General features: G+C 41.1%; 37 protein-coding genes and 2 pseudogenes (2 of these 39 cut by a window edge). 25 read left to right on the top strand and 14 right to left on the bottom strand.

Annotated features, from left to right (window positions below):
• The 16 genes from V7K55_RS11140 to V7K55_RS11215 all read left to right on the top strand — a co-directional run.
• Positions 1 to 110 carry the 3' end of an FkbM family methyltransferase gene (locus V7K55_RS11140; RefSeq protein WP_334831137.1) on the top strand. 601 nt of this gene lie to the left of the window's left edge, so the window shows 110 of its 711 coding nt (coding positions 602–711); its start codon lies off the left edge, out of view; it ends in the stop codon at positions 108 to 110.
• A 1-nt stretch (position 111) separates the two neighbouring features.
• A complete protein-coding gene (locus tag V7K55_RS11145) occupies positions 112 to 1,146 on the top strand; it encodes a glycosyltransferase (protein ID WP_334831139.1) in 1,035 nt (344 codons plus the stop codon).
• Between the two features lie 180 nt (positions 1,147 to 1,326).
• Positions 1,327 to 2,634: a glycosyltransferase gene (locus V7K55_RS11150; RefSeq protein ID WP_334831141.1), complete on the top strand. Its 1,308-nt coding sequence runs from the start codon at positions 1,327 to 1,329 to the stop codon at positions 2,632 to 2,634.
• Between the two features lie 271 nt (positions 2,635 to 2,905).
• A complete protein-coding gene (locus V7K55_RS11155; protein WP_334831143.1) occupies positions 2,906 to 4,399 on the top strand; it encodes a hypothetical protein in 1,494 nt (497 codons plus the stop codon).
• An 83-nt stretch (positions 4,400 to 4,482) separates the two neighbouring features.
• The gene (locus V7K55_RS11160; protein WP_334831145.1) at positions 4,483 to 5,631 is read left to right on the top strand and encodes an acyltransferase family protein; all 1,149 of its coding nucleotides are present in this window, start codon (positions 4,483 to 4,485) and stop codon (positions 5,629 to 5,631) included.
• A gap of 72 nt (positions 5,632 to 5,703) precedes the next feature.
• A complete protein-coding gene (locus V7K55_RS11165; protein ID WP_334831147.1) occupies positions 5,704 to 6,891 on the top strand; it encodes a glycosyltransferase family 4 protein in 1,188 nt (395 codons plus the stop codon).
• 261 nt (positions 6,892 to 7,152) lie between these two features.
• The gene (locus V7K55_RS11170) at positions 7,153 to 8,295 is read left to right on the top strand and encodes a glycosyltransferase (protein WP_334831149.1); all 1,143 of its coding nucleotides are present in this window, start codon (positions 7,153 to 7,155) and stop codon (positions 8,293 to 8,295) included.
• Between the two features lie 30 nt (positions 8,296 to 8,325).
• Entirely contained in the window at positions 8,326 to 9,303 is a 978-nt protein-coding gene (locus V7K55_RS11175; RefSeq protein ID WP_334831151.1) for a phytanoyl-CoA dioxygenase family protein, read from the top strand.
• A gap of 6 nt (positions 9,304 to 9,309) precedes the next feature.
• Complete coding sequence (locus V7K55_RS11180) at positions 9,310 to 10,455, top strand: glycosyltransferase family 4 protein (RefSeq protein ID WP_334831153.1); 1,146 nt, start codon at positions 9,310 to 9,312, stop codon at positions 10,453 to 10,455.
• Between the two features lie 72 nt (positions 10,456 to 10,527).
• On the top strand, positions 10,528 to 11,706 hold the full coding sequence (locus tag V7K55_RS11185) for a glycosyltransferase (protein WP_334831155.1): 1,179 nt from the start codon (positions 10,528 to 10,530) through the stop codon (positions 11,704 to 11,706).
• A gap of 13 nt (positions 11,707 to 11,719) precedes the next feature.
• Positions 11,720 to 13,534, top strand: a complete 1,815-nt coding sequence (gene asnB, locus V7K55_RS11190; protein ID WP_334831157.1) for an asparagine synthase (glutamine-hydrolyzing) — start codon at positions 11,720 to 11,722, stop codon at positions 13,532 to 13,534.
• A gap of 23 nt (positions 13,535 to 13,557) precedes the next feature.
• The gene (locus tag V7K55_RS11195) at positions 13,558 to 14,490 is read left to right on the top strand and encodes a phytanoyl-CoA dioxygenase family protein (protein WP_334831159.1); all 933 of its coding nucleotides are present in this window, start codon (positions 13,558 to 13,560) and stop codon (positions 14,488 to 14,490) included.
• A 182-nt stretch (positions 14,491 to 14,672) separates the two neighbouring features.
• The gene (locus tag V7K55_RS11200) at positions 14,673 to 15,869 is read left to right on the top strand and encodes a glycosyltransferase (protein WP_334831160.1); all 1,197 of its coding nucleotides are present in this window, start codon (positions 14,673 to 14,675) and stop codon (positions 15,867 to 15,869) included.
• 45 nt (positions 15,870 to 15,914) lie between these two features.
• Positions 15,915 to 16,676, top strand: coding sequence for a glycosyltransferase family 2 protein (locus V7K55_RS11205; RefSeq protein ID WP_334831247.1), 762 nt, complete (start codon positions 15,915 to 15,917; stop codon positions 16,674 to 16,676).
• A 123-nt stretch (positions 16,677 to 16,799) separates the two neighbouring features.
• Positions 16,800 to 18,548, top strand: a complete 1,749-nt coding sequence (locus V7K55_RS11210) for a carbamoyltransferase family protein (protein ID WP_334831162.1) — start codon at positions 16,800 to 16,802, stop codon at positions 18,546 to 18,548.
• 265 nt (positions 18,549 to 18,813) lie between these two features.
• Positions 18,814 to 19,197 carry a DUF4346 domain-containing protein gene (locus V7K55_RS11215; protein WP_334831164.1) on the top strand — a complete coding sequence of 128 codons (384 nt, stop codon included), beginning with the start codon at positions 18,814 to 18,816 and terminating at the stop codon, positions 19,195 to 19,197.
• Between the two features lie 44 nt (positions 19,198 to 19,241).
• Here the strand turns inward: V7K55_RS11215 and psb32 are convergent, their stop codons facing one another.
• Positions 19,242 to 19,979: a photosystem II repair protein Psb32 gene (psb32, locus tag V7K55_RS11220; protein ID WP_334831166.1), complete on the bottom strand. Its 738-nt coding sequence runs from the start codon at positions 19,977 to 19,979 to the stop codon at positions 19,242 to 19,244.
• Positions 19,980 to 20,344: 365 nt separating this feature from the next.
• Between psb32 and surE the strand changes: the two genes are divergently transcribed.
• The gene (gene surE / locus V7K55_RS11225) at positions 20,345 to 21,025 is read left to right on the top strand and encodes a 5'/3'-nucleotidase SurE (RefSeq protein WP_334831168.1); all 681 of its coding nucleotides are present in this window, start codon (positions 20,345 to 20,347) and stop codon (positions 21,023 to 21,025) included.
• Between the two features lie 219 nt (positions 21,026 to 21,244).
• On the opposite strand, the gene V7K55_RS11230 is transcribed toward surE, so the two are convergent.
• Entirely contained in the window at positions 21,245 to 22,192 is a 948-nt protein-coding gene (locus V7K55_RS11230) for a hypothetical protein (RefSeq protein WP_334831170.1), read from the bottom strand.
• A gap of 192 nt (positions 22,193 to 22,384) precedes the next feature.
• On the opposite strand from V7K55_RS11230, the gene V7K55_RS11235 reads away from it, so the two are divergent.
• The 4 genes from V7K55_RS11235 to V7K55_RS11250 all read left to right on the top strand — a co-directional run bounded on the left by V7K55_RS11235 (position 22,385) and on the right by V7K55_RS11250 (position 29,076).
• Entirely contained in the window at positions 22,385 to 22,936 is a 552-nt protein-coding gene (locus tag V7K55_RS11235; protein WP_334831172.1) for a 2'-5' RNA ligase family protein, read from the top strand.
• Positions 22,937 to 23,387: 451 nt separating this feature from the next.
• Complete coding sequence (locus V7K55_RS11240) at positions 23,388 to 24,125, top strand: peptidoglycan-binding domain-containing protein (protein ID WP_334831174.1); 738 nt, start codon at positions 23,388 to 23,390, stop codon at positions 24,123 to 24,125.
• A gap of 197 nt (positions 24,126 to 24,322) precedes the next feature.
• Positions 24,323 to 25,510 (top strand): TRC40/GET3/ArsA family transport-energizing ATPase, encoded by a 1,188-nt coding sequence (locus V7K55_RS11245; RefSeq protein ID WP_094340516.1) that lies wholly within the window; start codon positions 24,323 to 24,325, stop codon positions 25,508 to 25,510.
• A gap of 254 nt (positions 25,511 to 25,764) precedes the next feature.
• Positions 25,765 to 29,076: a GAF domain-containing protein gene (locus tag V7K55_RS11250; RefSeq protein ID WP_334831177.1), complete on the top strand. Its 3,312-nt coding sequence runs from the start codon at positions 25,765 to 25,767 to the stop codon at positions 29,074 to 29,076.
• A 203-nt stretch (positions 29,077 to 29,279) separates the two neighbouring features.
• Here the strand turns inward: V7K55_RS11250 and dnaN are convergent, their stop codons facing one another.
• The gene (gene dnaN, locus V7K55_RS11255) at positions 29,280 to 30,443 is read right to left on the bottom strand and encodes a DNA polymerase III subunit beta (RefSeq protein ID WP_334831180.1); all 1,164 of its coding nucleotides are present in this window, start codon (positions 30,441 to 30,443) and stop codon (positions 29,280 to 29,282) included.
• A gap of 177 nt (positions 30,444 to 30,620) precedes the next feature.
• Here dnaN and V7K55_RS11260 point away from each other — a divergent pair, with 177 nt between their 5' ends.
• Both V7K55_RS11260 and V7K55_RS11265 read left to right on the top strand, forming a co-directional pair.
• On the top strand, positions 30,621 to 31,568 hold the full coding sequence (locus tag V7K55_RS11260) for a hypothetical protein (protein WP_334831182.1): 948 nt from the start codon (positions 30,621 to 30,623) through the stop codon (positions 31,566 to 31,568).
• The gene (locus V7K55_RS11265; RefSeq protein WP_334831184.1) at positions 31,486 to 32,205 is read left to right on the top strand and encodes a mechanosensitive ion channel family protein; all 720 of its coding nucleotides are present in this window, start codon (positions 31,486 to 31,488) and stop codon (positions 32,203 to 32,205) included. The genes V7K55_RS11260 and V7K55_RS11265 overlap by 83 nt, the downstream gene beginning before the upstream one ends.
• A 197-nt stretch (positions 32,206 to 32,402) precedes the next feature.
• Here the strand turns inward: V7K55_RS11265 and V7K55_RS11270 are convergent, their stop codons facing one another.
• From V7K55_RS11270 to V7K55_RS27525, 8 genes and pseudogenes are all read right to left on the bottom strand, one after another.
• Entirely contained in the window at positions 32,403 to 34,217 is a 1,815-nt protein-coding gene (locus V7K55_RS11270) for a hybrid sensor histidine kinase/response regulator (protein ID WP_334831186.1), read from the bottom strand.
• Positions 34,218 to 34,269: 52 nt separating this feature from the next.
• On the bottom strand, positions 34,270 to 36,564 hold the full coding sequence (locus V7K55_RS11275; RefSeq protein ID WP_334831188.1) for an ATP-binding protein: 2,295 nt from the start codon (positions 36,562 to 36,564) through the stop codon (positions 34,270 to 34,272).
• 241 nt (positions 36,565 to 36,805) lie between these two features.
• Entirely contained in the window at positions 36,806 to 38,365 is a 1,560-nt protein-coding gene (locus V7K55_RS11280; RefSeq protein ID WP_334831190.1) for an ABC transporter substrate-binding protein, read from the bottom strand.
• Positions 38,366 to 38,539: 174 nt separating this feature from the next.
• Positions 38,540 to 40,060: an extracellular solute-binding protein gene (locus V7K55_RS11285; protein ID WP_334831192.1), complete on the bottom strand. Its 1,521-nt coding sequence runs from the start codon at positions 40,058 to 40,060 to the stop codon at positions 38,540 to 38,542.
• A 91-nt stretch (positions 40,061 to 40,151) separates the two neighbouring features.
• Positions 40,152 to 40,277, bottom strand: a complete 126-nt coding sequence (locus V7K55_RS11290) for a hypothetical protein (protein WP_334831194.1) — start codon at positions 40,275 to 40,277, stop codon at positions 40,152 to 40,154.
• Positions 40,278 to 40,430: 153 nt separating this feature from the next.
• On the bottom strand, positions 40,431 to 41,984 hold the full coding sequence (locus V7K55_RS11295; RefSeq protein WP_334831196.1) for an ABC transporter substrate-binding protein: 1,554 nt from the start codon (positions 41,982 to 41,984) through the stop codon (positions 40,431 to 40,433).
• Positions 41,985 to 42,005: 21 nt separating this feature from the next.
• A pseudogene (locus tag V7K55_RS11300) lies at positions 42,006 to 43,203 on the bottom strand (GAF domain-containing sensor histidine kinase); the annotation flags it as partial.
• A 159-nt stretch (positions 43,204 to 43,362) separates the two neighbouring features.
• Positions 43,363 to 43,727, bottom strand: a pseudogene (locus tag V7K55_RS27525) (hypothetical protein); the annotation flags it as partial.
• A gap of 85 nt (positions 43,728 to 43,812) precedes the next feature.
• Between V7K55_RS27525 and V7K55_RS11310 the strand changes: the two are divergent.
• Positions 43,813 to 44,508, top strand: a complete 696-nt coding sequence (locus V7K55_RS11310; RefSeq protein WP_334831201.1) for a Uma2 family endonuclease — start codon at positions 43,813 to 43,815, stop codon at positions 44,506 to 44,508.
• 3 nt (positions 44,509 to 44,511) lie between these two features.
• On the opposite strand, the gene V7K55_RS11315 is transcribed toward V7K55_RS11310, so the two are convergent.
• From V7K55_RS11315 to V7K55_RS11325, 3 genes are all read right to left on the bottom strand, one after another.
• Positions 44,512 to 49,917 (bottom strand): trifunctional serine/threonine-protein kinase/ATP-binding protein/sensor histidine kinase, encoded by a 5,406-nt coding sequence (locus V7K55_RS11315; RefSeq protein ID WP_334831203.1) that lies wholly within the window; start codon positions 49,915 to 49,917, stop codon positions 44,512 to 44,514.
• Positions 49,918 to 49,995: 78 nt separating this feature from the next.
• Positions 49,996 to 56,325, bottom strand: coding sequence for an ATP-binding sensor histidine kinase (locus V7K55_RS11320; RefSeq protein ID WP_334831206.1), 6,330 nt, complete (start codon positions 56,323 to 56,325; stop codon positions 49,996 to 49,998).
• A gap of 150 nt (positions 56,326 to 56,475) precedes the next feature.
• Positions 56,476 to 57,207, bottom strand: a complete 732-nt coding sequence (locus V7K55_RS11325; protein ID WP_334831208.1) for an MBL fold metallo-hydrolase — start codon at positions 57,205 to 57,207, stop codon at positions 56,476 to 56,478.
• 177 nt (positions 57,208 to 57,384) lie between these two features.
• On the opposite strand from V7K55_RS11325, the gene V7K55_RS11330 reads away from it, so the two are divergent.
• Positions 57,385 to 57,671, top strand: the beginning of a protein-coding gene (locus V7K55_RS11330; protein WP_334831249.1) for a site-2 protease family protein. 1,228 nt of this gene lie beyond the right edge of the window; only the first 287 of its 1,515 coding nucleotides appear in the window; the start codon lies at positions 57,385 to 57,387; the stop codon falls past the right edge of the window.

A 57,671-nucleotide genomic window follows, 5' to 3' on the forward strand; every position in this document is an offset into this window, starting at 1 on the left:
ATATTTGTGGTCTGACTCGTCGCCCTCTCGACCAAGCTCTTTGGCAAGCAGATTTCATTTTTGTACCACGTAATAGTCCTCTAATATCTGATAAGCGTTGGACAGCCTAAAATGCGTATTTTACTCACCGTCGATCCTGAACTTCCAGTACCACCAAAACTTTATGGTGGTATTGAACGCATTGTTGATTTATTAGCTACAGGATTACAAATTCGTGGTTACAGTGTGGGACTAGTTGCTCACCCTGACTCGACCTCAAAAGTAACTCAATTCTTTCCTTGGCGGGGGAAGCGATCGCAAAACAAATTTGATACAATCCAAAACACAATTCGTCTTTGGTCAGTAGTTCAGGAATTCCAGCCTGACTTAGTTCACAGCTTTTCTCGCATTCTCTATCTGCTACCTCTACTGGGTTCTCAACTGCCAAAAGTCATGTCTTACCAGCGCTACCCTACCAAGCGCACCACCAGTTGGGGAGCGAAGCTGGCTCAGGGAACTCTCACCTTTACAGGATGTAGTGACTATATTTGTACTCTGGGAAAAGCAAATGGCGGAATTTGGCATACCATTCACAATTGCGTTGAGCTAGAGAAATATAATTTTGTGCCAAAAGTAGCAGAGGACGCGCCGTTGGTATTTTTGAGCCGAGTAGAACGAATTAAAGGAGCGCATACAGCGATCGCAGTTGCCCGCAAAACAGGACGGCGTTTAATTATCGCTGGAAACTATAGTGAAACTGGAGAAGAAGGAAAGTACTGGCAAGAAGAAATTGTTCCCAATATTGGCAAAAATGGGATTGAGTATGTTGGGACTGTTAACGATGCTCAGAAAAATGAACTTCTAGGAAAAGCTGCTGCCATGATTGTGCCGATTGAGTGGGAAGAACCTTTCGGTATTGTTTTTGCCGAAGCTTTGGCATGTGGTACCCCTGTTATTTCCTCCCCAAGAGGGGCATTACCAGAAATTGTCCGTCAAGGCATTGATGGCTATTTAGTTAATAGTTTTGAAGAAGCAGTTACTACTATTAAAAAATTACCAAATATTAACCGTCATAACTGTCGTCAACGTGTTGAGCAATGTTTTTCTGCTGATGTAATTGTAGAGCAGTATGAAAAGCTTTACCAACACATAAGTAAGCAAGCGTAAATAATTTAAGCTTGGTAATCAGAGATTTAGCCATCCAAGTGGGCCGTTAACGTAGCTTAGACTGAGAGCATCTCACCTTTGCAAATATAGCTGGCGATTATAAATCATTGTATGAGAAAAACTTCATAAAAATGAAAAGGTATTTTGAGGATTCAAAAAATTTGACTATTCCAAAATCAAATGAACCATAAAGTTCTAATAGTTAGTCCCCATTTCCCACCAATTAACGCTCCCGATCATCAACGGGTGCGAATGTCTCTGCCGTACTTTGAAGAATTTGGTTGGGAACCTCACATTTTAACAGTTCGTTCAGATTGTGTTGAAGGAATCCAAGACCCCATACTAGCAAAAACAATTCCCTCTAATATCCCCGTTACATATACAGGAGCAATACCCGTTCAACAGACTCGGCTGATTGGTATGGGCAGTTTGGGATTGCGAAGTTTTCCCTATTTACTTAGAGCAGGCGATCGCCTCCTTCGCCTGCAAAAATTTGATTTAGTATATTTTTCAACGACTATATTCATCACTATGGCTCTAGGTCATAGATGGTACAGACGCTTCAGAATACCCTATGTCCTGGACTTTCAAGATCCCTGGTTAAGTGATTACTACAAATATACAGACAGTACTCCACCAGGAGGACGCTTCAAGTACGGATTTGCTCAACTCCAAGCAAAATTGCTGGAACCCAGGGCTATGAGTAAAGTCAGTCACGTAATTAGTGTTTCACCAGCATATCCGAAAATCTTACAACAGCGATACCCACATTTACAACCGAAACAGTTTACTGTTTTGCCTTTTGGAGCTCCAGAGTCTGATTTTAAGAAACTTCCCTCTCTCAATATTCAGCAAAACATATTTAACCCCAATGATGGTAAACGCCATTGGGTATACGTGGGCAGAGGTGGCGATGATATGGCCTTGGCTGTGAGAACTTTATTTCTGAGTATTCAGTCAGAGCGTCGCCATAACTCTAAACTTTGGCAATCAGTTCAACTGCATTTTGTTGGTACTAGTTATGCTCTTGGCAGTCAAGCCATTAAAACTATAGAGCCAATAGCCCAAGAACTAGATGTTGCTGACTTAGTAACCGAACATCCTCATCGCATTCCCTACTTTGAGGCGCTACAAGTTCTCATTGATAGCGACGCTATTCTACTCATTGGCTCTGATGACCCCAGCTATACAGCTTCCAAACTCTACCCCTGTATTCTAGCCCGCAAACCCATCCTGGCAATTTTTCACCACGAGAGTTCTGTAGTTGATATTCTACAACGCTGCCAAGCTGGTCAAGCTGTTACCTTTACTTCATCAAACCAGCCTAAAGATTTGCTTTCCGCGATGGTTGCTCAAATTAATTGGTTGCTTTCTATGCCAAAAGGGTTTCAACCAAAAACTGACTGGTTAGCCTTTCAACCCTATACAGATCGGGAAATGACCCGCCAGCAGTGTGCCGTATTCGATCGGAGTCTTGCTAATTTATAGAAAAGGCAGTTCATCATAAAGTAACTCTTCGATTCCAGGTATTAAGTTGTGCGTTGAATAAATTGCGGAAGTCCTTAAACAAGTAGTCAAGCATTTTGATTTATTCTAGTGAATACACGATTTTTTACAGGCGTGTTATCAATACTTACAATAGCAATAGTGCATTATAATTTTACAAATAAATCTTGTCCATTTTGAAACAACGTTGAGTTTCATATTCAGTTAGTCATTGCGTGTACAAACTTTATGCTATTACCAATTTTCTAAAATTATGTTTATGACATCCGGGTTTAACTTTGAGTCCCCTATAGGATTTAGCAAACATCAGAAGCGTTGGTTTGTGAAAGCCTTTTGGATTGCTCTGATGTTTATAGTACTGAAAATCATCACTTCTGATGCACCCTTTCTCAGTAAGATGGGTGCCTTATTAATTGCAGTAATGGCACTATTACCAACCTATTTATGGTGTGCTGATCGTGCCAAAGGACTGCCTTTATTTCCAATAATGACACTAACCTACTTAAGCTCACATGCTTTTCCCCTTATTTCCAAAAATCCAAATATTCTTAAGTATTCTGAAGCATTACATTTTAATGCAGCCATAGTCGTTGCCATTTTTCTGGGAGTGGGGACAATAACTTGGCTTGCTTTCGTCAGTCGTGAACCTCGAAGCATATCTAAAATTAAAGTATTTAAACCAAACCAAATAACCCCTTTCTTTCTCCAAATAATCTTTTTATCTATTATATTTGATCTTTTACAAAATACTGGATATATATGGTCAATAATACCTAGCTCAATTTATGCAATATTGAAAACTGCAATGCCATCTCTCACTAGTCTTGGATTAATGATATTAGGTTATCAACTAGGAGCTAATCGCTTAAGTCGTAGAGAGTCCAGACTATTTATTTTGCTAACAATAGGTTTGATTTTTCAATCAGGAGTTAGTCTTTATCTGAGTGGAGCAGGTGTGTACGTAGTATTAACAAGTTTAGGTTGGATGCTTGGCAGTGGCAAATTTCCGTGGCGATTATTATTGATAACTTTTTTAATCATATCGTTCCTCAACTTAGGTAAAGGAGAAATTCGATCCATTTACTGGAATAAAGGCTCAATTCAACCTTCGCAATATATTACTGTATATATTACCTGGACTAATAATTCTTGGCGGCATATAAATACTCCTAAAGACAGTATAGCTAGTAATAAAGAAAAGCCAGAAAGTTTGGACGAACGTTCAAGCATTATACACATGCTGATGAAAGCAATTTCAGAAACGGGAACTTTAAGAGAATATATGCAGGGAAAAACTTATTCACTTATCCCTCAGTTATTAATACCTCGGATATTTAACTCAAACAAGATTCGTGGTAGTGAAGCCACCAATATGTTAAGCATATATTATGGTTTACAAACATATAAAGAAACATTGAAAACCGAAATTGCCTGGGGTTTGTTACAAGAAGCTTATGCTAACTTTGGTAGGATAGGTTGCGCTGGTTTAGGAATATTTCTAGGGAGTTTATATGGATGGATAACTCGTTTGACAATGAATGTTCCGATTACATCATACCGATTTCTGCTATCACTGATTTTGATCATGCTGTCAATTAAAAATGAATTGACTCTGAGCTCATTTTTGAGTATTTTATCTCAAAGCACAATGATTTTATTAGTTATCAGAAGTTTCTTGATGAAAGGTATTAAATACTATCCATCTCAAGTCTATAGTATTTACCCTACTGGTGAGCTACATTTTTAAAGCTGCCATTTTGCTAAAAAAATTTCCTGAAAATATTTATCCATTATCTTTTTAGATAAATTATACCAATATTTATTGATTTAATGATTCAAAAGCGAATTAGCTCATTTGATGGTCTTAGAGGAATAGCTATATTCTTGGTTTTGCTAGATCATGCAAAAAATACTATTCACTCCAAAAGTGAGATTTGGAATTTAGCATCAATATTTATAGCTAATTCCAGTTTGGGAGTTAGGCTATTTTTTGTCCTAAGTGGCTATTTAATAACCCTAATTTTGTTAAAAGAAATTAATGGAAGTGGTATTATTGATTTGAAGAGATTCTATGTGCGTCGTGCAATACGGTTATTTCCCAGTCTTTACTGCTTTATAGTAGTAGTTTTCATTATTAACTTGATTGCTCATTTGAATATCAATGCAGAACAATTCATAGCAGCAGCAACTTTTACATGGAACTATCTAGGCCCTTTTCACAATGGTACCTTGAGAGGAACTTGGTTTCTTGGTCATTTATGGACTCTTTCATTAGAAGAACAATTTTACTTACTCTGGCCTCTAATTTTATTGTTGCTAGGAATTAACAAGTCTCGTAAGTTATCGTTTATTCTAATTTTATCGATGCCGATTATTCGTGTAGCTAGCTACTTTTTATTTCCTTCAGTTAAAGGATATTTAAACATGATGCTACATACCTCGATAGATAGTATTATGGTAGGCTGCCTAATGGCTATTCTTACTCTATTTCCTGTCTTAAGTGAGCGTATATATAAATTGAAGGGATTCTCCATAGTAATATTACTTATCTGGCCATTGTTCATTACTCCTATTTTGGATCACTTAATTAGAGGTTATTTAATCTCTATAGGCATAACCATAGATGCCATAATTTTAGGAATACTGATTGCCTGGCTCCATGCTAATCCGCTTTCCTATGCAAATAAATTACTGAGTATACCAGTCATTGTTTACATAGGAAAAATCTCCTATAGTTTATACATTTGGCAGCAATTATTTTTAACTAATGATAATACTACTATTTCAGGAATTTTTCCCTATAATATTGGGTTTAGTTTGTTGGCTGGACTTACTTCTTATTACTTAATTGAAAAACCCTGTCTTAAACTCAAAGATAGTAATAAGCTTTCAGCATTATTAGGATTAAATCAATATAGTGGTTCTCAGTTGAGTGAGGTACAAGAACCCCGCCCCCAACATCCTCCCCGCAAGCAATGAGGGGGCTATGATGTACCTTATATGATTAGGAAACGCTATAAAATATTTAATTTATTCAATATATATTATGACATGACAAAATTAGCAATTATCTCAACCCATCCTATTCAATATTACGCACCTTGGTTTCGCTATATTACTCAGTCTACTAATCTTGATATTCGAGTATTTTACCTTTGGGACTTTGGTATTACTCCACAGGTTGATGTAGGTTTTAAACAGATTCTTCAGTGGGATATTCCACTGTTAGATGGATATGAATATGAATTTGTGCCTAACCTGAGTTCTGATCCCGGTGTCCATCATTTATGGGGATTACAAAATCCATCTTTAGTATCTCAGGTAAAAGCCTATAAGCCAGATGCAGTGCTATTAATGTGCTACAACTATGCCAGCATTTATCGCTTTTTATGGCACTGGAATTCTCTTCAGATACCGTTACTATTTCGTGGTGATTCCCATCGTTTACTACAGCCGAATGGTATGAAAGCATGGGCACGTCAGCAATTTATTACGCAGATTTATCATCGCTTTGCTGCCTGCCTTTACGTGGGTAAAGCTAACTATGATTACTTCCGCTATCATCAAGTTTCAGAAAAAAGTTTGTTTTTTTCTCCCCATGCTGTAGATAACGATCGCTTTTTTACTCAAACCGAAAGTGCCAAACAGCAGGCAATGATTTGGAAGCAAGAATTGGGCATTCCATCGCATCATGCAGTGATTCTGTTTGCAGGTAAATTTGAATCCAAAAAACGTCCTTTGGATTTACTCTTAGCTTTTTTAGAAGCAAATATCCCTCAAGTATCGCTACTATTTGTTGGTGCAGGCCCTTTAGAAGAAGACCTGAAATCCGCAGCCGTTGGTCAATCAAATATATACTTTGCTCCCTTCCAAAATCAATCCTTAATGCCCCGCACCTATGCGGTTGCTGATTTAGTTGTGCTGCCTAGCTATGGTTCTTCGGAAACCTGGGGACTCGCAATTAATGAAGCAATGTGCTTAAGTTGTCCAGTAATTGTTAGTAGCCATGTAGGGTGTGCCCAAGACCTAATCGATCGCCATCAAAATGGACTGATTTTTCCTGCGGGTAATGTATCTGCCTTAGCTAGTAGCCTACGCGAAGCGTTTTGTGATGGGGAACGTTTACGGCGCTGGGGAGAAGAGAGTCGGAGAATTATTTCTCAGTATAGCTATACTCAAGCAACTCAGGGACTAAAACAGGCCATTGAATATACAAACTCAGTTTCAGCGAAGGCTTAATCTTTAGGAAGATCGCTTTTGAAATGGTCATTGGAAGTTTAAAAAATATCTAATTATAATAATGTCGATCCTTATTGTTATAAAATACTATTTTATGTAACTCATCAATTCGTAGATTCGGTTTAAAAACTGTTAGCTTGACTTATTCAAATTGTCTTAAAAAGATACCAATTTTCGTTGCTTATCGTACTATGTCTGTGTCAATAATACAATTAATCCAATTCAACTTTTATTTATCAGCACCAAGTATTTTAAAAAACTATGGGTAAACATAAATACTACTACCATCTTTGGTTTCCCGATCTATTCGACGCTACAGGAGGAATTCAGCGTTACTCCTTTTTCTGTTTCAAGGCATTCCAAACTCTCCACCCCGATTTTGCCTATGATATTTTCATTAAGCATGATACTGATGTAGCATCAAAGTTGCCTAATTTGTGCTTTCATCCATCTGGCAATTGGCCCCTATCCCTACGCACCCTAGCTTTTGCAAGCCAACTAATTGGTTTTGGTTTTTGGCAGCGTCCAAACCTGATCTTTTCTAGCCATCTCAACTTTAGTGTTCCGGCTTACCTGTTGAAACGGCTATTTGGCATACCTTATTGGGTTGTAGTACACGGGATTGAAGTGTGGAACCTTCAGAATTCAAATTTACAGACGGCTCTTCACCATGCCGATCGCATTTTAGCCGTTAGTCACTATACGCGCGATCGCTTGCTGCAAGAACAAAACCTCGATCCCGAACGAGTTGTAGTTCTACCCAATACCTTTGATGCCGATAATTTTCAGATTGCACCCAAGCCTGAAAGCCTGCTCAAAAGATATGGTTTAAACTCAGAGCAACCGATTATACTTACCATCGCTCGGTTAGAAAAATTAGAGCAGTATAAAGGCTACGACAGAATTATCACAGCTTTGCCTAAGATCCGTCAGGCTATTCCTAATGTTCATTATCTTCTAGTCGGGAAGGGAGAGGATAAGGCACGAATTGAACAGTTAATTTCCCAATACCAACTCCAAGATTGTGTAACTCTAACTGGCTACATCCCCGACGAAGAACTTTGCGACCACTATAATCTCTGTGATGTATTTGCCATGCCTAGTAAAGGTGAAGGATTTGGTATTGTTTACCTAGAAGCACTTGCTTGTGGCAAACCTACTCTTGGAGGAAACAAAGATGGGGCATTGGATGCACTGTGTCAGGGAGAATTAGGCGCACTTGTTGACCCTGATGATATAGAAGCGATCGCTGAAACCATAATTCAAATCCTACAGGGTACTTATTCTAATCCTCTAATCTATCAACCAGAGGCATTAAGAGAAAAAGTAATTAACCAATTTGGTTTTCAACAGTTTCAAAAAACTCTTGATAGCTACTTAGAAAAAGATTTCAAAGACATTTAAGTTTTTAACATCACAATAAAGGTATCAACCATGTTTAATCCCAATTTTGTCAATATCAGCACTAGCGAAATAGTTAATGACCTCAAAGACAAGGGGTACTTTGCTTTTGAACAAGCGTTAACCACTCAGTATGTTGAAGAACTACTTCAAGAAATTGATTTCAATCAACTATTGCTGAATAACAATGATGTTGGCGTAGTTACTTCTCAAGACATCAAATTTTTTACTCATTGCCTAGCGGGTTCTAAAAAAATATACGATGTTATTACTTCCAGAAAAGTCTTAGATGTATGCAAAGAATATTTTGCTGATGATTATAAGTTAACTAATCATAGAATCTATCAAACATCTCAAAATTCCCACATGCCTTGGCATACAGATAATAATCGCCAGGTTGGTAAGCAATTATCTGAAAAACACAGTATGCCAGGTCTGTTGTTTTTATTTTATTTCTCTGATGTTGAAAAAAATGCCTTTCAATACATAAAAGACTCGCATAAGTGGTCTCGCAAATACAGCCATGAAATTTACCTGAGTGACAGCTATATCGACAATACATATAGCAAAGATATACTAACATTTCCCATGCTCAAGGGAAGTCTGATCTTATGTGATATCCACGGAATCCATAGAGCTGAACCTTTTCAGGATAAAACCTATAACAGAACTACCTTGCTTTTTCAAGTCGATCAGGTTGGTAGCGAAAATGTAGGGCATGGTGAAAAAAATCTAGTGAATACTGAGTACCTTGAAAATCTCACTCCAGAGGTAATGGATTATCTCGGATTTGGTTTTAAGAGAGACTACCCGGCTTTTCCTAACACTTCAATTGCTACGATGAAACTACAAGATATCTTAGAGCTACAGAAGCAATTGTTACCCAAAACCCTAGAAGCTCTTAACAAAAACATAGTCAAATCTCTATTGCCTGCTGAGGCACTAATTAATGCCAAGCGAATCCTCTGGCATTTTAAATCAAAATACTCTAACCAAAAACCAAAAGTATAGCAATTCATGAAAATTTTGTTGATAGGTAATTACCCATTAGATGCAATCATCAGCATGGATATATTTGCTTCTATGTTGGAAAATTACTTAACCAAGGTTGGGCATCAAGTCAGAATTATTTGCCCAAGTCCTTGGTTTGGTAAGCTATTATCATCACCAAATTCACTCAGGAAATGGTTAGGTTATATTGATAAATTTGGGTTTTTTCCAGCACAATTGCGTCAAGCATTATCTTGGGCAGATATAGTTCATATATGCGACCAAGGTAATGCAGTTTACGTAAAATATTTGGGAAATATACCTCACGTCATCACTTGTCATGATTTATTGCCAATTCGTTCTGGCTTGGGGGAATTTCCCCAATATCGCACTGGATGGACTGGTAAGCAATTCCAGCAAATGGTGATGAGAGGACTAAACCAAGCGCATAAAGTTGCTTGTGTTTCAGAACAGACTAAAAGTGATGTATTACGCCTTTCTTCTCTGTCTGAGAGTGCTGTATCTGTGATTCCTATGGGTTTAAACTATCCCTACACGCCGATGAAAGCTACGGAATCTCAACCACGTTTAAAAGCTTTGGGAATTCCTGAAAATTATCCATTTATTCTCCATGTAGGGGCAAATCACTGGTACAAAAATCGGTTGGGAGTTCTAGAAATCTTTCATCAGCTAATTCTGCAACTCGAACAACCAGAATTTTACCTAGTTATGGTGGGTAAACCCATGACTGATGAAATGCGTCAGTTTATCAAAACACATAATATGATGCAAAAAGTAATAGAGTTAGTAGAAATTAATAACGAAAACCTCAGAGCTATCTATTCTTCTGCTACAGCATTACTTTTCCCTTCTCTCTATGAAGGCTTTGGTTGGCCGATTATCGAAGCTCAAGCTTGTGGTTGTCCTGTATTTACATCCAACCGTTCCCCCATGAATGATGTAGGAGGAGAAGCGGCTATATATATAGAACCGGAACAGCCGAAAGAAACCGCAGAAGAGATAATTCGTAATCTACCCACACTAGAAACGCTGAAGTCAAAAGGATTTGTAAATTCTCAAAAATTTTCAGCAGAGAAAATGATTTCCGATTATATTGAACTTTATCAGCAAGCCATTAATGAAAAACATGAGAATAAATTAAAAATAATTTAATTTTATAGTTCTTAACTTTTTTTCAACAACTAAAATGGTGCATCTTACTAGAATTTGCTGCGGATATCCGCTATGAAAGTTCTCCATGTTATTCCCTCTGTTCCTCAAGTACGGGGTGGCCCAAGTCTTGTTGTTCTGGATATGGTTAAGGCATTGCGAACTAATAATGTTGATGCTGAAATTGCCACGACGAACGATAACGGCGATTGCTTACTTGATGTTCCTTTACAGAAACTCATTCAATATAAGCAAGTTCCAGTCTGGTTTTTCTCTCGGTTTTCACCCACTGTAAAAATTGTCAGAGAATACGCCTTTTCTTGGCAGTTAACAGCATGGCTCTGGGATAATATTTCCCAGTATGACATTTTGCATATTCATGCCATTTTCTCTTATGCATCAACGATGGCAATGGCGATCGCTCGCCTCAAAAATGTCCCCTATATTGTGATCCCACATGGCTTATTATCCGAATGGTCTTTGCAGCAAAGCGCCCGCAAAAAGCAAATTTACATGAGGCTAATTGAGCAAGCTAACCTCAACCACTCTCAAGGCATCCACCTTACCTCGCAACTAGAACAGCAAGAAGTTGCTCAATTGGAACTTAGCGCCCCCAGTTTTGTATTACCACACGGGCTTTCTCACCCGCCCCAGATTCCTCATGCTCGTTCTCTACTTCGGCAACACCTCAACCTGCCAGCAGATGAACCTGTAATTTTATTTTTATCCCGTTTGCATCCGAAAAAAGGACTAGACTATCTGATCCCCGCATTAGGCAAACTTACTCATCACCGGTTCACTTTTGCGATCGCAGGTAGTGGTTCCCAAGAGTATGAAGCGGAAATTGAGTCAGCGCTGGTTTCAAATGGCATTCGCGATCGCACCTATATTGCGGGATTTGTTGCAGGAGAGACAAAAAACCTCTTTATCCAAGGTTCGGATCTATTTGCTCTGACATCTCACGCCGAAAACTTTGGTTTAGCAGTTCTAGAGGCTTTAGCTGGAGGTGTTCCCGTCCTTGTTACCCCTGGCGTGGCTTTAGCTGCTATAGTTCAAAAGCACCAAATTGGTTACGTTCCAGAATTAGATGTACTAGCGATCGCCAAAGATATTGAAGAATATCTCACTCATCCCCAAGAAGCGAAAGCTATGGGCGCTCGCGCTCGTCAAATAATTAGAGAACAATACACTTGGGACAAAGTTGCAGCCAAAATGGTTGATATTTATCAGGCTATTATTTTCAATCATAAATAATTAAACGATCTGTATGTGTGGCATTGCCGGAATTTTAACGAAAACTGAAATAAAAAATAATTTGGAAAACTTGATGCTGAGAATGCAAACCGCATTACAGCATCGCGGGCCTGATGACCAAGGAATTTATATTTCCCCAAATCGAGAAGTTGCTTTTGCTCATACTCGTCTTTCTATTCTTGACCTCAGCGCCGCAGGACATCAGCCAATGTCTACACCTGACGGACGCTATTGGATTACCTTTAATGGCGAAATTTACAACTTTCGCCAATTACGACTTGACCTAGAAGCAAAAGGCGAGAAGTTCTATTCACAAACTGATACTGAAGTTATTCTCAAACTTTATCAGCAGCAAGGAACAGAATGTGTCAAGAATTTGCGAGGGATGTTTGCCTTTGCTATTTGGGATAATCAAGAACAAACCTGCTTTATTGCCCGCGATGCTTTAGGAATTAAACCTTTATACTATTGGCAATCTGGAGCAACTTTAATATTCGCCTCAGAAATTAGAGCAATTCTGGCATCGAAATTACCTAGCATTGCCTTAAGTCCAGAGGGATTATATGGCTATCTTGTCAGTGGTTCAGTACCAGAACCTCACACTCTAATTGCCGGGATTCGCTGTTTAGAAGCTGGTCATTGGTTGCGTTGGCAAGCAGGTAATCTCAGCCAACAGCAGTATTGGCAAATAAACTTTGCGGCTGAAACAATTTCTCTCACAGAAGCTAAAGAAAAAGTTCGTAATGCACTCATTGACTCTATTGAACATCACTTTATCAGTGACGTGCCAGTAGGGATATTTTTAAGTGGTGGAATTGACTCAAGCTCAATTGTTGCTTTATCGCGTCAAACTCAAAAAGGTAATTTACGTACCTACTCAATTGGTTTTGAAGAAAATGAGTGGAATGAAGGGGAAATTGCTCAAAAAGTTGCTCAAGAATTTGACACTGAACACACAGAATATAAAGTAACTGCCTCTTTAGGACGTGACCTACTACCAAAGTTTTTAGCAAGTATCGATCAACCTAGTATTGACGGCTTCAATACTTTTTGTGTATCCCAAATTGCCCGTAAAGATGGAACTAAAGTAGTTTTATCTGGATTAGGGGGAGATGAGCTATTCGGTGGCTATAAAACATTTCAACAAGTACCAAATATGGTGCGGTGGGGTCAGCAACTCCAGAAAATTCAACCTATCAGCAGCAGTCTGGGTAGAGGATTAGCATCTTGGGGCAGATCACCACGCATAAGGCGCTTAGGAGACTTTTTACAGCAAAAGCCAACAACCGCAGCAGCTTACCGTAGTTTTAGGGGAATTTTCTCCCACAGAGAAGCCTGGAAAATTACTCAGCACTACTTTAAAGATGCATCTTTACCGATTTGGGAGGGGGTGATTTTTCAGGATAGGAGCTTACCCAAACATCTGCCTTCTTTAGAAGATGAAGTGAGCCTGCTAGAACTGAGTTGTTATATGCGTAATCAGTTGTTGCGGGACAGCGATGTTATGAGTATGTCCTGGGGGTTAGAATTGCGAGTCCCTTTAGTTGACCAAACTCTACTAGAAGCGATCGCCTCTATTCCTAGTACAATGCGTCTCGCACAAGGTAAACAATTATTAGTTCAAGCAATTCCTGAGTTACCAAGTTGGTTACTCAATCGTCCCAAGCGAGGATTCTTTTTTCCTTTTCAGCAATGGATAGAGAAAGATTGGAGTGATTATTTTCCGGCTCAAGAATTAGGTAAAGATATTAATCTCAAACTATGGTATCGTAATTGGAGTTTAGCGATTCTCCACCATTGGTGGAATGAAATTGCTGGATCAAAATAATCTGTTTCTACAATGTTCTAGCAATGGAAAAGAAGATAGATAGATATATCCGATTAACTAAACAAGGATTGACTGATTATAAATGGTCATTATACTATTTTCAAATGACGATCTTAAATCCCAATCTGCGGAGGTTAATCGCATATTTATTTTCCTACTTTCTTCCCAAAACTCGGAATCGTAAAATTGATATTGAAACAAGAAAAAATATCCAATCTTTGCAAGAAGATGGATTAGTTGTCTTGGATAATTTTGTGACAAAGACTCAAATTAAAGAAATGAGGTCATACCTGTCTACAAAGCTATGCATCGATCGGCATCGTCCAGGGAATGGCAAGTTTAGCGCACCCGGATTCGCTGATAAATCTTCTATTCATGCTTATTATACACCAGAGGATATTGTCGATACTCCACATCTATTAGAACTTGCAAACGAAACAAGGGTTTTAAGCATAATAGAGAATATATTTGGAGCAAAACCAACAATTTCTTTGATGCAGATTTGGTGGTTATTATCTGGCTTTGATGTTCAAGCAAATTTAAATGAAAGATATTTTACACATCCCGGAGAATTTCATCGAGACCTTGATGATTGGTCAGAAATTAAGTTATTTATATATTTAACTGATGTAGATGAAAGTTCTGGGCCTCATGCATTTATTAAAAAATCTCATACATGGTTACTACCGCCGAGAACGAGAGATGTAGATATTGATGATAATCCTAATTTTCCTATAGAAGATAACTTAATAAAACTTACTGGTGAGGCAGGCTTGGCTTGGCTTGAGAATAGCTATGTACTCCACCGCTCTATTATTCCTAAAAACAAGCATCGGTTGATTTTAGCAGTGACTTACACCTTGTTTCCATTACCATTAGGCCCGAAAAAGCCTTTAAGATCGTATCCAAAACCCAATCAGTTTAATACCTACACCAATAGAATCTACTTAAAGTGATACTAATTTAGCATGGCTCACTATCATTATATAAATCATTTAGAATAAAGTTATTATCTTGATTTTTTATTTATTTAAAATATTACGTACTAAGAGTTATTTTTTTTGTTAGCTTATAACTATCTAGTTATTTCTGCCCGACTGTACTAATTCAAAACCTCAAAGTTTTGGATCAACATGACATGAAAATTCTGCATATTATTCCTTCAGTAGCATCAGTGCGAGGTGGGCCAAGTCAAGCAGTATTAGAAACAGTTAAAGCACTGCGAAATCAAGGGGTTGCAGCAGAAATTGTAACCACTAATGATAATGGTAATAATTTACTCGATGTCCCTCTTGGCAAACCTATAGAGTATAAGCAAGTACCAGTTCAGTTTTTTTCGCGCTTTTCTCCTAAAGTTACGTCCATAAGAGAATTTGCATTTTCTAGTCAGCTAACTACATGGTTGTGGCAAAATGCTAAAAAGTATGACTTGTTACACATCCATGCTATTTTCTCCTATGCTTCTACGGTGGCAATGGCGATCGCTCGTTTTCAAGGCATTCCTTACATTGTTCGCCCACTAGGACAACTATGCGAATGGTCACTTCAGCAAAGCGCTCGCAGAAAACAAATTTATCTCAACTTGATCGAACGGTCAAACCTCAATCACTCTCAGGCGCTTCATCTTACCTCTGAACAAGAACAGCAAGAAGTTTCTCGTTTAGCTCTCAGCCCCCCTAGCTTTGTTCTACCTCACGGACTTTCTATTCCTGCTGCTATCCCTAATGCCCGTTCTCGACTTCGGGAACATTTGCAAGTCCCAGCAGATGAACCAATAATTTTATTTTTATCACGCTTGCACCCCAAAAAAGGACTAGATTATCTCATCCCCGCCTTGGGGGAACTCACTAATTACCGTTTCACCTTTGTGATTGCAGGTAGTGGTTCCCAAGAGTACGAAGCGGAAATTGAGTCTCTGATCGTCTCACATGGGATGCGCGATCGCACTCATTTTGTTGGATTTGTGACCGGAGAGGAAAAAAACCTTTGCATTCAAGGGTCAGATATATTTGCCTTGACATCCTACGCCGAGAACTTCGGCATAGCAGTCCTAGAGGCTTTAGCTGTTGGTATTCCCGTTGTTGTTACTCCTGGTGTCGCTTTAGCTGCTGTTGTTCAACAAAACAAACTCGGTTACGTTCCCGAATTGGATGTGCAGGCGATCGCCGAAGCTGTTGATTGTTATTTGAGCCATCCTCAAGCAATTAAGGATATGGGCGATCGCGCCCGTAAACTAGTTTTGGAGAATTATACCTGGAATCATATTGCGGAAAATCTAATGGAGATATATACGAAACTTATTAAGCAAAACTTAATATCTAAAACACTAATTTAATATTGTTCGACCTCCTTAAATAAACTTGAATAATTTATGGCATCTATGCTAGAGAGAATTACTCCTCTCATTCTCACTTACAACGAATTCCCAAATATTCATCGTGCCATTGAGCGGCTGACCTGGGCAAAGGAGATTATTGTTATTGACAGCTATAGTACAGATAAAACTATAGAAATTCTCCACTCCTATCCACAAGTTAAAGTATTTGAGCGCAAATTTGATACTCATGCAACACAGTGGAACTACGGCTTAGAAAAGATTAAATCATCATGGGTGCTTTCTTTGGACGCAGATTATATTGTCACTGATGAGTTAATTTCTGAAATCGCAGTTTTACCAATTGATGGAGAAATTGACGGCTATTTTACCAAGTTTAAGTACTGTATATTTGGTAAGCCACTGCGTGGGACTATACTTCCCCCCCGTCAAACTCTGTTTCAAAAAAACAAAGCTATCTACATAGATGATGGTCATACACAGGTTTTGCAACTTACGGGTAAGTCTGCTGAACTGTCTACTTATATTCATCACGACGATCGCAAACCCCTAAGTCGTTGGTTATGGGCGCAGGATCGCTATATGGTGATTGAAGCTAAAAAACTGCTAGAGACTCCAGAAAGCGAACTTAGTTTTAGCGATCGCATCCGTAAACAAAAAATCCTCGCTCCCTTTATCATCTTAATTTACTGTCTGATCCTGAAAGGCGGTATTCTAGACGGCTGGCATGGTTGGTACTATGCATTTCAGCGAATGCTAGCAGAAACTCTTTTGGCAATTCGTCTATTCGAGTATGGAAAATTGTAGAATGTAATGAATTTTGACTAATTAAAATATTTCAAGCGCTGCTTTCCTATAACAATATTCCATACCCTTGGTGGAATCCGATCGATTTAAATATTTCAGCCAATCAAACTTTAACTTAATCTTATGAATATTCTCGGAATTAACGCTTACCACGGTGATGCTTCAGCATGTCTCGTCCAAGATGGTCAACTGATTGCCGCAGTTGAAGAAGAACGGTTTAATAGAGTTAAACATTGGGCTGGATTTCCCGCAGAATCTATTCGCTATTGTCTGAAAATTGGTGGTATTAGTGCAGCAGACTTGGATCATGTGGCGGTATCTTTTAATCCTAAAGCTAATCTAAATCGGAAGCTTCTGTTTACTCTCCAACAACGTCCTTCCTTATCATCACTATTAGATCGGTTTAACAAACAAAGTAAATCTACGAGTCTTAAGCAACAGTTAGCAGAAGCTTGTTATTCTACATCTGAAGAGATTCGGGCTACAATCCATAACCTAGAACACCATACAACTCACCTAGCCAGTGCTTTTTTCATTTCACCCTTTGAAAAAGCAGCTATATTATCCATTGACGGCATGGGAGACTTTGTGAGTACCTTAGCTGCTGCTGGTGAAGGGAACCGTTTAGAGTACTTCGATCGCACTCACTATCCTCACTCCATCGGTTATCTTTACAACGCCATCACCCTTTATTTAGGCTTTCCCGCCTATGGAGATGAATATAAAGTGATGGGATTAGCGCCTTATGGAGAACCAGAATATTTGGAAGCGTTTCGGCGAATTATTTATCCCAAAGGTGATAGTTTTGAGTTGAATTTAGATTACTTCACTCACCATGAGGAAGGTATTGCCATGAAGTGGGAAGATGGAGCGCCCATTGTTGAACCTTTCCACAGCCCAGAACTAGAGAAATTATTGGGGCCGGCGCGAAATTCCAAGTCAGAAGTTACCCAAAAACATCAGAATATTGCTGCTTCTGTGCAAGCGGTAACGGAAGAGATAGTTTTCCATTTAATTAACCGACTGAGCGATCGCTACAAGAGTGAAAATCTCTGTTTAGCGGGTGGTGTGGCAATGAATTCTGTCGCCAATGGCAAGATTACTCAAAATACTCCCTTTAAGAATATCTATATTCCAGTGGGTGCTGCTGATAATGGTACATCAATTGGGGCAGCCTTCTTTATCTGGAATCATCTACTCAAGCAACCACGTCACTTTGTTTTAGATCATGCTTATTGGGGTTCGGAGTTTACTGATGAGGAATGCTTACTAGCATTGCAAGCGCACGATTTGCAACCTCAAATCCGAGAGCGAGAAGCACTCCTAAACCATGTTGTTGACGCGCTTTGTGAAGGTAAAGTAGTCGGCTGGTTTCAAGGAAGAATGGAGTTTGCTGCTAGGGCTTTGGGTAACAGATCCCTTCTCGCCGATCCGCGTCGTGCTGATATGCGGGATATTATCAACCTGAAAATCAAATTCCGGGAAAAGTTCCGTCCCTTTGCTCCCAGTATTTTGGAAGAACGGGTAGGCGAATTCTTTGAAGTTGATGAACCAGCGCCATTTATGGAAAAAGTCTTCAAAATTCGCCCTGAAAAAAGAGAGCAAATTCCGGCTGTCACACATGTTGATGGTACTGGGCGCTTACAAAGTGTGAGTCGTCAAACTAATCCTCTTTATTGGGATTTGATTAATACCTTTGCTCAACGGACTGGTATTCCCATCGTTTTAAATACGTCTCTCAACGAAAATGAACCGATTGTTCGCACACCTACAGAAGCCATTCAGTGCTTCTTGAGAACTCACATGGATGCATTGGTTTTGGGTTCCTATTATGTAGAACGCAAAGATATTAAATCAGAATCTAGGGTATAGGTGAGGCGATCGCGCATTCGCGAACAACAAGATAGATTCCCGGCCGATCGAAGAAGTCGGGAATCTGCAGGTTGCAAAGTACACAATTACGTCGTTACGGAATATTAAAAAAAATGTATAATTTATAGCCAATTATCATATTAACTTTTCAGTAAAATAAATTACAAATATCTTAAAGATATAAAGAATCCTAAGTAAGATAGGAATTACACTTGATCTAGAGTGTAAAAATCTTAGAGAAAGAAATTTTCTTTTTATAATGCTTATGGATTTAATAGTTGAAGATTTAGCCGCAATTGATGATAAACTCTCCCAGCGTCATATTGACCTCGATCCCGGTGGATATTTCATTATTTACTTAGATAAAGACGCAAAGTTAATTTATGCCAAGCATTTTACAAATGTGATTGATGAGCGTGGTTTAGCTATCGATCCAGAAACAGGGAAGGTAATTCCAGCGCGAGAAAAGGTAGAACGAACTTACACAACGGTTTTTAGCGCGAGGACAGCGAAAGAACTTTGCGTGAAGATTTTTGAAGAAACTCAGCCCTCTCCTTTGACTCAATTAGATCATGCAGCTTATTTGGGTCGAGAATTTGTCCGGGCTGAGGTGGCTTTAGTCACAGGACAAGAGTATGTTCAAGACTAAAGTTAAAGTTAGGAGTTAATAGTTAGAAACTCCTAACTCTCTGATTACCCATCAGATGATGGCTGATTTATCTGATAGATATAGTAAGTCGCCATTGGGATAACAGTGGCGGCAATTAATAATCCGACAACCCAAGCAGTAGCGTTACCTTGGTTAGTTTCTTCTGCTTTCTTGTAGGTTCCTTCTACCTGCACATTGTCAGTGATTTGGGGTGGCCCTGGATCGGCTTTTCCAGAGAGGACGGTGACAAGGCGATCGCTTGCATCTAGAAATGCCTGATTGTATTTGTTACCATTCCGTAAGGGTACACTTACCGTTTCAGTAGCTACACTCTCGGCAATAGAGTCAGTAAGTATTGGTTTGACTTTATCCCCAGTAATAATGGCAGTACCATTGGTAACTGTATCAATAACCAATAAAGTTTGATTAGCTTGGGCTTCTTTTGTGGGAAACCATTTTTCAAACAACTCTTTGGTGAAGCTTCCTGGTGTTTCACCGTAGTCGAGGCGGCGAACAGTCACAATTCTAACTTCTTTGTCTGTTTGCTCTGCTAAATCCTCGAAAGCGCTGCTAATCTTACCTTCATTTAGACGGCTGATGACTTCACTTTGATCCAAAACCCAGGTGTTATTTCCTGCTGTGAGGTTGGGTATTTGATACACACCTGTGGCTAAAGCAGGTGCGGCAAACACCGAAGCTGCTAAAATAACCGTCACCAATGGTAAAATCAGCCGGATGAGGTGTTTTTGACTGCTAAATACTTGTTTGAGAAGCTGTTTCATCGTGTGATCCCTAAGACAGACTTGCACCAAAAATACTACAGAACCACTGCAAAAATCACTCTTCCCGGTTTTCTCCAGTATGAAATTTCTGTTACTGTCAGCAGATATACATTGTTACGGGATTTTTTTGATTGTACAAACTTGTTCTGAGGGCGGTTAAAAGCATTAAATTGACAAGAAACACCGCCCATTTTGAGAATTAACCCAAATGTTTAGAGCGGAATTTGCAAACCATCTAGAAATGATATCGTATAATCAATGTTTTTAGCTGAATCAAACATAAGTTTTCATATCTGCAAGTAGCCTTTCATTGATATCTGCATTTTTTATATTTTAGCTAAATCTATATCAATATAATAATATACATGACCATAATTTTAACTAACGACGACGGTATTGATGCCCCCGGTATAAAAGCTTTAATCAAAGCTGTAAACGGCAAAAATTTTATTATCGCTGCTCCTGCCGATCATCAGTCTGGGTGTGGACATCAAGTTACTACCACTCGTGCTATCAAACTTCAACGACGTTCTGAGACTGAATATGCGATCGCAGGCACTCCCGCCGATTGTGTGAGAATTGCCATATCACAAATTAACGCAGATGTCAAGTTTGTGCTTTCAGGTATTAATGCTGGGGGAAACTTGGGAGTCGATGCCTACATTTCCGGCACAGTGGCGGCTGTGCGGGAAGCCGCAATGCACGGTATTCCCGGAATTGCCATTTCTCACTATCACAAAGCCAAGCAGAATTTTGATTGGGATCTAGCCGCCAAATTAACAACTGAAGTTTTAGCAGACTTACTCAAGCGTCCCCTAGAACCGGGAAGCTTTTGGAATGTAAACCTACCGCATCTGCAACCAGGAGAAGCAGAACCGGAAATGGTATTTTGCCAAGCCTGTACCAAACCTTTACCTGTGAACTATCGAGTTGAAGGCGATGATTTTTATTATGTAGGCGAATATGGCAAACGCGATCGCACTCCTGGAAGCGATGTGGATGTATGTTTTTCCGGCAATATCGCGGTAACTCAGTTAAAGGTTTGACTCCAAAATCCAAAATTGCTATCCGATCTACAGTTTGTGTTGCCCGTTGTGGGCAAAACAAATTTTAAACATTATTCCTTATTAATACTCTACCCATAAAAGGATAGAGGATTCTGAATTCTGTTTATTAAGCAATTTAAACAAAAGCTTTGTAAATATTAAAGATTATTTATGGGAAGATCGCACTATATATTTAAAATAGATATAACCAGATAATCTCTAACTTTTAATTTGTTTAGATGTAGCTTCCATAAAGTCGAGAAAAACTTTTATAAGCTTATGAATTCCCTCACTACCCCCTGCAATTAAACCTCCTGTCAGCAATGCATCTAAACAACGAAAAATAACTAATTGAATTGGATGGTCTAAATCAATAACTACAAGTGGCTCAACTGAGCGAATGCCTATTGCACTCATTAAAAGACCGAATAAAAGAGATGTCCATAGAGCAATTATTCGTGTATCAGATTTATAGGCTGCCCTCTGGCGCTCTTTTTTATTTAAATCATCCATTTGGGGCTTGAATATTTTTAATGACTCTTGTTGGCTTTGTGTAAAATTTTGGATGATTTGCTGTTCTAAACTCATTCCTTCAGGCGGTAGTCCACTGACTTGATTTGATTCTAGAGAAGGAAATTGTTTCTGTTGAACTTCCATCAGTCTCATTTTTTCAGATACTAGATCCTTTTCTTGCTGAATACTAATATCTAATTGTTCGATGAATGGGCCTCGCCAAGTAGTTATGAAAACTTCTAAAGAACGTTCTAGTAACAAAGAAATAAATAATAGCAACGTAAGTAGTTGGATAATATCATTAACGCCAAATGGTTTTAAAGTAAATGGTTTAGATGATAGCCAAGTTGACAACGTTACGACTAAGAAACTAATAATGATTAACCCAATAAATAGAGGAGATTCTGGAGAAAGCTTTTGCAACGTATCTATGCTCCTGTTTCGCGTCACAATATCTAACACAGCCTGGAGGTGAGAACTACACCTGCTGAGTAACTTAACAACGTTAATTTGATAGAACAGTAAATAATTTATTACCCAGCCATTTTTTCCAGCAGTATGATGGGCTATGCCAGAAGATGAGTAGCATTTGAGTAGCGCGATCGCTAAAAAGCAGGGTAAAAATGGCTCGGTGAAGTAGCAAACGAGTAGCACAAGCGCTATAGTTGGCTAAAAGCTTGGTTTTGTGTGATTTGCTTCTTTTTTGACAAGCCAAGGCATCTGCTTGCGACCTCTCAAATTTTTGTATTGTAATATAGTTGTAATATTTTCTCGGCGTTAGCGATCGCGCTTCAGAAGTTAAGAGTCAGAATAAAAATAATTAATAGTTATAGATAGTTCAAGTATATGGGTCGTTTTTTTGTCGCCCTTCTACCACCGCAAGACATTCAAGACTACGCCAACGAGATTAAGCAGTACTTTGCCGATCGCTATGCTAGTAGTGGGGCGCTAAAGTCTCCGCCTCATATTACCTTGCAACCGCCCTTTGAATGGGAAAATACTAGCTTGCCACTGCTAGAAGCATCTTTGGAGGAGTTCGCTAGTGGACAACAGCCAGTAGCAATTACACTCAAAGGGTTTGATGCCTTTTCACCTCGTGTTATATACATTGATGTAGTCAGAAGTCAAGAACTTTTGAATTTGCAAGCTGATTTGATGGCTTATATAGAAAGCAACTTGGGAATTGTTGACGAAGTTTCTAAAACCCGCCCTTTTGCGCCCCATATAACGGTTGCATTTCGGGATTTAAAAAAGCAAGACTTTCAAGCTGCTTGGCCAGAGTTTGAAAAGCGTCAGTTGCATTTTGAGTTTACTGCTGACAAATTAACCTTGCTGCTGAACGACGGTAAGCGCTGGGATATTAAACGAGAGTTTGCTTTTTTCTCTGATAGTAATTGAGCAATGTCTTTGTGATGAACGCTGGCAATATTTGACATCCCAGCTAATTTTATTTTGAATTAATTGGTGATTTATATATTCTGTTTTCTTACCTAAGAATGAAGATGAGTTTTTATATGTTGTCAACGCCAGAGAGTCAGTTAGGTAGTTCTCTACCAGATTAATTTTGATAAGTTCATAGTGGGTAGAGCAGTAGGGATGCACAGATAGATGTGCGTCCATACTACGTAGTATCATCAATAGTTGAGAATAAGCGATCGCTGATTCTTTTTACTGTATGTGTAGTTGCCTACGCCGAATGTCTCCTAGTAAGCAACTTGTTGTCACACATCGCTTAACTTTTGGAACGCCTTGCAAATAAGATATGTTAGATTTGTTTTTTTCTACTTACCTAATTTTTGTAAAACAAGATACATTAAATGGTAGTTTAGTAGCAAAGGAACCAAAAAGTATGGCTATTAGTAGCCCTGAAGTCATCCGTCATATATTGATAGGGTTGGGATATTTAGCCCCTGAAATTGATCCAAAGCCGGATCTCACTAAATTCGCTCCCTGGAAGCGGAATAACAACTCATTGACAGACGATCCTACTGAAGAAGCGATTAAAAAGTTTCAGAAACAGTACTCACAAAAACTTGTGGTAAATGGTAACGCTGATGCCGAGACTCGAACTGTAATGGAAGATACAGTCAAAGGGCTTCAGAATAGATTGAAGTTTCACGGTTTTGCAACCAATGCCGAAATTCCTCAAGACTTGCCTTTTTATGGGCCAGCTACTTATACAGCAGTCAAGAAATTTCAGAAATCTCAGGGTTTAACTGAAAATGGCATTGCCACTATTGAACAGCGTCAAATTCTCCAGCAACCTAGCCTAACAGATAAGCCCCACCCACAATCACAACTCAAACTGATAGATTTGTGCTTTCAATTCAAAAAGAATCCTCAAAATCCTTCTTACATCGCAGCGTTAAATAACTTACAACAAAACCTACCTAAAGACGTTTTACACAAAGTTACTAACAAATGGAGAGGGACAAACGATCAAAACCCTGAGATTGTCAAGTTGACGAATGTGTTCACTTATTATGATGACAACAATCAAAACCATCGTGATGCACTAAATCACCTACAAAGTCAGATTACCCCAGCTATTTCTCAAGCATTTTTAAGTCTCTGGAATAAGAAGTGAAGAAATGGGGTTAGCGGGGCTTTAGCCCATGCTGATAACGATTACATCTGAGGTTGCTCCCCAACAAGAGGATTTTTCCCCCTGCCCCGATTTTTTTGAGTTAGGCACTGTTCATGCCTAGACACAACGTTTATTTTCCTTAAACAGTCGATAATGTAAATAAATGTAAAAAATTCTCAGGCAGGATAGAAGCATCTATGCGTGTAATTTTGATGACTGGTAAAGGCGGCGTGGGCAAAACTTCTGTTGCTGCTGCAACTGGACTCCGTTGCGCGGAACTAGGCTATCAGACATTGGTTTTGAGTACAGATCCCGCTCATTCCCTAGCAGACAGTTTTGACATGGAACTGGGACATGCACCCCAAAAAATTCGCCCAAATCTTTGGGGTGCAGAATTGGATGCGCTGCAAGAATTGGAGGGAAACTGGGGTGCTGTAAAACGTTACATTACCCAAGTTTTACAGGCAAGGGGTTTAGATGGGGTACAGGCAGAAGAATTGGCAATTTTACCAGGCATGGATGAGATTTTTGGCTTGGTAAGGATGAAACGCCATTACGATGAAGGTGAGTTTGATGTTTTAATTATCGACTCAGCCCCCACGGGGACTGCACTGCGCTTGCTGAGTTTACCTGAAGTCGGCGGCTGGTATATGCGCCGTTTTTACAAACCATTTCAAAACATCTCGGTAGCACTTCGCCCTCTGGTTGAACCCTTTTTTAGACCAATTGCTGGTTTTTCGCTACCAGATAAAGAGGTGATGGATGCACCTTATGAGTTTTACGAACAAATTGAAGCTCTGGAAAAAGTATTAACAGACAATACTCAAACCTCAGTGCGTCTGGTAACAAATCCCGAAAAGATGGTGATTAAGGAGTCTCTGCGGGCCCATGCTTATCTGAGTTTGTATAATGTTGCAACAGATTTAGTTGTGGCTAATCGAATTATTCCCAGCGTTGTTCAAGACCCATTTTTCCAACGTTGGAAGGAAAGTCAGGAACAATATCGCCAGGAAATTCATGATAATTTCCACCCTCTACCTGTAAAAGAAGTTCCACTTTTTTCTGAGGAAATGTGTGGATTAGCTGCATTAGAACGCCTGAAGGAAACTCTCTATAAAGATGAAGATCCGACTCAGGTTTATTACAAAGAAACGACCATGAGAGTCGTGCAAGAGGAAAACCAATACAGCTTAGAAATTTATTTACCTGGTATTCCTAAAAACCAAGTTCAACTCAGTAAGAATGGAGACGAATTAAACATCACTATTGGCAACCACCGGCGCAACTTAGTTTTACCACAAGCCTTAGCAGCACTACAACCAGGAGGGGCAAAGATGGAAGATGACTATCTGAAAATTCGCTTTACTGACAATATAAGAGTTTAAGTTTGTTGCTTCGGCAATCTTTGACAAAAACTCAAAACTCAAAAGCAATAATTTTTTATTGTAGCTAGTACAGACGCATTTTTTAGCGTCTGTTTTTGTGATATTTTGATAAATTTTTATAAAAGGTAAATAATATTTTTCTTAATGGTTTGACCGTGGTTTTACTGAAGACAAATTACTTAAATAAATCTCAAAATGGACTTAGATTTAATTATGTCAATTTCGCAAATTATTAATTGATTTTGTTATAAGCAATGACCTCCAACCCCGAACAAGATTTATCCTTGTATCGTCATGAAGAAAGTTTACTCCGCCGGATTACAAACCGTATCCGACGAAGCTTAGAGTTTGAAGAAATTATCACAGTGACAACGGCAGAAGTGCGATCGCTCCTAAAAACTGACCGAGTGATGATTTACAAATTTCATGCCGATGGCAATGGTCAGGTCATTGCTGAGTCTATCTATAATAATCGTTTGCCGTCATTGCTGGGGCTGAATTTCCCGGCTGATGACATTCCACTCAACGCCCGCGAACTATTTGTTAAATCACGGGTGCGTTCTGTTGTAAATGTTGATACTCAAGAAATTGGTCAAATTCACTTGCGTGACTTAGATAATGGAGAAACTATATCAGAGGAGATTCGTTACCGTTCTGTAGACTCCTGCCATATTGAATATTTGAAAGCAATGGGGGTAAAGTCCTCTGTAGTAGCCCCTATTCTTTATCAAGATCAACTTTGGGGGCTGCTGGTGTCTCATAATTCCCAAGAGCGTTTGATTTCAGAATATGAACTAGAAGCAGTACAAATGGTAGTAGATCAGCTGTCAGTAGCGATCGCTCAAAGTTCCCTGCTCACTCAAGTCCGCAAAACAGCCGAACAAGAAAGGATCGTAAATCGCATTGCTACGCTGCTGCATTCACTACCAACGATTGTATTACAACCAGCCCTAGAAGCGGCTGTTGCTGCCTTTAATGGCGTTGGTGGCAGGCTTTGCATTAGAAATGAAGCTTTTGATTTCCACAATGGCAACGTGACTAACTTAACAGAATGCTTAATACCAGGAAATACTTGTATCAAGCTTTACATCTGTGGGCAGCAACCTGTGATGCCAGAACAAACTATATATCCACTCATAGAGCAGTATAGTGTCTGGCAAGAACACTACAATTCGGGTAACTACGATGTTTGGCCGATTTTAGATATATATAACACTCCTGGTTTGCGAAGTTTGCAAGTTGCTTTTCAACGAACTAAAATTCGCAGCATGTTGATGATCCCACTCCAATATCGTCAGCAGTTGCTGGGCTACTTAAGTATTTTCCGCAACGAAATAGAGACAGAAACTCTATGGGCGGGACAGTATGACAGCGATCAAAGGCAACTGTACCCCCGACAATCCTTTGAGGTTTGGCGCGAATCTAAAAAAGCACAAGCTCAAAAATGGACGGTTGAAGAAATTGAACTGGCTAGAAACTTGGGTAAACACTTTGCTTCAGCAGTTCAGCAATATGAACTATACCAACAAGTACAAGTCTTCAATGAAAACTTAGAAAAACAAGTTAGAAGACGCACAGTTGAGTTACAACGGACATCTGAACAAGAACAGGCTGTATTTAAAGTTATTGCCGAGATTCGAGAATCTCTGGACACAGATACTATTTTTCAAACCACTACTAAAGAAGTTTGTCAATTAATCAAAGCCGATCGCGTTTCTGTTTATCGTTTTGATTCTAATTGGGGTGGTGAATTTGTTGGGGATTTCGAGGCTGCTAGTCCATACTGGTCGAATGAATCCGAATTAGGTATTAATACAATTTGGAATGACACCTACTTACAAGATACACAGGGAGGACGTTATCGCAACAATGAAACATTTGCAGTCGATGACATATACAAGATGGGATTTGCTCAGTGTCATATCGACAATCTAGAGCAGTTTCAAATTCACGCTTTTGTGCTTGCGCCAATCTTTGTTGGGCAAAAACTTTGGGGTTTACTAGCAACTTATCAACACACTGGCCCCCGGCAATGGAAAACCTCTGAAGTTAACTTTCTCAGTCAGATTGCTGCCCAAATGGGGGTAGCACTCCAGCAAGCGGAATTACTCACTCAGACACGAGAACAGACATTAGATTTGCAGCAAGCAGCAGAACAACAACAGGTATTGTTTGAAGTTGTGGCGAAAGTTAGGGAATCTCTCGATCTAGATGCGATTTTTCAGACAACCACCCAAGAAATCTGTAAATCATTACAAGCAGATCGAGTTGCAGTTTACCGCTTCCAGGCTGATTGGAGTGGTGAATATATCGCCGAGTTTGTGGGTGATGGTTGGATAAAGCTAGTAGGTTCTGACACTAAGACAGTTTGGCAAGATAGCTATTTGCAAGAAACCCAAGGTGGGCGATATCGTCACAATGAAGCCTTTGCAGTTGATGACATCTATGAAGTTGGCCACTCTCAATGCCACGTTGCAGTTCTAGAGCAAATTCAAGCAAGAGCTTATGCGATCGCACCCATATTTATCGGACAACAGCTATGGGGCTTGCTAGCAGCTTATCAGAACTCTGCACCCCGTCATTGGGAAGCTTCGGAAATTAAATTTATCACTCAAATTGCCAATCAGCTTGGGGTTGCGCTCCAACAAGCCCAATTGCATAATCAGACGAAAGAGCAGACAGAAAAGCTGGCTTTAGCTCTGAATGATTTAAAGCAAACTCAAACCCAACTGATCCAAACTGAGAAAATGTCCTCATTAGGTCAATTGGTAGCTGGTATTGCTCATGAAATTAATAACCCGGTGAACTTTATTTATGGCAACATCAATCATGTTAATGATTACGCCGAAGATTTACTCAGTATATTAGACCTCTATTTGCAAAATTGTCCTAACCCCAACCCTGAGATTCGCGATCGCGCATTTGAGATAGACTTAGAATTTCTCATTGAGGATTTGCCCAAAACCTTATCTTCCATGAAAATTGGCATCGATCGCATTCGGCAGATAGTCTTGGGTTTACGGAATTTCTCCCGCCTCGATCAGGCAGAAATGAAGCCAGTTGATATTCATGAGGGCATTGATAGCACCTTACTAATTTTGCAGCATCGCTTGAAAGCCAAACCGGAAAGTCCGGCGATTAAATTAGTCAAAGAATACAGCAACCTTCCTTTAGTAGAGTGCTATGCCGGGCCACTGAATCAGGTCTTTATGAATGTTTTGAGCAATGCGATCGATGCTCTAGAAGATTATAGAGTGTCTACATCAAAACCTCATAGCAGTCAAATTACCATCCAGACTGCGCTCGCAGAGATGGAAGGGAATGTTAAAAGTGTAGTTATTCGCATTGCGGATAATGGAGCAGGAATACCAGAAACCCTAAAGGCAAGAATTTGTGACCCATTTTTTACTACTAAACCAGTGGGTAAAGGCACTGGCTTAGGGCTATCAATTAGTTATCAAATTGTCGTAGATAAGCATGGTGGTGTGTTTAAATGTGATTCTCAGCCAGGGTTAGGTACAGAATTTTGGATTGAAATTCCGGTTAAAAAAATCACCAAATCGTAGAAATCAAAAACCAACTTGCATAGTCTAGCTTAAGGCAGGGTAATGCAAAATGATTCGCAATGCCTATCGAGTTGCACGCGGTTTACAACATCATTCTCTTCAGCATATCGATACTGCACTCAAAGCGACTAAGCGTGCTGTTTACGATATTGAACATCATAGATAGAGACTGGATGGGCGAGCATAGACCTCGCCCCTGATTTTTAACTTCTCAGTTGCACCGGCATAGCTAAATAAGTCATTTTCAAACCACCCAATGGTGTAAAAATAACTGGAGTCAGGCTTTGATTTAGATGCATTTGAATTTCAGAAGATGGTAATTCTTTTAAGCCTTCCATCAAATATTTAATATTAAAAGCAATTTCAATGTTTTCTCCAGAAATTTGTGCCGGCATTGACTCTCTACCACTACCCACATCTTGAGCTTCACAAGATAAGGTAATTTCTTGAGCTTCGCTATCAATACTGACCTTGACAATATTATTTTTCTGATCGGCTAGCACAGCAATCCGTTCCAAAGTGCTGACGAATTGTCGCCGTTCAATTGTCACTTCTCGCTCAAATTGACGCGGAATCAATTGTCGATAAGCAGGATATTGCCCTTCTAATGTGCGACTAGTCAAGCGTTGATTTTGCCACGCAAAGACAACTTGACCTTGATCGAAATACAAAGCTACAGGTTCATCTGATGAGGCGCTATGAGCTAGCATTCGTTGGAGTTCGCGTAATGCTCTCGCTGGTACTGTCACCTCCAGTTGACTAGTTCCACCTAGAGGACGCTCGTTGCTAGTTTCTACCACTGCTAGGCGATGTCCATCGGTAGCTGCAAATTCTAGGGTATCTTGTTTAACTGTTAAATGGACTCCTGTGAGTACCTGCTTGGTTTCATCACCACTTGTCGCAAATAATGAACCCCGTAATCCCTCAATTAATGCGACGGTGGTGAGATGGATTACTTCGGTATTTTCAATTACAGGTAGTTCGGGAAATTCCTCAGGCCCCATTGCTCGGACTTGGTAATGTCCGCTCTTGGGTGTGAGGGTGACTATTAAACCTTCTCCACTGGATGTTGCACCTGTAAGGGCTGATTCATCGTCTAAAGTGATTTCGCCTTCTGGAAGACGAGAGGTGATATCTACAAGTAACTTAGCAGGAAGTGCGATCGCACCTCCTTGCCATACCTCTGCGTTAAAGCTGGTGCGGATTCCCAAGCTGAGATCGAAGGCTGTTAAGCTGACTTGGTTAGTTTCAGCATCCGCTTGTAACAGCACATTGGCAAGTACTGGATGAGTTGGTCGTGAAGGTACTGCACGACTGACGAGTGAGAGGTTTGTACTGAGATCGCTTTGGGAGCAAACTAATTTCATAAGTCAGATTCAGCTGGTGAAGGATATCGTAACATCCTTCGCGTCTAGGAAAACTACGTAAGCTAACAGGATGGGAATTTTCTCAGAGCGCCATTTTTTATAGACATACTTACCCTAAAATATACTCTTATTCAGCAAGAGCTAATCAGTAGGCTTCTCGAACTTAATATTAAAAACATGGATTTATTAATTATCCTGGCTGAAGTCAGTCTTGTAATCTTCGTTTTCCTTTTAGTGAACTGGCTTCTAAACAACGTCTTCAAGCAAATTAAGAAAAACTCCCTAATTAAAGGCGAGGGAAGAACTATCAAAATTCTGCGTCGAAATATTAATGCGTTTTTAATACTCACTTGTTTGCTAATCTGTATTCTGATTCTAGGTGCTAATGGTTTTCTACTTTATCGAGGCGAAAAGATACAACAATATACACTCTTATTAATTGAGCGGATCCCATCAGCATTTTGGGTAACTTTAGGAATTGGTAGTGTTCAGAACATTGGTATTTTTATTTTAGCGGCAATTATTCTGAAATTAGTAGGCTATTGCCTTCAGGTAGCTTGCATTCGAGCTAAAAATATTGAACAAAGTACTACCGACGATCAAAGTATTGATACTTTCTTTAAAAACCTCAATAATATTGTTACTACTGGTATCTGGTTGTGGGCTTTTATTTTGTGTAGCAAGTTTCTCAAAGTACCAGTAGTAGTATCTGAATATCTGTATATACTACTGCGGATCTATCTAATCGTTGCTATTGGGTTACTTATACCTAAAGCAATTACTGCTATTATTGATAGCCTAGATGCTTTAAGTATAAGATATTCTAGTCCTGATAACCTTTTAAGATTTTACGATCGCCTACGACACCTAATCCCTTTTTTGAAGCGGTGTCTAGAATTTGTGATTTATATCTGCGTAGCGACATTAGTGATCCAGCAAGTCCAATTCATCGCCTATATTGCAGTTTTTGGGCCTAGAATCGTTAAGATAATCGGAATTATATTCATCAGTCGTGTTTTTTTCGAGGTCATTTACTTACTTATTGAAGAGGTATTATTCAAAGACCGGAAATTTCAGCGACATTCAAACAAGCAGACGTCTTACCCTCGTTCCTCTCATTCGTAGTTTTTTACAATACTTAGTTTATTTTGGTGTCGTTGTTTCCATCCTTTATACCCTCGATATCAATCCTACTCCTATACTCGCTGGTGCAGGTATTCTAGGTGTCGCTATAGGTTTTGGGGCGCAGACATTAATCAACGATATAGTCTGCGGCTTTTTTATTCTGTTTGAAAATTATTACTTAGTCGGTGATTATATCCAGGCTGGGAAAGCGGAAGAAAAAGTTGTAGAGGGGTTTGTAGAAACTATTGAATTGAGAACAACTTGTGTCAGACACCCAAATGGTCAATTACAAATTATTCGTAATGGCGATATTGGCTCAATCACCAACTACTCTAAACAGTATATTTTTGCAGTGGTGGAAGTTAGCGTGCCTTATGACTGTAATTTAGCTCATGTCTACAAAGTGATTGAAGAAGTAGGAGAACAGCTAAAAGAAAATGATCTCGCTGTACTTGAACCTACGTTGGTAGATGGAGTAGAGAGCATCGGAGAGTCAAATTTATTGCTACGGACGTTAACGAAAGTAAAACCAGGAAAGCATCTTCAAATACAGCGCGTTCTCAGGAAAATTTTTACTGATGCTTTCATGCGAGAAGGAATTACGATTCCTCTACGTGTTGAGAATAGCGAATCTTAGAATTAAGGTATAGCGGTTCTCGTTTACGTGAGGTACTCATGATGTATCACTAAGAACATCAAACCAGATATTCTTAGATTACATCTTATGCTGACTTTTTGCTTAAGTTGACACCAATGGGCACTGCCGTGCCCCTACACTTCGCGATTAATGTTGTACCGCATCTGAATGGGAACCGCTATAGTAAATTACTTTGTTTAATTTTTGATAATTGGGAACTCTAATACAAACTCAGTCCCTTTTCCCAGGGTTGAATTTACAGTAATTGAACCTCCATGTTTTTCTACGATGATTTGTCGCGCGATCGCTAATCCTAATCCTGTCCCTTTACCAACAGATTTTGTAGTAAATAAGTGGTCAAAAACCTTTTGTTTAATTTCTTCGCTCATCCCTAAACCATTATCTTTAATACTAATAATCACCTGTTTAGAGTCACTAGCTTGGGTGCTAATTGTAATCCAATTAGGGTTAGTTTGAATTTCTTCAAAGCTGCGACCAATATTTGACTCTTCTAATGCCTCAATTGCATTTGCCAGGATATTTATAAACACCTGATTTAATTGACCAGCAAAGCATTCTACTAATGCTAACTGACCATATTCTCTGATAACTTGAATTTCTGGGCGAGATTCTGAAGCTTTCAGGCGATGTTTGAGAATCAGAATAGTGCTTTCAATACCATCATGAATGTTACAAGCAACGGGGCGATCGCTATCAGCACGAGAGAAGGTTCGTAAAGAAGTGCTAATATCTCGAATTCGCTTCACACCTTCTCGCATTGAACCGACTAGCTTAGGTAAATCTTCACGGATATAATCGAGGTCAATTGCTTCGATTTCATCTTGAATTTCGGCATCAGTATTGGGATATTTCTGCTGATATAAATCCACCAACCCAAATATATCTTTGATGTAATCTAAAGCTGGTTGAATATTGCCACCCAAAAAGCCGATGGGGTTGTTAATTTCATGTGCCACCCCTGCAACGAGGTTTCCCAGTGCCGACATTTTTTCACTTTGCACCAATTGCACTTGGGTCTGCTGAAGTTCTGCGAGTGCTTGTTCTAGATTTTGTTTTTGTTGTTTTAGTTCTTCTTGTGCTTGGTGACGTTCGGTAATATCTTCTGTCACTGATAAAATGCCAAAGATATTTCCCTTGGCATCGCGTAAAGGCATCTTACTCGTATCCATCCAAGTTTGCTGACCATCTTCCCGTTGCCATTGTTCAATTATGTGGAGTTCTGCTTGACCGGACTCTATGACGCGGCGATCGCACATCACAAACCAATCGGATTCTTCTTTGCTCGTCTGTAAGTCATAATCGGTTTTACCCACAATTTCATCAGGTGAACTTAAGTTCAATACAGTAGCTAAACTTTGATTACAGCCCAAATAAACTGAATTGATATCTTTCCAGCCTACCCAGTGTGGAATAGTATCAAACACTAAACGCATCAATTGTTGAGTTTGTTTGAGGGTTTCAATCGATGCAAATAATTCCTGGGTTCGTTCACTGACTCGTTCCTCTAGTTGCTGGGTGAGTTGTTGTAGTTCTGTATTTCTCGCTTCAAGAGACTGGCTCAATTGATTAAGCTTTAAATGAGTCCGCACCCGTGCTAAAACTTCACCCTGTTGAAAGGGTTTGGTGATGTAGTCAATGGCTCCTAGTTCAAAACCAGTGACTTTATTGACCGATTCAGACAGTGCGGTTATAAAAATAATCGGAATATTTCGGGTTTTTGCATTGGCTTTGATGCGCTGGCAGGTTTCAAAGCCATCCATCCCTGGCATCATCACATCCAGTAAAATCAAAGACACACTCGTATGTTCTAGTTGCTGTAAAGCGCTTTCACCACTGGTTGCGATCGCCACCTCAAAACCAGCATGGGCTAAGGTGTCTGAAAGCACCTTTAAGTTATTTGGCACATCATCGACAATCAGGATAATGCCATTTTCAAACAGGTTTGTAACAGGATTATTCAATGTAAGGGAATTTGTAGAGAATGCTGTCATAGCAAAGATGGTAATGAGGTAACAAAGGGTTTCTTAGACTGGAATTAGTAGATTAACTCTTAACATTGGGAAGATATTTTTCAATAAATGTTCGGATTTTTTCAGTCTGGAAATTATCTGCATATTGACGTATTTCTTGAATAAACGGGTGATACTTCTCATTTGCTTTTTCCAAGGTTTTTAGCTGTTGCTCGATCGCCATCAAGCGTCCCTGCAATGCCAATGTGTGTAACTGCGATAAAACCTCATCAGTTGGGGGAACGATCTCATCTGGGGTAGATGACGATATTGCCTCTGAGTTGGCTGTTATTGACTCCACAGCAATGGATTCTTGGTCATAAACCCATTTCAGATTCAGGTATTTTTCCAACAACTTCAGTAGCGCTGGAGCTTCTACAGGCTTGGGTAAAAACGCATTGGCTCCGGCTGTGATACTCTCATTTTGGTTACTTTCAAATACGCTAGCTGAAGAGGCGATCGCTGGAACATTCTTTAATTCCGGAATCTGTCGCAACTGTTGCAGCATCTCATAACCATTCATTTCTGGCATCATCAGGTCTGTAATAATCAGATCGGGATGAATCTCCTGCGCCATTGCCAATCCTTCTCGACCGTTACTGACGGCAATCACTTCAAAACCCAAAGGTTCCAGTAAACTAACCACAACTGACCGATTCTCCCAACGGTCATCTACTACCAGCACCTTGAGCTTGCTGCCTTCAAATCCCAAAATCCTCCCTTGCTTAGTTGTTCGCAGACTTGTTGCCCATTCTTTAGCTTCAGGTAGTTCGACCTCAAACCAAAAGGTGCTACCTTTTCCCACCTGGCTTTCCACATTTAGAGTGCTACCCATTAGAGAAACGATTTGCTGACTGATTGCTAGTCCTAGTCCAGTACCTTCTGCTTGTTTCTTCGTATCACCCACTTGTTCAAAGGGTTGGAAGATTTTCGTGAGTCCTGTTGGTGATATCCCGACTCCTGTATCTTCGATCTCAAAGCGAATTTGATAGATTGAAGTTTCTAGTTCGTGAGTTTGAACGCGAAACGTAACTCCGCCTTCGTCAGTAAACTTAATCGCATTGCCCAATAAGTTAATTAACACTTGGCGTAGGCGTTTTTCATCGACTGTAATGCCAACAGGTAAATTAGAATCAGGTTGATAGATAAAGGGAATTCCTTTTTGACCGGCACGCACGCGCATCATCTCCGCAACACCTTCCAGAAGTGCTGGAAAATAAGCATCTTCAGGATACAATTCCAACTTGCGGGCTTCGATTTTTGCGAGGTCAAGGACATCGTTAATCAGATTGAGCAAATGATTGCCGCACTGATAGATGATATCTATACCTTTTTTAGCTCGTTCTGTTAAGGGTTCACCATTTTGGAGAATTTGGGCATAGCCCAGGATGCCATTGAGCGGAGTTCGCAATTCATGGCTCATGTTAGCGAGAAACTCGCTCTTAGCAAGGTTTGCACTATCAGCTTTCTCTTTTGCTTCTGCTAGTTCTAGTGTCCGTTCTTCTACTTTTTGTTCTAAGGTGGCAAAGGAGGTTTGCAACTGTTTGGCCATGCTATTAAAAGATGCCGAAAGTTCGCCAAGTTCATCGGTGCGATTGCTCGCTAGAGTCGCATTCCAATTTCCCGTTTCTAATTGCTTGGCGGCGCTATTGAGTTGTAAAATCGGTAGTACTACAAGCGATCGCGATAGCCAACGCACTAAAGCTACAGTCAGTAACAACACAGCCAAAAATGTTACCAGAGCAAATCCGGCAACCCGAATTTCCTGCCGCACTACAGAACTTGCATCTAATTCAACCACCAAAAATCCATTCACCCGACCCTGAAGATTGCTTATTGGGGCATAGCCGTAAAGAATAATTTCGCCATTTGTACTGTGCTGAAATTCCTGCTCAACAAACGGTGCATTGTGGGCAACGGCTGTATACAAATCATCTAATGACTTTGTGTAATCCATGCCAATCAATACAGTTTTACCTCGATCGGCAGGGTCGTAGTTTAAGACATAGACAAATTTTTTATTTGGTTGTTGACGTACTGTATAAATACGTAATATATCTTTACTAGTCGCTTGAATAGATACAAGCCTATCTTGATTAATTTTGTAAAAGGCTGAGGTGCGATCGCTACGCTGGAGAACTAATCCATGATAATCGCTATCAATTTGTGGAACTGCCAAACTGACAATCGCCAAAAGACGATTACGAATTGCCTGCCGTTGACTAGAGTACAACTGCCAGTACATTCCCGATGCTATTGTCCCAGCCATCACTGCGATTAGCACTGAATAGGAAGCAATAATTTTTGTGCTGAGGTTCCAATTTCGCACGCTCTGTAGCTCCTTTTACAGCCTCAAACTACTTATACAGGTAGTGCATTTTTAGTCACTCCCAATGTTATTTTTGCCCAATTATTTCTAAAATGCCCACTTAATTTATCAAATGAACAGTTTAATTGGGAATTGGGAATTGGGCATTGGGAATTGGGCATTGGGAATTGGGCATTGGGCATTGGTTATTAATTCTTCCCCCTCATCTCCCTCATCTCCCTCATCTCCCTGCCCCCTGCCCTCATAGCCCAAGGCTAGCGCGGTAAGCTGCGCGTTGAGACTCGCGCCCTACTTGGTTGGTAATCTGCTCCCATCCTTGGGCAATCTGTTGCATTGCTTCATCTTTCGTAATTTTTTTGACCAAGAACTTAGATACGACAGCATCGAGAACTTCAAATTGATATTGCTGATTATGGGGAATGCTTAAATTCAAAACTATGTTGGAACTATTCAGGCTGACACCGATCGCTCCGAGATAGTTGTTGGCAGCTTCAGACGACAGCCCTGCTTTAATCCAAGGATCTGAGTTTTCAAATTGCGAAATTCGGTAGGGATTAAAGCCCGTTGTCCCGATTGTCACATCCACATTAGACTGAGCGGGTTGACTCATGTAAGAGAGAAAACTATAGGCGGCATCTTTAACATTTGCTGCTGCCTTAGCATAAACCACACCCGTCCAACCAACATTGGCAGCATAAGGTGCATGATTGACACCATCAATGAAGTATGGACAGGTAAACTTATCACAAGCTACCAGTTGATTGGTTTTGCGATCGAGGACTTGAGTTGTGCCTGGAGTGATGACAGCACCCACTTTATCCATCACTTTAGACACAGACCGATCAATGGATAGAGGCCCAACATCGCCCCAATCAATGGTCAGGGCGCATCTGCCAGTGATGAATAATTCTCTAGCTTTAGAACCACCCAGATTTTCATCATGGGGAACTCCATAATCCATCGTTTGTTTGTAAATATCTAGTGCTTTGGCAAAAGCTAGATTGTTCACCAAAGGCTTCATGGTGTCTGGGTCAAAAAATGCTCCTTGTGCTGTTCCCAAAGACTGCAAAAAAGGAGTGGCAATAGATATCAACATACTGCTACTATTCTCGTGGGCACGTTTGGAAATACAAGAGCCATAGTCTGGTTTACCGTCGCTATTTAGGTCTTTGCCGTGAAACCGTTTTGCGATCGCCAAATACTGCTCCCACGTTTCTGGAGGCGTTAATCCAGCTTCCTTTAACAGATCGCTGCGGTAATAAACCATGTGAAAATCGCCATCCAACGGAATACTGTAGATATGTCCTTTATAAGTTGCACTAACATTCCGAAAGATAGGAGCGATATCTTCCCACCTCAAGGCAGCATCAGTCTTCACTCGTGCTGTTAAATCTTCTAAATAGCCAGCATCGATAAAGTCGATCAGCCATTGAGGTAAGATGACTGCCATATCGTACTTTGAATTCTTACCAGACCAGTTGTTTTGTAATATAGTGTAGAGATTTTTAAAGGGAACACCCGTTAGATTCACCTTTGCTCCAGTCAAGGCTTCAAACCCAGCAATCCGTCTCTGAGTGCCTGTATGAATGGCTTCATCATGGGTAATGACATTAATAGTTACACCATCAAAGCGTTGTGTAGTCGGATTGATCTGGGTAGGACTAGGAGATGAAGCTGTTTGAGAACTGGGTGGGGAGAGGCTGCAACCTGGAACCCCTAAACTCAACCACAGAGCGACCAGGAAAATCAGACCATATCGAACTCGCTGCCACACAGAACAAAAGTTTTGCCAATTAGACATTTTATAATTCTTATCCTCTGGCTTTGAACTGCCAAATCTTGACGATTTACAGATTTATTGTTCCCAGATATATTGATTTTTTATTACGCTTGAGTTAAGCTTTTTTCTCTCCCCCTACTTGCCCTGACTGTTTTAACAGATAAATATTCCACAAAACAAAACCAAGCTATTGGCTTATGGGGTTAGCCCCAGGCTAGACCGATAAGCGGCGCGTTGAGACTCACGCCCCACTTGATTGGTAATCTGCTCCCATCTCTGCTCAATCTGCTGCATTGCTTCCTCTTTCGTAATTTTGTCCACTAAGAAATCCGCTCGAATCGCATCAAGGGTTTCGATATATTGTTGATTCTGGGGAATTATCAGATCCAAAACCATATTGGAACTATTCAGGCTGACACCGATCGCCCCTAAGTAGTTATTGGCAGCTTCAAACGACATCCCTGATTTAATCCAAGGATCGGAATTTTTAAATTGCGAAATGCGGTAGGGATTCATCCCCGTTTTGCCAAGAGTAACATCAATATTGGACTGAGCAGGCTGACTCATGTAAGAGAGAAATGCGTAGGCAGCATCCTTTACTTTTGGTGGTGATTTTGCTGCCACCACACCCACCCAGCCCCCGTTGGCAGCGTAGGTTGCGTGATTGACACCCTCAATGGCGTAAGGACAGGTAAACTTATCGCAGACGACCAGTTTGTTAGTCCGGCGATCGAGCACTTGAGTCGTCCCTGGTGTAATTGAAGCACCTACTTTATCTATCACCCTAGACACCGCCTGATCAATAGCGAGGGGGCCAATATCACCCCAGTCAAGGGTCATGGCACATCGCCCGCTCAGAAATGTTTTTCTAGCTGTAGCTAGATTCAGATTTTTATCGTCGGGAACTCCATATTCCACGGTTTGTTTGTAGAGTTCTAGCGCCCTAGCAAATCCGGAATTATTTACTAGAGGTTTCATTGTCTCTGGATCGAAGAACATTCCTTGGGCTGTTCCCTGAGATTGTAGAAAAGAAGCAAAAAATGAGATCGAGAATGTTGTACTGATTTCCTTTGCAACCTTGGCGATACAAGAGCCGTAGTCTGGTTTCCCATCGCCATTAAGGTCTTTGCCATGAAACTGTTTAGCCACTGCTAGATAATCATCCCAAGTTTCGGGAGGCTTTAACCCCGCTTGCTTCAACAAATCCCTGCGGTAATAAACCAGATGAAAATCACCATCTAAGGGAATTGCGTAGGTGCGTCCCTTGTAGTTGGCGCTGAAATCTCGGAATAGGGGTGCAATATCATCCCACTCTAAAGCAGGATCGGATTTTCGGCGATCGGTTAAATCTTCTATATAGCCAGCATCAGCAAAGTCGATTTGCCACTGAGGCAAAATAATAGCTAGATCGTACTCGGAAGCATTGCCAGACCAGTTCTTCTCTAACAATTTGCGAAAATTTATAAAAGGAACCTCCTTTAGCTCGATCTTAGCTCCAGTCAATGCCTCAAACTCAGCAATATGTGTCCCAGCCTTTAGATGAAGTCCTCCAGGATTGGTAACAACATTAATTTTCACCCCGTCGAAGCGTTGAGCGGGTGATGTTTTAGTCTGGGAAGTTGTTTGTGTTAGCCCAGGGGATGAAGCCGTTAGGGGATTGGATTGAAAGAGGCTACAGCCAGGAACGGCGATGCTAATCCATAATGCTGTTAGCATGACAGGCAGATACTTTAATAGTTTCCTCCAGGAGTGCAAGCGTTGCTGCAAAGAAAAAATCATGGGTGCTAAGAGTGTGTCAATGTGAGGTTTACGTTTGGCAAAGCGGCGCTTGTTCTGAAGATTTCAGACCAAGGCTAGACCGATAAGCGGACTTTTGAGACTCGCGCCCCACTGTGTTAGTAATCTGAGAGCAAAAACCAGGAAAATCAGACATTTTATACATCCTCTTCATAGTTTTAATCGGTATATGATTACACTTGGATTTGCCACTTTGGGTTGATTCGATGATTTGACGAGGGAAATTGTTAAATTTTGAATTGCTTAATCCTATTCCATTGCCAACGGTTTTGGTGGTGAGCAAATCTGTTTATGGGTTTAGCCCAAGGCTGGCTCGGTAAGCGGCGCGTTGAGACTCACGTCCCACTTTGTTAGTAATTTGCTCCCATCTCTGTTCAATTTGTTGTATTGCTTGTTCTTTCGTAATTTTGTTCGCTAAGAAATCTGCTCGAATCGCATCGAGGACTTCCATATATTGCTGATTGTTCTTAATTGTCAAATCTAAGACCATATTGGAACTATTCAGGCTGACACCGATCGCTCCTAAATAGCTGTTGGCAGTTTCAGGTGACATCCCGGCTTTAATCCAGGGGTTTGCATTTTCAAATTGAGAAATTCGGTAAGGGTTGAAGCCTGTTTCGCCAAGTGTGACATCAATATTTGACTGAGCCGATTGACTCATGTAGGAGAGAAACGAGTATGCGGCATCTTTCACCCTTGGTGCTGTCTTGGCTGCAACGACACCAACCCATCCCCCATAAGCGGCATAAGGCGCGTGATTGACTCCATCAATGGCGTAAGGACAGGTAAACTTGTCACAAGCAACTAGCTTACTTGTCTTTTGATCGAGAACTTGAGTTGTGCCGGGAGTGATAAAGGCTCCCACTTTGTTAATCACTTTCGACTTAGCAGGATCGATCGCCAACGTGCCTACATCCCCCCAATCAAGGGTCATAGCACACCTCCCACTCAGAAATAATTCTCTTGCTTTGTCCTGACTCAGGTTTTGATCGTCGGGAACTCCATAATCCATCGTTTTTTTGTATATCTCTAATGCCTTGGCAAATCCTGGATTGTTTACCAAGGGCTTCATTGTGTCCGGGTCAAAAAATACCCCTTGTGCCGTTCCCTGAGATTGTAAAAAGGGAGTGACCAATATTGATGCACTATATTCCTTGGGACGCTTTTCAATACAAGAGCCGTAGTCTGGTTCACCGTCGCCATTCAGGTCTTTGCGGTGAAATCGCTGGGCGATCGCTAGATACTCATCCCACGTTTCTGGAGGCGTTAACCCCGCTGACTTGAACAAATCTGTGCGGTAATAAATTATATGAAAGTCGCCATCCAAGGGAATAGTGTAGGTGCGTCCCTTGTAAATCGCGCTAAAATTCCGAAACAGGGGAGCAATATCCTGCCATTGCAAAGCAGTATCAGACTTCGTGCGATCGCTTAAATCTGCCAAATAACCAGCATCAGCAAAGTCGATTTTCCACTGAGGTAAAATAACCGCCATATCGTACTTTGATTTCTGACCAGACCAGTTATTTTGCAGCGTGTCATACAAATCTTTAAACGGAACAGTAGTCAGATTGACCTTTGCTCCAGTCAAGGCTTCAAACCCAGCAATATGTCGCGCAGTCGCCGTTTTTTGCGCTCCATCATGGGTAATGACATTAATCGTCACACCATCAAAGCGTTGTGTAGTCGGATTGAATCGGGTGGAATCAGGAGATGAAGCTGTTTGAGAATTGGGTGGGGACAAACTACAACCTGGAATCCCTAAACTCAACCATAGGGCAGCTAGGAAAATGAGACAATAGCGAATTCGCCGCCATTGAGAGCGAAAGTTTTGCCAATTAGACATTTTTGTGATTCCTTTTGATTGTTATAAATTCAATGCCACAGTTTTAACTGGTAAGGTAATCACAAACTCTGTTCCTTGTCCCAATGCAGAAGTGCAGTTAAGATTACCACTGTGTTTTTCCACAACAATTTGCCGTGCGATCGCTAACCCCAGCCCCGTGCCTTTACCGACAGCTTTGGTAGTAAATAAGTGGTCAAAAATCTTTTGTTTTACCGATTCACTCATCCCTTTACCGTTATCAGTAATGGTAATTTTTACCATTTCATCTTCGACCGATGTTTGAATGGTAATGCAGTTAGGATTAGCTTGAATTTCTGCAAAACTTAGACCATGATTAGATTCATCTAAGGCATCAATGGCATTAGCAAGAATATTCATAAATACCTGATTTAATTGACCGGGAAAGCAATTAATCGCCGGGATATTACCATAGTTGGTGACGACTTCAATGGCTGGACGAGTCTCGTTGGCTTTGAGGCGATGGCGTAAAATTAAGATTGTGCTATCAATGCCTTCGTGGAGGTGTGAAGGTTTGTTTTTGGTCGCTATCGGCACGGGAGAAGGTGCGGAGACTCTTGCTGATGGATGTGATGCGATCGCCACCATCTTTCATGGCTCTAATTAATTTGGGTAAATCATCCCGTAAATATTCCAGGTCGATTGTCTCTAATTCCTCTTCAATCTCCGTCCCAGGTTGGGGGAATTGCTCCTTGTAGAGGTCAATTAGTCCAAATAGGTCATTGATGGAATTTTGGACAGCACCAATGTTGCCAATAATACAGCCGACGGGATTGTTGATTTCGTGAGCGACACCAGCGACTAAGTTACCTAGCGCCGACATTTTTTCACTTTGAACTATTTGTAATTGAGCATTTTGCAAGTCGGTGAGGGTCTGCTGGACTTGATTGTAAAGCCGTGCATTTTCTAGAAAAATCGCCACTTGAGTGCAGAGGAAGTCGAGAATAATGATGCGATCGCTGGTAAATACACTACTGGTTAAGTGATTATTGAGATACAAAATACCAACCAAATTTCCTTGATTGAGAATGGGTAAACACAGGACACTTTTCGGCTGGTGTTGTCTCAAATAATCACCAATTACGGGTAAATCGGTTTCTAAATCGTTAATCACCACGGCTTGTTGAGTGTTTTTGACATATTGAATCAGTTTGACGGGGAGATTGGGGTTGTTTTCCAGGGGTTCGGAGTAGAGTTCGGTGGCCGTAGCCCGCATTTCTCACAAGCTTTAAGCGAAGAAGTGGCAAGAGGGGCGGAGGAGCGGAGGAGCGGAGGAGCAGAGGGGAAAGAAATTGTACAATATCTCTGCTCCCCTGCTCCCCTGCACAAGGTTTTGAGAGATGTGGTGAGAAATCCGGGCTAAGGTGTTGCATAGTGCGATCGCAATTCGTAAAAAATCATCTAGAGACGCGATATATCGCGTCTGGTCAGAGGTGAAATAATCTTTTAAAGAAATCCCCCCAAAGTCTTCCATCACCAGCGCATAGCCATTTTGATAGGGTTCTAGGCTATAGGTTTGGATGATCAGAGGTGAGTTAAGATTTTTGGCAATAGTATACTGATTGCGAAATTGTACCAATTCCGAGAAACTGGGATAAGGATTTTCAGCAGTTTAATCACTACAGGTTTTTGGTCAATCTCTCGAACTGCGCGATAAACCACAGTGCGAGAACCATTGTAGAGTTCAACGCTTACTTGATATCCGAGAATACTTACTGGAGTCATTGTTCTGCCACCAAAATCTTGACAATTCTGGATTTAGTATTCCCAGATCATAAAATGGGTTTATTGTTGCGAGGGAACTTATCAGATGGAATACTCCATTCCCCTACCTCTGCTCCCAACGGCGGCTGAACTCCCCGACTCGGATGATACTCCTGTGGATAACGAACTACAAAACCTGGTTCCTAACTTACTGTTAGCTATTCTGTCCGCTATTTGGAGCGATCGCACCGATTGGTTCTTTGGTGTAGACATGGGTATCTACTACCTCCCGACTGCACCGAGAAAATCCATTGTCCCCGATGGCTTTTTAAGCTTGGGTGTCCAACGACGGCGACGACCGCCGAACGGAAGACTCAGTTATGTGCTTTGGGAAGAAAATTGGACACCACCCATTTTAGTTGTCGAAATCGTCTCTCAAACATACAGTGGAGAATACGATATTAAAATGGGCAAATATTTGGATTTAGGGGTATTGTATTACGTCATCTACAATCCAGAATATTGGCAACGGGATAATCACGCTCCCTTTGAAGTGTATCAACGGGTTGATGATGAATTTGTGTTGCAGTCACAAGAGCAGTTTTGGATACCGGAGTTGCAGTTGGGAATTGGGGTAGCTGCGGGGATTCATAAAGGGTGGGAGCGAGACTGGTTATTTTGGTTTGATCGAGCTGGCTCACGCTTCCTTACCCCCGATGAACGCATAGAACAGGCAGAGCAAGCCCTACAAGACTTGCGTTATCGTCTTCAGCAGCGAGGTATCGATCCAGATAATTTGTAACTTCTATAGGGGTAGTGAAATTATAAATTTTGTGCCTTGGTTGAGTGCAGATTCCACAGCGATCGCCCCTGCGTGAGTTGATTCGACGATTTGTCGAGCGATCGCCAACCCCAGCCCCGTGCCTTTCCCGACAGCTTTGGTAGTAAATAAGTGGTCAAAAATCTTTTGTTTTACCGATTCACTCATCCCTTTACCGTTATCAGTAATGGTAATTTTTACCATTTCATCTTCGACCGATGTTTGAATGGTAATGCAGTTAGGATTAGCTTGAATTTCTGCAAAAGTCCGACCATTATTTGATTCATCTAATGCATCAATAGCATTAGCAAGAATATTCATAAATACCTGATTTAATTGACCGGGAAAGCAATTAATCGCCGGGATATTACCATAGTTTGTGACAACTTCAATGGCTGGACGAGTCTCGTTGGCTTTGAGACGATGGCGTAAAATCAAGATGGTGCTATCAATGCCTTCGTGGAGATTGAAGGTTTGTTTTTGGTCGCTATCGGCACGGGAGAAGGTGCGGAGGCTTTTGCTGATAGACTTGATGCGATCGCCACCATCTTTCATGGCTCTAATTAAGTTGGGTAAATCATCTCGTAAATATTCCAGGTCAATTGTCTCTAATTCTTCTTCAATTTCCGGGCCAGGTTGAGGGAATTGCTCCTTGTAGAGGTCAATTAGTCCAAATAGGTCATTGATGGAATTTTGGACAGCACCAACGTTGCCAATAATGCAGCCGACGGGATTGTTGATTTCGTGGGCTACCCCTGCGACTAAGTTACCTAATGCTGACATTTTCTCACTTTGGACAATTTGGAGTTGGGCATTTTCCAGATTGTTTAATGCCTGTTCTAGTTGTTGAGCATATTGCTGCGATCGCTCATAAAGTCGGGCATTTTCTAGGGAGATGGCTGCTTGAGCGCAGAGTAAGTTGAGCAGTTGGACGCGATCGCTTGTAAACGCCCCAGTTACTAAATTATTTTCTAGATATAAAATTCCCAGGAACTTACCTTGATGCAAAATCGGGCTACACAAAATACTTTTGGGCTGCTGACGCATGATATAGGGGTCATTGACTAAGTTCAGATCGGCCGTTGCATCAATCAACACAGCAGTCTGTCTGTCGTGCAAGACTTTATAAATCAGCTTCAGGGGAATATCTTGGCTCTCTTCAACCGGAAGGCGCTGCAAAACCACCGACTCCGAACCTTCAACAATTGACCCTTTAATTAACAGGCGTTCGTCTCGCAATAGCATGAATACGCATTTATTAGCCCCGGCATTTTTGATAACGATAGAAAGCAACGATGAAAGCAGTTTTTCCAGTTCGATTTCGCCTGAGATCGTTTGGGAAGCTTTAAGAATAGCGGCTAAATCTAAAGCAACAGAGACGCTGCTACTGCTGGAACTAGGGGAACTAGTGGATGTGACACTCCCCAAAACGAAGATAGTTTCGTTAGTTGACAGAGGAGAACGGGTTTGCTGGAGGATGGAGGCGAGGAGTTGAGGATAGCGTTTTTCCAAGTCGGCGACTTTGGCTTTTGCACCCCAACGAGCATAGCCATAATAGGCTTCAATCATGTATTCCTGGGCAATACGCTTTTTGCCCCAATCTAGATAGAATTTGGCTGCTAGTTCATTGGCTAAGGCTTCTTCGTTGATAAATTGATGTGTTTTGGCAAGAGCGATGGCTTGGTCGTAACACTCACTAGCTGCGGCTTTTTCACCCAAAACTCGATGACGTTCAGCCTCAACTAGATACCATTTATGTAAATGATTCATCGGGGCATTTTGCGCCCATTGATGGAGAGCAGTTTGATGAGTTATGGCAATAGCAAGCAGCTTTGCTTGTTCTGCATCTGGCTGGGTGGGGAAGAGTGCTAGATGAGTTAGCGCAGCATAAAAATGGAAAATAGAAGTAAAAAACATTCCCGATACTGCCATCAAGTAGGACTTGACTGAGGTAATGTAATCGAGGGCAGCCTGATAATTGCCAAAGTAGTAGGCAAGCAGCAGTTTGTAGATGTAGACAATGGCGATCGAGGTAAGATCGTTATCTTGCTGGTGCTTCGGCAGCATTAGCGTCTCATTATAAATAGTGCCAGTTAAGCAATGTGGTTGGCTTACAGTTTCTCTCAAATGCTCCACCGTTTGCCGCACCATATCCGAATAAATATGCGCCGAATCTTGCTTCATCTGAGCTAGGACAGCATTGTAAGCAGCCAATTCGGATGACAACGTATCCACCTCTACACCTGCGAAAAGCGCATTACAGGCGTAACCTGCTATGTTGTAGCCAGCGTAGAGAAAATCGCCTGTTTCTATGCCAATGGTGTAGCCATCTTTCAGTGTCGGTAATGTTGCCAAGACTGCTTGCTGGTGATGTTGGATGAAAGATCCAAACAAGTTTAAAGTCAGGGACTTCATAGACTGAGCATTCAACCCCTCTAGCAACGAGAGCGCTAATCTACCAAACTCGTAGCCTGTTTCGACTTTGCCCAAAAAGGCACATAGGATCATGCCATGAAGCCCATATCCTACCGTCGAGGCTGGGGCATTGCCAAACTGGAGCGACAACTTCACCATCGTTGCACCCAAGAGGGGCAGTAATCCGGGCATTCCCAGCAACACTGGTGCAAACAACACTCCTAATAGTTGCATCGCCGCGATCGCGGTGGGATCGCTCATCTTAGGTAAATTAACCAGAGCAGATGGATTGTTACCCCTTTGAAGGCTTGCAAGCTCTTCTAGCACTTTGCCCATTTGGGCTTCATCGGTTGCATCCGGTAAATCTACCCCTAATTGACTCAGTGCATCCCTTCCCACTGCGATCGCTTCTAATATTTGGCTCTGAGCCATTTGTGCAGCGATTTGAATTTCGTAGATTTTAACTTTGTCTAAAATGGTCTGAGCTTTTTGCAACACTACTGCGGTTAGCTGTTCCATCTCCTCAAAGTCACCATTCAAATAGCTAGCTTCAGCAGTGGTAACATACAGATTCAGAGTCAATTCATACTGATGTTGCCAGCAGTCTGGCTGTAATAGCTTCATCCCGGTTTGGAAATAAACTCTTGCTGCGGCGTAGGCTGTCGAATTTCTCGCCTTGACTCCAGCTTTGAAGTTCAGTTGAGCAAGTACTTCTCGTTCGCTCACTTGAGTAATTAACTCTTGTCCTAAATTCAAATGCAGGACAATATCAAACAGTTTTTCCTCAAGCTCAATCTTGGACAAGTTTTGTCGCAGTAACTGCCCAATTTGCAGATGAGTTGCTGTTTTTTGCTCATCGGGAATTAGGGAATAAGCCGCTTGTTGTACTCGGTCATGTAAAAATTTGTATGTAACAGTCTCTTGATTTTCTTGAGTAACTACAAGATTATCTTGCCCAATATAAAACTTATAAACATCACCAATCGGTAAAATCAACCCTGATTGTAATGCTTTCCACAAAGCAGCAGCTGTCTCAATTTGGGATTGTTCGGAAATAATTGCCAAAGTTGCTAAATCAAACTGGTTGCCAATACAAGCAGCTAACTGCAATACCTGTTGAGTTGATGGCGGTAGTTTTCCTAATTGCAATGGGATAAAGGCTACAATGTCATCTGTAACCGCTTGAATTGTCACTTGGGCAATATCAAATTGCCAACAGCCGAACTTCAAATCAAATTGAATCAGATTTTCTTGATGCAGTGCTTTGAGAAACTGGGTTGTGAAAAACGGATTCCCTTTGGTTTTCTGATAAATCAATACAGAAAGAGACCATGCCAAACTTTCTGGAGATTTCAATGTGTCAGCAACTAGCTGATTTACTTGCTCTTGACTCAGTGGTGCTAAAGTAATCTTATTAATCGTTGCTTGAGTTTTTTGAATCTCACTCAAAGTCAACATTAAGGGATGTGCTGGATTAACTTCGTTATCACGGTAAGCACCAATTAATAAAAGATGACCTGTATCAGCCATTAAAAGCTGTATTAACTTTAGTGATGCTGAATCTGCCCATTGCAAATCATCTAAAAACATCACTAATGGATGTTCTGGGTTGGTAAAAACTTGGGTGAATTTTTGAACCAATAAATTAAATCTATTTTGGGCCGCTGTTCCTGATAACTCTATGGCTGCTGGCTGTCCACCAATAATTGTTTCTAGTTCTGGGATGACTTCAATAATTACCTGTCCATTTTCGCCAACTGCCTCTAAAATTTTGTTTTTCCATTGCTGAATTTGAGCATCGCTTTCTGTTAACAATTGCTCCATTAAATCTCGAAATGCTTGCACAAATGCACTGAAGGGAATACTACGATTAAATTGGTCAAATTTCCCTTTGATAAAATAGCCGCGTTGTCGCACAATAGGCTTATGAACTTCGTTGACAACCACAGTTTTCCCAATACCAGAAAACCCCGCAACCAGCATCATTTCTGTTGCGCCAAGGCTGACTCTTTCAAATGCTTGAAGTAAGGTTTCTACTTCGGTTTCTCTGCCATAGAGTTTATCAGGGATGATGAAGCGATCGCACACATCCCGTTGGGCAATTGAGAAGTTTTCTATTGTGCCCGTTTCCTTCAATTGAATCAAGCAGTTTTCTAAGTCATATTTTAGCCCTAATGCGCTCTGATAGCGGTCTTCAGAATTTTTCGCCATCAACTTACTGACAATTGCAGAGAGCAGAGATGGAATTGCTGAATTAATTTCGTGTACTAAGGTTGCTGTTTTCGCAAGATGACAATGTACCAACTCCATCGCATCCTCTGACTGAAATGGTAATTTTCCAGTGAGTAATTGATAAAAAGTCACACCGACTGAATAAAAATCAGTGCGGTAGTCAATCCCGCGATTCATCCGTCCAGTTTGTTCTGGTGAAATATAAGCCAGCGTTCCTTCCAGCACATTCGGATTGAGGAGGGTTTGTGTTTCTCTTGGTAGCAGAGATGCAATGCTAAAGTCAATTAATTTAACTTGTTTGGTTTCAGGATTAATGAGAATATTGGCGGGTTTAATATCTTTATGTATAATCCGCTCCCGATACAATATATCTAAGGTGTTGCAGAGTGCGATCGCAATCTGCAAAAATTCCTGTAAAAATGCGATATATTGCCTCTGTTCAGAGGTGAAATAATCTTTTAAAGAAATCCCCCCAAAGTCTTCCATCACCAGCGCATAGACATTTTGATAGGGTTCCAGGCTATAGGTTTGGATGATGAGAGGTGAGTTAAGATTTTTGGCTATGGTGTATTGATTCCGAAATTGTACTAGTTCACTAAAACTTGGATATGGATTCTTTAGCAGTTTAATGACTACAGGTAATGAGTCAGTCTCTCGATACCCCCGATAAACTAGGGTTCTGGAACCATTGTAGAGTTCCTCACTGATGTGATATCCGGGAATATTGACAAGAGTGCTAACCATATATATTGCTAAATCCTGAAGATTTCCAGATTTAGTATTCCCAAATATCTGAAGCTGTTTAACAATGAGAGCTAAAAATTATACCGGGATTTCAATGATAAATTCTGTACCCTCACCCAAAACCGAGTTACAACTTAATTTACCACTGTGAGTTGATTCGACAATTTGCCGTGCGATCGCTAATCCTAAACCTGTGCCTTTACCGACAGATTTTGTCGTGAATAAATGGTCAAAGATTTTATTTTTAACCTCTTCTTTAATACCCTTGCCGTTATCACTTATAGCAATTTTTATAGTGTTATTTTCTATCGAAGTCTTAATTAAAATTCTGTTAATATTGGCTTGAATTTCCTCAAACTTATGTCCTAAATTAGACTCATCTAAGGCATCAATTGCATTAGCAATTATATTCATAAATACCTGATTTAGTTGTCCAGGAAAACATTCTAATTGAGGTAAATTATCGTAGTTGGTGATAACTTCAATAGCAGGACGTTGTTCATTGCCCTTCAGACGATGTTTCAAAATTAAAATTGTGCTATCGATTCCTTGGTGGATATTGAAGGGCACTTTGTAGTCTTGATCGGCACGAGAGAAAGTTCTCAAACTAGTGCTGATGTTTTTTAGCCTGTCGCACGCCATAGTCATGGAATCAATGATCTTGGGTAAATCTTCTAAGCTATAATCCAAGTCGATTTCTTCGGCATGATCTCTAATTTCATCACTCATGTTAGGCAAGCTTTGTTGATAAAGTTTTAAGTGGTCAACAATATCAGCGATGGTGGGTTTAGCTTGTTTGAGACTGGCAGCAATAAAACCGAGGGGATTATTCATTTCATGAGCCACACCAGCAACTAAGTTGCCCAGTGCCGACATTTTTTCATTTTGAATAATTTGTAATTGAGCGTGTTGTAAATCGATCAAGGCTTGTTGCAAATCTTGTGATTTCTGCTGCAAGGCAAGTTCAGCAAGTTTGCGTTCGGATTCAAGCCGCGCCCTTTCGCTAATATCTCGCATCACAACGACTGCACCGAGTTTGTTACCCGAAGAATCGAAGATTGCTTGTCCGCTAGCTAACAAAATTCTCTTAGAACCATGCTTCGGTGCAATTACCATTTCAGCATTTTCGACTATTTGCCCTTGCAAGGCGCGAAACAATGGAATTTCTGTGGTTGATAGAGGTGTTTGCCCATCTGGTTGATAGAGATCGAAATGTTCTGTCCACTGTTCTGCTGGTAATGATTCTACTGGTAAGCCATGAAAGTCACGAGTTGCTTTGTTAAATAAAGTCAATTTGCCACTAGCATCACAAACAACAATCCCATCAATAATATTGTGAATGATCGCATTCAAAAACTCTCGTTCTTTGGCTAGAGATTCTTCAGCCTGTTTGCCATTGCTAATATCAATCATCACCCCATCCCAGATGATTGCGCCATCGGCTTGTGGCTCTGGGCGAGCAGTAGATCGAACCCATTTCACGGTTTCTGAAGGCAAGATAATGCGACATTCTATCTCAAATGGCGTGAGAGTTTGGGCTGAGTAGCCGATCGCTTTTTCAATAGCTGCGCGATCGTCAGGATGATTCATTTCGTAAAGGCTATGCGTCCCTGTCATCACCAACTCTGGCGCTAACCCATACAAATCGAAACAGCCAGAACTAACGTAGGGTGTGGAAGTGGAACCGTCGGGGGCTAGACGGAATTGGTACACCATACCAGGAATATTATTCGCCAAATTTTGGAAGCGGGTTTCACTAGCCTGTAATTTCGCTAGAGATTGTTTCAACTGTTGAGCATAGTTCTGGGAATTTCGATAAAGTCGGGCATTTTCTAGAGAAATTGCGGCTTGAGCGCAAATTAAGTTCAGCAGTTCGACGCGATCGCTTGTAAAGGCTCCAGTTACCAAATTATTTTCCAGATACAATATTCCTAGCAATTTACCTTGATGCAAAATCGGGCTACATAAGATACTTTTGACTTGTTGTTGCTGAATATACGCATCATTAATTAATTGCGGATGCACCGTAGCATTCATAATTACCGCAGGTTTTAAACTGCGTTTGACGGTATTAATTAAGCCAATCGACACATCAACAGAGTCTTCGATGGGTTGCGGGTTGAGCAACATTGAGTAAAAATTGACGTTGACATTGAGAGAAAGCTCTGCTGTGGCCTGAATTAGCAAACGATCTGACTCCAAAAGGATGAACACACACTTATCGGCTCCGGCATTTTCAATGACGATATGCAGCAATACCGAGAGCAGTTTTTCGAGTTCGATTTCGCCAGAAAGGGTTTGAGAAGCTTTGAGAATGGTAGCTAAATCTAAAGCAACAGAGATGCTACTACTGCTAGAAGTGGCGGAACTGGTGGAGGTGACACTCTCCAAGGCGAAGATCGTTTCGTTAGTTGAGAGAGGAGAACGGGTTTGCTGGAGAATGGGGACGAGTAGTTGGGGATAACGTTTTTCCAGATCGGCGACTTTGGCTTTTGCACCCCAGCGAGCATAGCCGTAGTAGGCTTGGGTCATATATTCCCCAGCTACCCGTTCTTTGCCCCAGTTGAGGTAAAATTTAGCGGCTAGCTCATTGGCAAGTGCTTCTTCTTGGATATAACCGTGTTCTTTAGCAAGAGCGATCGCGCGATCGTACAAATCTATTGCCTCGGCTTTGTTGCCTTGGACTCGCTCTCGTTCCGCCTCCACTAGATGAAACTTGTGTAAGAAATTCATCGGCGCATGAGTTGCCCAGTATTTGAGTTTTTCTTGATTGGCAGCGATGCATTCTTTTATTTGCTGCTGTTCTGGGGTTGAAAGTTGCCCAAACCATGCTATTTGGGCTAAAGACTCATAAAAATGAAAGATTGGTACATAGAAAAAAGCCAGGATAGCATCCAAATACTGTCTTGCCTGTCCAGCTTCTTGTACAGCTTGTTCAAACTCTGAAAACAGATAAGATACAACCAGTTTGTTAATCCACAGCAATGCTAGTCCGGTGCGATCGCCTGCTGCTTCATTTAATGGAAGTTGATGCTGTTCATTGTAGGCTGTACCGCTTAATACCACCACGTTATCTGCATCCCCCATTAAATTGAGCAGAATTTGTTGAATCAACTGGGAATAAGTGAGATTGGTATTCTGCTTAAGATGCTTGAGTGCTTCACAATATCCGGCAATTTCTGGCTCTAATTGCGTTAAATTCTGTCCGGCAAAATAGGAATAAAAACCGTAGTTATACGCAGAGTAGCCCGCGAAAGCTAAATCGCCCACATCTAAACAACTACAATAGGCAATCTGCAAGGGCTGTAATGTCTCACGCAGGTGCATTTTCCCATGTCTTGTGTACAAATAAACTAGTAATAAAGTTTTCCCTTTCAATTCAGAATTTTGATAGCGTGAAAGTAGATCGAGGGCTAACTGACCGAATTCATAACCTAATTCAACGTTTCCGAACACACCACACATCAATATTCCATAAGAGACATAGCTAAAAGTCGAGGTTGATTCATTGCCATAGACGACAGACAAATAAACCTTTTTTAAAATCACCAGTAAATACAGCTGTGGCCGGAACAGATAAGCGCAGGGTGCTACTGATGTCAAAATTCGAGCTGCTGCCAGGATGCTTGCATCCATCGCTTCGCTGAGGTTGAGTAACTCAGCAGGTAATCGCTCTCCAATTGCATCTGAGACGGTACTAAAGGCAGCGTCCATATCGTCCTGAGTTGGCGCTATGGGCAGTTCCACTCCTAATTGCTTTAAAATGGTAAGTGCTGCCGCGATCGCTTGGGTAAATTCACCCTGGGCGGTGAATGCCTCAATCTTCACCTCATAGACGCTGATTTGATCTAATGGAGTTTTGGCGTGATTTAGGATTAGGTTGGCAAAGGCTACCATCTGTTCTAAATCACCGCTCAGATAAGCGGCTTCTGTAGCGACTTGATGGAGTGCTAGAGTTAACTCATACTGATGCTGCCAACTGTTTTGGGACAGTAACCCTATACCCACCTGGGCATATTTGCAAGCAGCAGCATAGGCGGTTGCAGCTTTTGCTTTGCGACTTGCCATCAAGTTAAATTGCGCCAATGCTTGACGTTCTGCTGGTTGGGCAATCAACTCAACTGCAACATTGAGTTGACTAACTATTTCAAAAATACGTTCTTCCCGATTGCTTTCGGGGATGTTACTCAAGAGTAACTGCCCAATTTTTAGGTGAGTTGCCTGTTTTTGCTCCTCTGCGATGAAGGAATAGGCAGCTTGCTGGACGCGATCGTGTAAAAATTTGTAAACACAGGTGTCAACCTTCTGTGTTGAGGTTTGGATAGTGGCGGCTGAAGCTTCAGTTTGATAAAACTTGTAGACTTCACTAGTTGGAATGATAAATCCTTCTTGCAATGCTTTCCACAAGTCCGAAGCGGTTTGAGTCTGCGACTTTTCAGAAACGATCGCCAATGTTGCTAAATCAAACTGATTGCCAATACAGGCTGCTAGTTTCAAAACATCTTGAGTGATGTCGGGCAACTTCTGAAGTTGTAGGGCCATAAATTCCACCACATCATCAGTGAGAGTGAGCGATCGCACTTGCGACACATCATACTGCCAAAAACCTACCTCCCAATCAAAGGTAATCAGCCCATCCTCATACAGCGCTTTTAGAAACTGAGTCGTGAAAAAGGGATTGCCTTTGGCTTTTTGATAAACCAACTCTGTCAACGGCAATGCTTGTTCTGTTGTGCAGCTGAGAGAGTCGGCGATTAAATGGTTGACATCTGCTTGACTCAAGGGAGCTAGGGTTAAAGTACTTACACAGGAGGATGCTTTTTCAATTTCATTTATTGTCAACATCAGTGGATGAGCTACAAATACCTCGTTATCGCGGTATGCGCCAATAATGAATAGATAGCCGCTATCACTTTGGCCCATCAACAGCTTCAGCAAATTGAGCGATGCCGAATCTGCCCACTGTAAGTCATCGACAAACATCACCAACGGATGCTCTCTGGTTGTGAACACCTGAATAAACTTTTGGAACAGCAAATTGAAACGGTTCTGTGCTGCACCACCCGATAGTTCTGCGATCGCAGGCTGTTTGCCGATTATCTGCTCTAGTTCAGGAATCACCTCGATCAAAACTTGCCCATTCTCTCCAACTGCCGCTAAAATCCTACTCTGCCATTGCTTCAGTTGACTATCACTTTCATTAAGCAACTGTCCCATCAGGTCACGAAAGGCTTGTACAAAAGCAGATAGAGGAATATTGCGGTTGAATTGGTCATATTTCCCTTTGATGAAGTAACCGTTCCACCGAACAATCGGCTTATGTACCTCATTAACGACTGCGGTTTTGCCAATACCAGAGAAACCTGCCACCAGCATCAGTTGGGAGCCACCATTGGCAATATAGCCAAATGCCTCCAGTAACGTCTGCACTTCTGATTCGCGTCCGTAGAGTTTTTCGGGGATGAGAAAGCGATCGCTGATATCTCGCTGTCCCAAATCAAACCAGGTGTGCTTGCCTGTTTCTCGCCACTCTTCTAAGCAAGTCACTAAGTCATGTTTAATTCCCATCGCACTCTGATAGCGATCTTCGGCATTCTTTGCCATCAGTTTGCGGACAATCTCGCCCAGCATCAAGGGCAAATCGGGGTTGAAATCGCAGATAAAAGGTGGGAGTTTTGCAATGTGACAATGCACCAATTCCATCGGATCTTGGGATTCAAAGGGCAGTTGTCCGCTTAGTAATTCAAAAAAAGTCACACCCAACGCATAGAAATCGCTGCGGTAGTCAATACCTCTATTCATCCGTCCGGTTTGCTCCGGCGACAGATAGGCTAGTGTTCCCTCCAGTCCGTTGGGACTTTGGATTTCTGGAGTTTCCCGTGGTAAAAGTGAGGCAATACTAAAGTCAATCAGCTTGATTTGTTTGCTGTCAGGGTGAATTAATATGTTGGCTGGCTTAATATCTTTGTGAATGACACGCTGTTGATGTAACTGTTGCAGCGTATCTATTAGTTGTAGAGCAATAGCAAAAAATTGCTCTAAAGTTAGTGGTTTTTCTTGGGTAAATTGCCGCAAAGAAATGCCACCAAAGTCTTCCATGACTATGGCATAGCCGTTGCGATAGGCTTCCAGGCTGTAGGGTTTGATAATGCCGGGAATATCTAAGTTTTTAGCGATCGCATATTGGTTGCGAAACTGGACTAATTCGCTAAAACTGGGGTATTCTCGTTTTAAGAGCTTGATGACAACTGGTAGGCGTTGGCGAAGCCCACCGTTCGCGTAGCGTCTCGCAGAGAAGGTATCGCATTCTCGAACTGCCCGATACACTTGGGTACGAGAACCTGAATAAAGTTGTTCTATGGTTCGATACCCAGCGATCCTTAAAGCTCCATCATTTTTTGCGCTCATAAACTTCTACGAAAATCTCTGTATACTAGCGTTATAATTCCCAGGACAATATCTTGGTTAACAAACGTTAGAAAAATTGCATTGGGCATTGGGCATTGGGCATTGGGCGTGGGTAATATCAATAGTTCTTTTTCCCTACTCCCCCTGCCCCTAAATGGGCTGTATCACTAGCAAAGCTGGTAAATCTAGATAGGCGAGGTGTTGATAAGCTTGCTCGATGACACGTTTGCCTCTGAGAAAGCCTGTATTAGCTCCAGGACAAATGTACTGGAGAGTTTCTGGTGTAAAACGTTCTAATAATAATCGAAGACTCTGAATTTGCCTTGGCCAGTGAAAGGTTTTAGCTGTGCGTAATGGTACTGGCTCACCCTTCTGATTCGGGACTAAATGGCGACCAGAAAACAATATACCTCCAAGCTGATTGTAGTAGAGGCAAGATGAGCCGGGAGAATGACCTGGTGTCCAAATTACTTGTGTTGCAGCATCAAGAGTGAATTCCTGACTAAAGGTAGTTACGGTTAAGCCTGGTAATAAATAAGCTTCTTGTTCTTGCATCAGTACCTCGCAGCCAAAGGTCTGCTGAAACTCAGTAGTCTTGCCAATAGCGCCGCGATGGGTGAGAAATAACCAACGCACGCCTCCATGCGCGGCTAAAAAATCTTGATTTGTTCGCTCTAAGGCAGGGCAATCTATAAGGATATTACCTTCATTTCTTACAATGAAATAAGAGGTTCCTCCTAATGTGTCCCGATTGGGTGGAAAAGCAAAAATGCTCTCTTGTGCGAATTCCGATTGCAGAGAACTTCCGCTAGGAACTTCGTCAGTGAATACAGCCCGTGGTGGCTTAGTTGTATGACTTGGGTGTTGAGGTAAAAGGCACATAATAAAAGAACCGACTGAGGAGTTGTGGATAATCTAGTTACAGTGGGGAAATTCCCAAAAATTCCATAGCACTGTTAACTGCTCGTAAAAAAATTGGGGTTTGAGGTCTACTTTGTAGTTAATGCTATGGTGCTAAAGCTACTGGTAGGGTGTTTTGTCAAAATTACTGAAGATAATATGGGATTTTGGTTTTTGTTTCTCCTCCTACTGGGGCTAGCTACTTATCTAATGGTGCAGCAAAGCGTCGCTAACATCACCCGCACACCAGTATGGTTGTTATGGCTAGTTTTAATGGCACCAGCATTGCTGTTGAGTGGATGGACGTTAATCTACGGAACTAAACTACCTCCACCACCAGCGCTGTTCATCTCGTCGTTATTTGTCTGCACACTGTTGTACTGGATCTTGTTTCAATGGGGGCGGAGAGTGCCAACAGATACACAGACCCAAGCCCAAGCCTCAGA

Origin of the sequence: Nostoc sp. (genome assembly GCF_036919895.1) — a bacterium.
GTDB lineage: Bacteria > Cyanobacteriota > Cyanobacteriia > Cyanobacteriales > Nostocaceae > Nostoc.

Coding starts and splice junctions, on each gene's coding strand:
- V7K55_RS11145 (WP_334831139.1), top strand. CDS start 112: ATGCGTATTTTACTCACCGTCGATCCTGAACTTCCAGTACCACCAAAA.
- V7K55_RS11150 (WP_334831141.1), top strand. CDS start 1,327: ATGAACCATAAAGTTCTAATAGTTAGTCCCCATTTCCCACCAATTAAC.
- V7K55_RS11155 (WP_334831143.1), top strand. CDS start 2,906: ATGTTTATGACATCCGGGTTTAACTTTGAGTCCCCTATAGGATTTAGC.
- V7K55_RS11160 (WP_334831145.1), top strand. CDS start 4,483: ATGATTCAAAAGCGAATTAGCTCATTTGATGGTCTTAGAGGAATAGCT.
- V7K55_RS11165 (WP_334831147.1), top strand. CDS start 5,704: ATGACAAAATTAGCAATTATCTCAACCCATCCTATTCAATATTACGCA.
- V7K55_RS11170 (WP_334831149.1), top strand. CDS start 7,153: ATGGGTAAACATAAATACTACTACCATCTTTGGTTTCCCGATCTATTC.
- V7K55_RS11175 (WP_334831151.1), top strand. CDS start 8,326: ATGTTTAATCCCAATTTTGTCAATATCAGCACTAGCGAAATAGTTAAT.
- V7K55_RS11180 (WP_334831153.1), top strand. CDS start 9,310: ATGAAAATTTTGTTGATAGGTAATTACCCATTAGATGCAATCATCAGC.
- V7K55_RS11185 (WP_334831155.1), top strand. CDS start 10,528: ATGAAAGTTCTCCATGTTATTCCCTCTGTTCCTCAAGTACGGGGTGGC.
- asnB (WP_334831157.1), top strand. CDS start 11,720: ATGTGTGGCATTGCCGGAATTTTAACGAAAACTGAAATAAAAAATAAT.
- V7K55_RS11195 (WP_334831159.1), top strand. CDS start 13,558: ATGGAAAAGAAGATAGATAGATATATCCGATTAACTAAACAAGGATTG.
- V7K55_RS11200 (WP_334831160.1), top strand. CDS start 14,673: ATGAAAATTCTGCATATTATTCCTTCAGTAGCATCAGTGCGAGGTGGG.
- V7K55_RS11205 (WP_334831247.1), top strand. CDS start 15,915: ATGCTAGAGAGAATTACTCCTCTCATTCTCACTTACAACGAATTCCCA.
- V7K55_RS11210 (WP_334831162.1), top strand. CDS start 16,800: ATGAATATTCTCGGAATTAACGCTTACCACGGTGATGCTTCAGCATGT.
- V7K55_RS11215 (WP_334831164.1), top strand. CDS start 18,814: ATGGATTTAATAGTTGAAGATTTAGCCGCAATTGATGATAAACTCTCC.
- psb32 (WP_334831166.1), bottom strand. CDS start 19,979: ATGAAACAGCTTCTCAAACAAGTATTTAGCAGTCAAAAACACCTCATC.
- surE (WP_334831168.1), top strand. CDS start 20,345: ATGACCATAATTTTAACTAACGACGACGGTATTGATGCCCCCGGTATA.
- V7K55_RS11235 (WP_334831172.1), top strand. CDS start 22,385: ATGGGTCGTTTTTTTGTCGCCCTTCTACCACCGCAAGACATTCAAGAC.
- V7K55_RS11240 (WP_334831174.1), top strand. CDS start 23,388: ATGGCTATTAGTAGCCCTGAAGTCATCCGTCATATATTGATAGGGTTG.
- V7K55_RS11245 (WP_094340516.1), top strand. CDS start 24,323: ATGCGTGTAATTTTGATGACTGGTAAAGGCGGCGTGGGCAAAACTTCT.
- V7K55_RS11250 (WP_334831177.1), top strand. CDS start 25,765: ATGACCTCCAACCCCGAACAAGATTTATCCTTGTATCGTCATGAAGAA.
- dnaN (WP_334831180.1), bottom strand. CDS start 30,443: ATGAAATTAGTTTGCTCCCAAAGCGATCTCAGTACAAACCTCTCACTC.
- V7K55_RS11260 (WP_334831182.1), top strand. CDS start 30,621: ATGGATTTATTAATTATCCTGGCTGAAGTCAGTCTTGTAATCTTCGTT.
- V7K55_RS11270 (WP_334831186.1), bottom strand. CDS start 34,217: ATGACAGCATTCTCTACAAATTCCCTTACATTGAATAATCCTGTTACA.
- V7K55_RS11280 (WP_334831190.1), bottom strand. CDS start 38,365: ATGTCTAATTGGCAAAACTTTTGTTCTGTGTGGCAGCGAGTTCGATAT.
- V7K55_RS11285 (WP_334831192.1), bottom strand. CDS start 40,060: ATGCTAACAGCATTATGGATTAGCATCGCCGTTCCTGGCTGTAGCCTC.
- V7K55_RS11290 (WP_334831194.1), bottom strand. CDS start 40,277: ATGTCTGATTTTCCTGGTTTTTGCTCTCAGATTACTAACACAGTGGGG.
- V7K55_RS11295 (WP_334831196.1), bottom strand. CDS start 41,984: ATGTCTAATTGGCAAAACTTTCGCTCTCAATGGCGGCGAATTCGCTAT.
- V7K55_RS11310 (WP_334831201.1), top strand. CDS start 43,813: ATGGAATACTCCATTCCCCTACCTCTGCTCCCAACGGCGGCTGAACTC.
- V7K55_RS11315 (WP_334831203.1), bottom strand. CDS start 49,917: ATGGTTAGCACTCTTGTCAATATTCCCGGATATCACATCAGTGAGGAA.
- V7K55_RS11320 (WP_334831206.1), bottom strand. CDS start 56,325: ATGAGCGCAAAAAATGATGGAGCTTTAAGGATCGCTGGGTATCGAACC.
- V7K55_RS11325 (WP_334831208.1), bottom strand. CDS start 57,207: ATGTGCCTTTTACCTCAACACCCAAGTCATACAACTAAGCCACCACGG.